The organism is Paenibacillus sp. SC116 (assembly GCF_024733555.1).
Classification (GTDB): Bacteria; Bacillota; Bacilli; order Paenibacillales; family Paenibacillaceae; genus Paenibacillus_B.
This window is the reverse complement of record NZ_JANIOF010000011.1, coordinates 1-56,395: the sequence shown is the minus strand read 5'-3', so window position 1 is coordinate 56,395 and position 56,395 is coordinate 1. Positions and strand designations below refer to the sequence as shown.

Genomic DNA, 56,395 nt, shown 5'->3' with positions numbered 1-56,395 from the left:
ATCCCATGCTGCTCATCTTGTTGATCCGGAGTAATTGCTGGTGCTACACGTACAAATTCTAAGTTGTAATGAGATTGTATTTGGTCGCGAGTGTGGTAGGTCTCTTCGAAGTGAAAGTCTGTATCGAGGTAGAAAATATCAGTTGAAGGACTAATCTTCTGTACCATATCAACCAGAACGACATCTTCTGCCCCAAAGCTGCATGCAAATGTTATATTCGGAAACGTTTCTATAGCCCATTGAATGATTTCCTCGGGACTAGACGTTTCAAACAACTCAGCCTTCTCAGCTATTAAAGCTTCTTTCTCCAATAAGTTCATTACCGCATCCTCCACCATCTTTAAATTCCTAGTATTTAGGTGTGTTTTATATACTTAATAAGTATAGTTTGATTTCAAGTAAAGTCAATCCATTTTTTGACTAATAGATGCGCTTTATCTATAACTTTTTCTTATTTTGGGTAAAAGGCTGATTGTTGATAAAGAAAAAACTTGTTTGCTGCTGCGCTTTCTGGGAGATCACGTTCTTAATGAGGAAGTTCATGGAGGTTTGATTTAAAGTATGCAAAAAAACCTCTTCTGTGTGAACACAGAAGAGGTTTGATACCCATTGTAATCCAATATTAACGTTTGGAGAACTGAGGTGCGCGACGAGCCGCTTTAAGACCGTATTTTTTACGCTCTTTCATACGAGGGTCACGAGTCAAGAAGCCAGCTTTTTTCAAAGCGGGACGAAGCTCTGGATCAGCCTTAAGCAATGCACGGGAGATACCGTGACGAATTGCGCCTGCTTGACCGGAGATACCACCACCATGAGCCAATACCAAAACGTCGTATTTGCCAACTGTTTCTGTAAGGTTCAAAGGTTGCTTGACAATTAGTTTCAATGTTTCCAAACCGAAGTATTCATTAAGGTCACGCTTGTTGATAACGATGCGGCCTTCGCCTGGTACAAGGCGAACGCGCGCTACGGAATGCTTACGACGACCTGTCCCATAGTATTGTACTTGTGCCATGAAACTGTCCTCCTTTTTATTTATCCGCGAAGTTCGTAAACTTCTGGTTGTTGTGCTTGATGTGGATGAGCTGCGCCAGCATATGCTTTAACGCGAAGCTTCATTTTGTTACCCATGCGAGTTTTAGGAAGCATTCCTTGAACCGCAAGTTCGATCATACGCTCAGGCTTCTTAGCAAGCATTTCATGAGCTGGAGTCACTTTCAAACCACCGGAGTAGAGGGAGTGACTATAGTAGTTTTTGTTTTGAAGTTTCTTACCTGTCAAAACAATTTTCTCAGCATTGATGATGACTACGAAGTCGCCACCGTCAACATGAGGTGTGAATGTTGGCTTGTGCTTACCGCGGATAAGTGCCGCAGCTTCAGTAGCAAGACGACCAAGCGTCTTACCTTCAGCGTCGATAACGAACCATTTACGTTCTACTTCAGCTGGTTTCGCCATGTATGTTGTACGCATGAAACATCCTCCTAACAAAATTCATTGTTCGCTTTAATTCAAAAACCGTATATATCGTTCAATGTGTTACATTTAAATGTTAGCTTTTTCATTAGCGTATTTCTTTATTGGGGGCCGTGGGAAGCCATAAAGAAACACAAATGTTATTTTACAATATAACGTTCGAATTTGCAAGTCGTTTTTGCTCTTTATACAGCTCTAAATTCTTTCTTCCCCATCATATTCGACACTCCACAGCAATAAACCATGCCCTACGGCCATTGGCCCTGCAGCATCACGATGGAGAGTCTCCATAATAACGGGAATATCCTCAGGACGGAGTTTGCCTTCCCCAACCCACATCATCGTCCCTGCGATAATCCGCACCATATTGTATAAGAATCCATTGCCTGTTAAGAACAAATGAATCCGACCACGGCCGGCTTCATCACTTCCTGCATGCTCGACTTCCATCCATGAGCGAAATATCGTACGAACATTGGATTGCTTCGTTGACTTCGGCGATGTAAAAGAAGTATAGTCATGCTCACCTTCTAAATAAGCCATTCCTTTCCGCATCGCCTCGATATCAAGTGGACGCGGATGATGGAACTCGTATAAACGTCGGAATAAGTCCGGGTTGCGTTCTGCTAGAATGGTGTAACGATACGTCTTTACCTTCGCCGAATAACGGGCATGGAAGTCCAACGGTGCCTCCCAAGCTTCCTGAACGACAATGTCATTAGGCAGCCTAGAATTCATCGCTAGTACCCAGCGATCAATCGGAATAGCGGAAGTCGTATGAAAGTTGAACACCTGTCCCCTCGCATGTACCCCCGCATCCGTACGCCCAGATGCCGATATCGTAATTTGATCGCTCGTAAGCTTCGTAATCGCTGCTTCGATTCGTCCTTGAACCGTGTCTTGATCAGGCTGTCTTTGAAAGCCGCTATATGCAGTGCCATCATAAGACACAGTCATTCCGATATTTCGCATACTTGCCTCCGGTCTACGATATACACAAAAAGAAAAGCTCCTCGAGGGAGCCTTCTTCCACGCTGCTCATGCTGCGTTATTGCGCTATATCAAATGCATCTTACCGCTATTACGCGCGGTCAACTAGTTCCAAGTAAACCATTGGCGCGGAATCGCCACGGCGAGGACCCAATTTCATGATGCGCGTATAACCGCCTGGACGCTCAGCATAACGAGGTGCCAAATCCGAGAATAGTTTCTGGATTGCATCCTTCTCGCCATCTACAGTCTCACGACGAACGAATGCAGCCACCTGACGGCGTGCATGCAAGTCACCGCGCTTTGCCAACGTGATAAGCTTCTCAGCGATAGAACGAACTTCTTTCGCTTTAGCTTCAGTTGTTTGAATGCGCTCGTACAAGAACAGATCAGTTACCAAGTCGCGGAACAACGCTTTACGAGCGCTGGAGTCACGACCCAACTTTTGGTATGCCATATGTTTCCCCTCCTTCTAAGCAAAGTCCCGATTAATCTTCCATGCGGAGGCCTAATCCTAATTCTTCAAGCTTCTCTTGAACTTCTTCCAAAGACTTACGGCCCAAGTTGCGGACTTTCATCATGTCTTCTTCAGTCTTCGTTATTAGCTCTTGAACAGTATTAATGCCTGCACGTTTCAAGCAGTTATAGGAACGAACAGAGAGATCAAGCTCTTCGATAGTCATCTCAAGCACTTTCTCTTTCTTATCTTCCTCTTTTTCAACCATGATTTCCGCATCTTTCGCTTCATCCGTCAATCCTACGAAGAGCATCAAATGCTCTGTAAGGATCTTCGCACCAAGGCTTACTGCTTCTTCTGGTTGAGTGCTTCCGTCCGTCCATACTTCAAGCGTAAGCTTGTCGTAGTTCGTCACTTGTCCTACACGCGTATTCTCTATACTGTAATTAACACGAGAGATTGGTGTGTAGATCGAGTCAACAGGAATGACACCAATAGGTTGATCTTCATTCTTGTTGCGATCTGCAAGGACAAAGCCGCGTCCACGATTCGCATAAATACGCATATGGAGACGGGAGCCTTGTGCCAATGTAGCAATGCGGAGATCCGGGTTCAAAATTTCCACATCGCTATCCGCGCGAATATCTCCGGCAGTAATTACCCCTTCACCTTCAGCATCGATTTCGAGAATTTTCTCTTCATCGGAGTGAATTTTGAGTGATAGGGACTTCAGGTTCAAAATAACCTCTGTAACGTCTTCGTAGACACCAGGGATTGTAGAGAACTCATGAAGTACGCCGTCAATTTGCACAGAAGTCACTGCCGCTCCTGGCAAGGAAGAAAGTAAGATACGGCGTAGGGAGTTCCCAAGTGTCGTACCATAACCGCGCTCAAGCGGCTCAATTACGAACTTGCCGTAAGTACCTTCTTCGTTGACATCAACGGTTTCAATTTTCGGCTTTTCGATCTCAATCACTATATAACCCTCCTTCAAAACGTCGCTGGCGTTAAACCATTAAACACCTACGGTCGGTCGATTCATGCAGTATGCCTAAACAACCATTATTCCCAACAGGCGTCATTATAAACGACACGTTAGCCACACACGTATAATTATACGCGGCGACGTTTTGGCGGACGGCAGCCATTGTGAGGAACTGGAGTTACGTCTTTGATCATGCTAACTTCCAACCCTGCAGCTTGCAAGGAACGGATGGCAGCTTCACGGCCTGCGCCTGGGCCTTTAACCGATACTTCTACCGTCTTCATACCATGTTCCATTGCTGCTTTAGCAGCTGATTCTGCAGCCATTTGTGCAGCAAACGGTGTGGATTTACGCGAACCGCGGTATCCAAGACCACCGGAGCTTGCCCAAGAAATTGCGTTTCCGTGTGTATCCGTGATTGTTACGATCGTGTTATTGAACGTAGAACGGATATGTGCCACACCAGATTCAATATTTTTACGGTCACGACGTTTTGTACGTACGACTTTTTTTGGTTTAGCCATTGCTACTTATCCCTCCTTACTTTTTCTTATTTGCTACCGTACGACGAGGGCCTTTGCGTGTACGAGCATTAGTTTTCGTACGTTGACCACGAACAGGCAATCCACGACGATGGCGAACACCACGATAACATCCGATATCAACCAGACGTTTGATGCTCAAAGAAATTTCACGACGAAGGTCACCTTCAACCTTAACCGTTTTATCAATTGTTTCACGAATAGCGTTTACTTCGTCTTCTGTTAGATCACGAACACGCGTATTAGCATTCACACCAGTTGCTGCGATTACTTTTTGAGATGTTGTCTTTCCAATACCGAAAATGTATGTCAAGGCGATCTCAACGCGTTTATCACGTGGCAAGTCTACACCAGCTATACGAGCCATTTACGCTACACCCCCTTCAATTATCCTTGTTTTTGTTTGTGTTTCGGATTTTCACAAATTACCATAACGTTACCTTTGCGACGAATGACTTTGCATTTTTCGCAAATGGGCTTAACAGAAGGTCTTACCTTCATGCTGAATACCTCCCAGTCCTTAAGTTGCACGCGTCAAACCGTCTCGCATGCAGTCTGTTGGTTTGCAAGTGCATTGCAAGCGCTCTTTGAAGCTCCGAGTGCTAGTGCTACTTACGATATGTGATGCGACCTTTGCTCAAATCGTATGGCGATAGCTGTACGACCACTTTGTCCCCCGTCAGGATACGGATAAAGTGCATCCGCAGCTTTCCAGAAACATGGGCAAGAATCTGATGTCCGTTCTCTAACTCAACTCGAAATGTCGCGTTTGGCAACGGCTCAATGACCGTTCCTTCTACTTCAATCACATCTTCCTTGGCCAACGTGATTCTCCTTTCTATTCCGCATTTGCTTCATTCAGCTGCTCCGCATACTTCTGAATGACGTAGCGCAGCTTGCTGTTCGTAACCCGTCCGCTTTCGTTTAAACTCTGGACAACTTCGCGGCTTATATCCTTCTGCAACTCCAGATGAAGCAGGTTTTTACGTTTCGGTTGTTCAAACTTGCGTTTGTCCCCGTCCGCGATAAAGACAAATCGCTCAGGCTCCAAGCCAACGATGACAGCCAGCTTGCTGGCATCTCTGCCTTGAGCCACTTTGACAAACTGCCCGATCTGCGGGTTCAGAATATTATTCATCCCCTCACCTACTCTTGCAATCTCGTCAAAATTTCGCAACCGTCCGGTGTTACTGCAACTGTATGCTCAAAGTGAGCACACCATGTTCCATCCACCGTCACGACCGTCCAGTTATCTGCAAGTGTTTTTACATAACGCTCACCAATAACGACCATCGGCTCAATCGCAAGTACCATACCCGGCTTGAGTCGAGGCCCACGGTTCGGGCTACCGTAGTTCGGAATCTGTGGTTCTTCATGAAGACTCGCACCGATTCCATGTCCGACGTACTCACGTACGACGGAAAAACCTGCATCTTCAATGACACGTTGTATTGCATGAGAAATAGTGTACAACCGTTCATCTGGTCGAACTAGCTCCAAACCAGCGTAGAGAGAACGTTCTGTAACGTCCAGCAATCTCTGTGCCTCTTCAGAAATCTGTCCAACCCCATATGTCCAAGCTGAGTCACCATGGTACCCACGATACTCTGCGCCGATGTCGATGCTGATGATGTCGCCTTCGTTTAAAACGCGGTTACCAGGAATACCGTGCACCAGCTCTTCATTAACTGATACGCAAATGCTTCCAGAGAACCCGTTGTATCCCTTGAAAGAAGGAGATGCCCCTTGGCTGCGAATGAATTGTTCCGCGATAGCATCAAGCTCCCGAGTCGTAATGCCCGGCTTGATCGATTGAGCCATGAGACGATGCGTTTCCGCAACGATTCTCCCTGCTTCTCTCATAAAGCCTAATTCCACTTCGGACTTACAAATGATCATTCGTTTAACCTCGCAGTAAAGATACGACTTCAGACGTCACCGTATCAATTTCCTTCTCCCCGTCAACATCACGCAACAAGCCTTTGTCACCGTAATAGTTAAGCAAAGGGGCTGTCTTGTTGATATATTCATCCAAGCGTGTGCCAACTTTCTCTTCGGAATCATCCGAACGTTGGTATAGCTCACCCTGGCACTTATCACAGACACCTTCTTGTTGTGGCGGGTTAAAAATGACATGGTACGTCGCGCCGCAAGACTTGCAAATGCGTCTGCCTGTGAGACGTGCCAGTAATAATTCACGGTCAACGCTCAGGTTGATGACATGGTCCAATTTGCGACCTAGTGTTCCTAACATGTCGTCCAAAGCCTCAGCTTGAGTCAACGTGCGTGGGAAACCGTCCAATAAGAACCCTTTCTCACAGTCCGGCTGAGCGAGACGCTCTCGCACAATCCCGACTGTAACGTCATCAGGAACGAGCAGACCTTGATCAATGTATTCCTTTGCCTTTAAGCCGATGGGCGTTTCTTCGCGCATTGCTGCACGAAACGCATCGCCTGTGGAGATATGAGGAATACCGAACTCCGTTACAATGCGTTCAGCCTGCGTCCCTTTACCTGCCCCAGGAGGCCCCATGAATAGAATGTTCATCGAATGTCACTCCCTTTTTGGTAAGCATAGGCTTAACTTTCGTCGGAAGTGTATGCTTTCGATGGCATTCGTTAAGCCTCTGCTTTACAAGAAACAGCACAATAGGTGCCGACCTAAGTCAGTACCTATTGCCTATTTATTGATAAAACCTTTGTAGTGGCGTTTAATCAACTGGCTTTCAACCTGTTTCATCGTATCAAGCGCTACGCCAACAACGATAAGAAACGACGTTCCACCAAGCTGTACTTCACGAGGGAACCCTGCAAGCGATCCAAGGAACACTGGCAATACTGCAATTAGAGCCAAGAAGATGGCACCAGAGAGAGTAATACGGGACATCACTCGTGTCAAGTAGGTAGCTGTAGCTTTACCTGGGCGAATACCTGGGATATAGCCACCGTTCTTTTTCATTTGATCCGCCATTTGCTGTGGATTCAATTGAACGAACGTGTAGAAGAACGTGAAACCGATAATAAGCAGAACGAAAATGGTCATACCAAGCGGCTTATCAGAAGACGTATTGTTAATGATCCATTGCGCCCATGCTTTATCAGCCCAGAACTGAGCGATGACTGTTGGGAACATTAGTAATGAAGAAGCAAAGATTACTGGGATAACCCCTGCACCATTCACTTTAAGTGGAATGTGCGTATTCTGGCCTCCATACATTTTGTTTCCAACAACACGCTTCGCATATTGCACCGGAATCTTACGAGATCCTTGCTGGATGAAAATAACCGCTACAATAATTAGCAAGATCACAATTGCAACAATGACCATCTTAAGAATGCCTAGGAACAGTTGTCCATCACCGTTAACAAATTGTGATTCATACATCTTCCCAAGAAGGGTTGGAATACCAGCCACGATTCCCGCGAAGATGATAATGGATATACCGTTGCCAATACCTTTCTCAGTGATTTGCTCACCGAGCCACATGAGAAATGCGGTACCAGCTGTCAAAACAATGGCGATCACTACGTAATCCGTCATGGTCGCGTTTGGTATCATCTGCATTCCGTACATTCTATTGAAACCAACAGCCGTACCGATTGCTTGGATTAAACCTAAGATTATTGTTCCATAACGCGTAAATTGAGCAATCTTACGTTTACCAACTTCGCCTTCTTTCGCCCATTGTGCAAACTTCGGAACAACGTCCATAGAAAGAAGCTGCATGATGATCGATGCCGTGATGTATGGGAAAATACTCATTGCAAAGATGGAAAATTGGAACAACGCACCACCGGAGAATGTATTCAGCAAGCTGAACAATTCAGTTCCAGCGGAATTGCTTTGAAATACCGAAGGATCAACGCCGGGAACTGGAATAAAGGACCCGACGCGATAGATGATAAGGACACCAAGAGTAAAAAGAATCTTACTTCTCAAATCCCCAACTCGCCATATATTCGATACGGTCTTAAACATTAGATCACCTCGGATTTACCGCCGGCAGCCTCGATCTTCTCTACCGCAGATTGAGAGAACTTGTTAGCTTTAACCGTAAGCTTAACAGACAAGTCACCAGTACCCAAGATCTTGATTCCGCTCAATGGGTTCTTGATGATACCTTGCTCCATAAGCAATTCCGGAGTTACTTCAGTTCCTGCTTCGAAACGGTTCAAGTCCGCTACGTTCAACACCGCGTACTCTTTACGAGTTGGATTCGTGAATCCACGCTTAGGCAAACGACGGTACAATGGGTTTTGTCCGCCTTCAAAGCCAGGACGTACACCACCGCCGGAACGAGCATTTTGACCTTTGTGACCGCGACCTGCAGTTTTACCGTTACCGGAAGCGATACCGCGTCCGCGGCGGAAGCCTTCTTTACGGGAACCAGGTGCTGGAGAAAGTTCATGCAAATTCATCGTTCGTCGCACCTCCTTAATTATTTATGCTGTTATATATTAATCGAATGTTCGATCGCAATCAAATTGTTGAAATTGAATGATTCAAAGCTTACGCTTCGATTTCTTTAACTTCAACCAAGTGAGTCACTTGCTTTACCATGCCGCGAATCGCTGGGCTGTCGTTTTGAACAACCGTCTGATTCAGCTTGCGTAGGCCCAAAGTATTCACCGTTTTACGGTGAGTTTCCGGGCGACCGATCAGACTGCGAACGAGGGTAATTTGCAATTTAGCCATTGTCGTCCCCTCCTTATCCTAACAGTTCCTCTACGGATTTGCCACGAAGCTTAGCTACTTGCTCTACAGTCTTCAAACGAGACAAACCTTCAAGCGTAGCGTTTACCATGTTCATAGAGTTAGAAGAACCTAGGGACTTCGTTAAGATGTCGCCTACACCAGCTAACTCCAATACTGCACGAACCGGACCACCGGCAATAACTCCTGTACCTTCAGAAGCTGGTTTAAGAAGAACTCTACCAGCGCCGAAGTGACCAATTACTTGGTGAGGAATTGTTGTGCCAACGAAAGGAACATGAATTAGATTTTTCTTAGCGTCTTCGATACCTTTACGGATTGCGTCAGGTACTTCAGATGCTTTACCGATTCCTACGCCAACCCAGCCTTTGCCGTCGCCGACAACGACAAGTGCGCTAAAGCTGAAGCGACGTCCGCCTTTTACAACTTTAGAAACGCGGTTAATTTGAACAACTTTTTCAGACAGTTCTAACGTGTTTGGATCAACTCGCAAGTCGTTAACCTCCTTTTTGTTAAATTCTTAGAACTCAAGACCAGCTTCACGAGCTGCGTCTGCCAATGCTTGAACACGTCCATGGTACAAGTAACCACCGCGGTCGAATACCACGTTTGTTTGACCTTGCTCTTTAGCACGTTTTGCAATCAATTCGCCAACTTGACGAGCTGCTTCTACGCTGCCGCCGTTTTTGATTTGATCACGCAATTCTTTGTCCATTGTCGATGCGGAAGCAACAGTTACGCCCTTCACATCGTCGATCAATTGAGCGTAGATATGCTTAGAGGAACGGAATACGTTCAAGCGCGGACGCGCTGTCGTTCCTTCAATTTTCTTACGCACACGAAGGTGACGTTTCAAACGAGCTTTGTTCTTATCGCCTTTTGTGATCATCGTTGTTTTCACTCCCTTCAGTTTAGCCATTAAGCTACAGAGGTAAGCGAGCTAGGCAAGATCTTACTTCTTCTTGCCTGCTTTACCTTCTTTACGTAGAATGCGTTCGCCTTGGTACTTGATACCTTTGCCTTTGTATGGCTCAGGTGCACGTACAGCACGAATTTTTGCAGCATATTCACCAACACGCTCTTTATCAATACCTTTTACGATAATTTGCGTTTGTGTTGGTACTTCGAACTCGATACCAGCTTCCGGTGTAATTTCAACCGGGTGAGAGTATCCAACGTTCAATACGAGCTTATCACCAGTTTTGTTAGCACGGTAACCTACGCCAACTAGCTCCAACGTTTTGGAGTAGCCTTCCGTTACGCCGTTAACCATGTTGCTGATGACACTACGAGTTGTTCCGTGAAGGGAACGGTGAAGTTTATGTTCAGAAGGACGAGTAACGTTAATTACGTTCTCTTCAAGAGATACTTGCATATCTTTGTGAAGTTCACGAGTCAACGATCCTTTCGGTCCTTTAACCGTAATCACGCTATTGTCCAAAGTGATTGTTACGTCACCTGGTACGTTAATTGGTTTGCGACCAATACGAGACATGTGTTGTTGCACCTCCTATCATTATGCAGTAATTACCAAACGTAGCAGACCACTTCGCCGCCAGATTTGGATTGACGAGCTTCTTTATCCGTCAAAACGCCTTTGGACGTCGAGATGATTGCGATTCCGAGACCGCCGAGTACGCGAGGTACCTCGTTGGATTTCGTGTAAACGCGTAGACCTGGTTTAGAGATACGTTTCAAACCAGTGATGACACGTTCTTGGTTTTGACCATATTTCAAGAAAATACGGATGATCCCTTGTTTGTTGTCATCGATAAATTCTGCATCACGGATAAAGCCTTCACGCTTCAGGATTTCAGCGATTTGCTTCTTCATCGTAGAAGCAGGCATTTCCACTGTTTCATGACGTACTGTGTTAGCATTGCGAATACGAGTAAGCATATCAGCAATTGGATCAGACATAACCATTAGTGTAAACCTCCTTCCCGCAACAGGGTTGATTACCAGCTAGCTTTTTTAACGCCAGGAATCTGGCCTTTATGTGCCAATTCGCGGAAACAAATTCGGCAAATTTTGAACTTACGCAACACAGAATGCGGACGACCGCAACGCTCACAACGAGTATATGCGCGTACTTGGAACTTCGGCTTGCGTTGCTGTTTAACAACCATCGAAGTTTTTGCCACGTGTTGACACCTCCTATGAACTTTGTCGTGACTTTATGGTCACCGGACAAATTCATGTCCTAATTTTAATTCATCAAATGATGAGCTAGACCGACCTTACTTCACGAAAGGCATGCCGAGTTGCGTCAACAATTCACGGGACTCTTCGTCTGTTTTCGCTGTAGTAACGATGACGATGTCCATACCACGTGCTTTATCAACTTTATCGTACTCGATCTCAGGGAAGATCAACTGATCTTTAAGACCAAGTGTGTAGTTACCACGACCGTCAAACGCTTTGTTCGAGATTCCGCGGAAGTCACGAACACGTGGAAGCGTTACGTTGAACAATTTGTCCAAGAAGTGGTACATACGCTCACCGCGCAATGTAACTTTAACACCGATCGGCATTCCTTCACGAAGCTTGAAGCCTGCAATAGACTTTTTAGCGCGTGTGATAACTGGCTTTTGACCAGAAATCAGTTGCAATTCAGCTACAGCTGTGTCCAGTACTTTGGAGTTCTGAACAGCTTCACCCATACCCATGTTGATAACAACCTTATCAACTTTAGGTACTTGCATGACTGTTGTATAGTTGAACTTCTGCATAAGAGCAGGAGTAATGTCGTTCAAATAACGTTCTTTCATACGAGCTGCCATTGTAAATGGACCTCCTTTCCTAGCAATTAGTCGATAATAGCGCCGGAACGTTTAGCTACGCGCACTTTTTTACCGTTCTCTACTTTGTAACCGATACGCGTTACTTTACCGGACTTAGGATCCACGTGCATCACGTTGGAAGCGTGGATTGCAGCTTCTTGCTCTACAATTCCGCCTTGTGGGTTCTTTTGGTTAGGCTTTTGGTGTTTCTTCACCATGTTTACGCCTTCTACAAGAACGCGGTTTTGACGAGGGAATGCTGCGATAACGCGGCCTTTTTTACCTTTATCTTTACCTGTGATAACGATGACCGTGTCGTCTTTTTTCACGTGCAATTTATTATTATGCGACTCGAGAATCTTCTTCAATCGTGGCATGTGTTACACCTCCTGAGTCTTGCCAGGCAGGCAAGTTGATTTAGATAACTTCCGGAGCCAAGGAAACGATCTTCATGAAATCTTTCTCGCGAAGTTCGCGAGCAACAGGTCCGAAGATACGCGTTCCGCGTGGTCCTTTATCTTCCTTAACGATAACCGCTGCGTTTTCATCAAAAGCGATGTAAGAACCGTCTTTACGACGTACCGAACGCTTTGTACGAACGATAACTGCCTTAACAACGTCACCCTTTTTGACAACGCCACCTGGTGTTGCTTGTTTCACGGAGCATACAATCAGGTCACCGATGTGTCCTACGCGACGTCCTGTTCCGCCCAACACACGAATACACATCAATTCTTTCGCACCAGAGTTATCTGCTACTTTCAAACGTGTAAATGGTTGAATCATTCTGATTTCCTCCTTTCGGTAAAGCTACCCGGACATTAAACGATTACTGCTTTTTCAACGATTTCCACGAGTCTCCAACGCTTGTCTTTAGACAGCGGACGAGTCTCCATGACTTTTACAGTATCGCCGATTTTAGCTTCATTGTTTTCGTCGTGAGCTTTGAACTTTTCCGTATGTTTAATGCGTTTGTGGTACAAGTTATGCTTTTTGTACGTTTCAACCGCAATTACGATTGTTTTGTCCATTTTATCGCTGACAACTTTACCGACTTGCACTTTACGAGCATTACGTTGTTCACTCATCAGTGTATTGCCTCCTTCCTGGTTACAGGATGTCTATTTTCAGTCAAGACGTTGACTTCAATTAACTAGTGATCCCAAGTTCTCTTTCATGCAATACCGTTTTCGCACGAGCAATTGCTTTGCGTACGTCACGGATACGAGTTGGGTTGTCAAGCTGTCCAGTAGCCAATTGGAAACGGAGGTTGAAAAGTTCTTCCTTGAATCCTGCAATCTTCTGTTCAAGTTCAGCAGTGGTCAAGTTGCGGAATTCACTAGCTTTCATTTGCTTCACCACCCAATTCTTCGCGTTTCACAAACTTAGTTTTGCAAGGCAGCTTGTGAGCAGCAAGGCGCATCGCTTCACGAGCGACTTCCTCAGGTACACCAGAAAGTTCGAACATAACTTTACCAGGTTTAACCACAGCTACCCATTTCTCAACGTTACCTTTACCACTACCCATACGTACCTCAAGCGGCTTAGCCGTAATTGGTTTGTCTGGGAAGATTTTAATCCATACTTTACCACCACGCTTGATATAACGAGTCATTGCGATACGAGCGGACTCGATCTGACGGTTCGTAATCCAAGTTGGTTCAAGAGCTTGCAAACCGAATTCACCGAAATGAACCGTTGTGCCGCCTTTAGCGCGACCTTTCAAGCTACCACGTTGTTGCTTACGATGTTTTACACGTTTAGGTACCAACATGATTAGTTGCCTCCTTCCTCAACAGCCTTTTTCTTAGCCGTAGGAAGTACCTCTCCACGATAAATCCATACTTTTACGCCGATACGGCCGTAAGTTGTATGAGCTTCCGCAGTTCCGTAGTCGATATCAGCGCGAAGCGTATGAAGTGGTACAGTTCCTTCGCTGTATCCTTCCGAACGAGCGATTTCAGCACCGCCCAGACGTCCGCTTACCGCAGTCTTAATTCCTTTTGCACCAGAACGCATTGAGCGTTGAATAGCTTGTTTAAGTGCACGACGGAAAGATACGCGGCGCTCAAGTTGTTGAGCAATGCTCTCAGCAACAAGAATAGCGTCCAAATCTGGAGTTTTGATTTCCGAAATGTTGATGTGAACTTTTTTACCGTTAGAAATTTTAGTTACTTCACGGCGAAGTGCTTCAACTTCGGAACCGCCTTTACCGATTACCATACCCGGTTTAGCGGTGTGGATCGTAACGTTTACGCGGTTAGCTGCACGTTCGATCTCGATGCGCGATACTGCCGCATCTTTCAATTTATTTTTCAGGTATTCCCGGATTTTTACGTCTTCGATAAGCAATGTACCGAAATCTTTCTCAGCATACCACTTAGACTCCCAATCGCGGATAACACCCACTCGAAGTCCGACTGGATTTACCTTTTGACCCACACGTTTTCCCTCCTTATTTCTCAGATACTACTAGCGTAATATGGCTAGTTTTCTTATTGATACGGCTTGCACGTCCCATTGCGCGAGGACGGAAACGTTTCAACGTTGGTCCTTGATTCACGAACGTTTGCTCAATAACGAGCTTGTTCACGTCCATAGAATAGTTGTGTTCTGCATTCGCAATAGCAGAGTTCAACAACTTCTCCACGATTGGAGATGCTGCTTTCGGCGTGTGACGCAGAATCGCGATTGCTTCGCCTACTTGCTTACCGCGGATCAAGTTAAGAACGATCTGAACTTTACGCGGAGCGATGCGAACCATATTCGCATGTGCTTTCGCTTGCATGGAAGTACCTCCCCTCAAGTGCTAAATATCAGTATTAACGTCTTGTCTTCTTATCGTCGTCATGACCTTTGTACGTACGAGTTGGCGCGAATTCGCCAAGCTTGTGTCCGACCATATCTTCAGTTACGTACACTGGCACGTGTTTGCGACCGTCATAAACGCCGAATGTGTGACCAATGAATTGAGGGTAGATAGTAGAACGACGGGACCAAGTCTTAATAACGACTTTTTTACCGCTCTCGTTCATAACTTCAACCTTTTTCATTAGATGACCATCAATGAATGGTCCTTTTTTCAAACTGCGACCCATGTGTAAATCCTCCCTTCACGAAATCCGTTAATTTCGCTTATTACGCGGCTAATTTACTAACCAAACAAATATTACTTCGTGCGACGACGAACAATATATTTGTCGGAGTGCTTGCCCTTCTTGCGAGTCTTGTAACCAAGTGTCGGTTTGCCCCATGGAGACATAGGAGATTTACGACCGATTGGTGCACGACCTTCACCACCACCGTGTGGGTGATCAACAGGGTTCATTACAACACCACGTACGACTGGACGTTTGCCCAACCAACGTGAACGACCTGCTTTACCAACTTTGATGAGCTCATGGTCTTCGTTACCTACAGATCCGATTGTAGCGCGGCAAACTTTCAATACTTTACGAACTTCGCCAGAACCCAAACGAATTGTAACATAACGCTCTTCTTTACCAAGCAATTGAGCTTCCGTACCAGCTGCACGAACCAACTGACCGCCCTTGCCTGGTTTCAACTCGATGTTGTGGATAACTGTACCTACAGGAATGTTTTCAAGCGGCAATGCATTACCGATCTTGATATCAGCTTCTGGTCCAGAAACAATTACGTCTCCAACTTTCAAGCCTTTAGGAGCGATAATGTAACGCTTTTCACCATCTGCATAGTTAATCAACGCGATGTTGGAAGTACGGTTTGGATCGTACTCGACTGTAGCAACGCGACCTGGAATGCCATCCTTGTTACGTTTGAAGTCGATAATACGATACTTACGTTTGTGTCCGCCGCCTTGGTGACGAACTGTAATTTTACCTTGGTTGTTACGACCAGCTTGTTTACTAAGAGGCGCAAGCAACGATTTCTCCGGTGTGCTCGTTGTGATTTCTTCGAACGTAGATACGCTCATTGCACGGCGAGCCGGGGATGTCGGTTTGTACTTTTTAATAGGCACTAGTTTTCCCTCCTAACTTTAAGAATTGTGTATTTATACCGTCTCGAAGAACTCAAGCGGCTTGCTGTCTGCAGTCAATGTTACGAAAGCTTTCTTCCATTCGGAAGTGTAACCATTGTAACGACCATAGCGCTTTGGTTTAGCTGGAACACGCAAAGTGTTCACGCCTGCTACTTTAACTTTGAAGATTTGCTCGATAGCAGCTTTGATTTCCGTTTTGTTAGCACGGATATCAACTTCAAAGACGTATTTCAGGCCGTCCATCATCTCAGCTGTACGCTCAGTGATGATTGGGCGTTTGATAATATCACGAGGGTTTTTCATTACGCGAACACCTCCTGTACCTTCGAAACCGCATCCTTAGTAAGGATAAGCTTTTGATGGCGAAGAACGTCATAAACGTTTACTCCGTCAGCAGCTACCAATTTAACGGATGGGATGTTACGAGCGGACAATGCAACGTTGTCGCTGTACTCAGGAAGCACAACTAGCGCTTTACGATCCACTTTCAAGTTGTTAAGCAATGCTTTGAATTCTTTCGTTTTCGGTGCATTGAATGCCAACTCGTCAAGAACGATGATTTGATTTTCCAACACTTTGGAAGAAAGTGCGGATTTAATCGCCAAACGGCGAACTTTTTTAGGAAGCTTGTATGCATAGCTGCGTGGTGTTGGTCCGAAAACGACACCGCCGCCTTTCCATTGCGGCGCACGAATAGAACCTTGACGTGCACGACCAGTACCTTTTTGTTTCCATGGCTTACGGCCACCGCCGCGAACCTCGGAACGTCCTTTAACTTTGTGTGTTCCTTGACGCATGGATGCAAGCTGCATCACAACAGCATCATGAAGCACATGTTTGTTGGGTTCAATTCCGAATACACTGTCAGCAAGTTCAATCTCGCCAACTTGAGCACCGGAGATGTTGAATACTGCTACTTTAGGCATTCTGAGCTCCTCCTTTCCTCACCAATTACTTTTTAATTGCAGATTTAATGTTAATGAAGCTGTTTTTAGCACCAGGAATGGAGCCTTTAACGAGGATAACGTTACGTTCCGCATCCACTTTAACAACTTCAAGGTTTTGAATTGTAACTGTTTCAGCTCCCATGTGACCTGGAAGGCGTTTGCCTTTAGGTACGCGGTTCGCTTGAATGGAACCCATGGAACCAGGGCCACGATGGTAACGGGAACCGTGAGACATTGGTCCGCGGCTTTGTCCCCAGCGCTTGATTGTGCCGGTGAAGCCTTTACCTTTAGAAATACCTGTTACGTCAACGAACTCGCCTTCTGCGAAGAGATCAGCCTTCAATTCTTGGCCAACTTCGTATTGAGAAAGATCGATACCGCGGTATTCCTTAATGTAGCGCTTAGGTGTAGTGTTTGCTTTTTTAGCGTGACCTTGTTCAGGCTTGTTAGAACGCTTTTCCTTTTTGTCAGCAAAGCCGACTTGGATTGCTTCGTAGCCGTCATTCTCAACGTCTTTCTTCTGAAGAACGACGCAAGGACCAGCTTCGATAACTGTAACTGGCAATACGTTACCTTCTGGGGTAAAGACTTGAGTCATGCCGAGTTTTTTTCCTAAGATACCTTTCATGTTGACACCTCTTTTCGTTTCCATGATCCGTTCATTTTAAGCTGTTATTTACAGCTTGATTTCGATATCTACACCGGACGGCAGATCTAGTCGCATAAGCGCATCAACCGTTTGCGGCGTAGGACTCACGATATCGATAAGGCGCTTATGAGTGCGCATTTCGAATTGCTCGCGAGAATCCTTGTACTTGTGCACCGCACGAAGAACCGTGATGATTTGCTTCTCCGTTGGCAACGGAATTGGACCGGACACTCCTGCACCGGAACGTTTCGCTGTTTCAACGATCTTCTCAGCGGATTGATCAAGAATTCTGTGGTCGTATGCTTTTAAGCGGATACGAATTTTTTGCTTTGCCATTGTATTCCCTCCTTTAATCGCCCAATTTTGCATCGGACATACTCCGCGAAAATTTTCCTTCACACTCCCCCATGGCAAAGGGGCCGGGTGTGTCGGTAACCTCTCACATCATCGCAACGTCGACGAACAACATTCACTATTATATATAATAGTCCCGACAATTGCAAGCTTTTATTTTAATTCATTACGAAACAATTCCTTCTGTAATAAGGTTTGTACGTTCTGATGTCCTGCATCTGTCGGGAACTATTCGTCTTCTGCTGTTGTCCATTATATAATGAAGCAATTGAATTTTTCTACGGAAATCTATTCCACTTCTATTTTGCTATTATTGTAGATTAATAGTTCGCTCAAATCGATTAAATAGAACTGATACGATTTAGCTGCTCAGCCGATGAAGCTACTTGTTCGGTTGATTCACTGATGCTTTGGATTGCATCAGATAAGCTTTGTATGCTATTACTAATGATATTAAGCTGTGAAGCGCTTTCAGAAATTCCAGTAACTATGTTTGAGAACTTCTCCATTGTGAGCTCCGCGTTTGTTCTTACCTGCCCGGCATTGTTCTGAACCGCTGAAATCACATCTACTACTGTTTTCGTTACTTCCGTCGAATTTATAATTAGATTTTCAATATTGTTCACGGTTTGCTTCGTACTTACAGCAAGCTTGTTTACTTCCTTAGCTACAATTGAGAAGCCTGCTCCACGATCACCCGCATGCGCTGCTTCAATCGAGGCATTCAAAGATAATAGATGTGTATGATCAGCTATAGCGATAATGGACTGGGCAATTGAGGCAATATGTTCAGTCGTCATTTTAAGAGCACTCATATGTTGTTCGACCTGCTGCATATCTACGTCAATCTGTTGAATACTAACAGTCAACTCATTCATAAATTTCTTGCCTTCTTCAGCATTTCGTTGGGTAGCTATAGATGAATTTGCAGTTTGTTGAGTAGAATTGTTCAGTTCAATCCCATATGAGACCATTTCTTGAATCGCATCATTGGTACGAACAGATAACGAGGCTAATTGTTCACTTAGTTTACTAATTTGTTTATGCAGCTGATCCTTTTGACGAATATGTTCTTTCTCTGCTTGTTGTCTTTTCATTTCAAAAAACTCAAGCACGAGCTGCTGTTCAAGATTCAATACCTTATTAAAACTATGTACAACTTGTATAGCCAACTTTGGATTTGCAGCATGCAGCATCAATCGCTCAAACACAACTGCTTGAACTTTTTGAAAAGCCCCCATGTACCATTTTGGCTCCAAACCTATTCGATAATGAATAGCCGCAATACGCATACGCTTTTCTACATATGCTTCATTAATAAGGCCATCAAACATTTCCTCGATGTGCTTGCGTAATGTTACTCTCAATTTCTCAACACTACTATGCTGATTGATCATTTGTTTTAGAGATTCTACCTGTAAAACGGAAGCATAAAATGCCTCACTGATTTCATCTAACCAGGGCAGAAGATAAGGTTGAGCTAAATGAAGCATACCGAGATCATTGGTCGTAAGTTGGATCATGTCTAATTGAGACCATATCTTATGATCTTTAGCAAATTGTATACTGCCCTCTTTATCAGCCTGCTCTAGATCAAAGTCCCACTTATCAATAGTGTCGTTACGAGTTACAAAATCATTTTCTTTATCTTTATTATACCCCCATCGCTTAAACATTCATTGCACACTCCCTCGTAGGAATCTTTTGTGTTTATGGAGTTTTATTACATCCCTTTCATTATAATCATGTACATAGTCATTCGGATACAAAATCTTCAAGCAAATATTAAAATATTTGTATATTGAGCTTCATCTAAAAATACAACCCCATATATCAAAAAAAGCCCCTCTCCCTAAGGAGAAGGACTGTTTATCATATCGCTAAGCGATATTATTTAACGATTGAAGCAACTGCACCTGCACCTACTGTACGGCCACCTTCGCGGATAGCGAAACGTGTACCTTCTTCAATCGCGATTGGATTGATAAGATTTACAGTAACTGTGATGTTGTCACCAGGCATAACCATTTCAGTACCTTCAGGAAGGTCGATTACACCAGTTACGTCAGTTGTACGGAAGTAGAACTGTGGACGGTATCCAGTGAAGAAAGGCTTATGACGGCCACCCTCTTCTTTAGTCAATACGTACACTTGTGCAGAGAACACAGTGTGCGGCTTAACAGTACCTGGCTTAACCAATACTTGACCACGCTCGATGTTGTTGCGGTCTACACCACGAAGCAATGCGCCAACGTTGTCACCTGCTTGAGCGGAGTCAAGCAATTTACGGAACATTTCAACGCCCGTAACAACGGATTTGCGAGTTTCTTCTTGGATACCAACGATTTCGATCTCGTCGCCGACTTTGATCGTACCACGCTCTACACGACCTGTAGCAACTGTACCACGGCCAGTGATGGAGAATACGTCCTCAACAGGCATCAAGAAAGGCTTGTCAGTGTCGCGCTCTGGTTGTGGGATATAAGTGTCGATTTGTTTGAACAATTCAACGATCTTTTGAGCCCACTCACCATCAGGGTTTTGAAGAGCTTCACGAGCGGAACCACGGATGATTGGCGTGTCGTCGCCTGGGAATTCGTACTCGCTAAGCAAGTCGCGAACTTCCATTTCAACCAATTCAAGCAACTCTTCGTCTTCAACCATGTCGCATTTGTTCAAGAATACAACGATGTAAGGAACACCTACTTGACGAGAAAGCAAGATGTGCTCACGAGTTTGTGGCATTGGACCGTCAGCTGCAGATACAACCAAGATCGCGCCGTCCATTTGTGCAGCACCAGTAATCATGTTTTTAACGTAGTCAGCGTGACCTGGGCAGTCTACGTGTGCGTAGTGACGAGTATCAGTTTCGTACTCAACGTGTGCAGTAGAAATTGTGATACCGCGCTCGCGCTCTTCTGGAGCTTTGTCGATTTGATCGAATGCTACAGCAGCACCACCGTAAGTTTTGGACAATACAGTTGTGATTGCAGCAGTCAAAGTTGTTTTACCGTGGTCAACGTGACCGATAGTACCGATATTAACGTGCGGCTTATTACGCTCAAATTTTGCCTTTGCCATTTGAACAATTCCTCCTTAGTAGATGGAATAATATAGTGTGATGATTGTCTGTAAGCTTTAACTTACAGACAATTCATGAATATAAGTTAAGTTAAGCGATAATTGTTCGATTACGCGCCTTTAACTTTGGAAATGATTTGCTCAGAGATATTGCGTGGAACTTCTTCATAGTGAGAAAGCTCCATTGCGAATACTCCGCGGCCTTGTGTACCGGAACGAAGAGTTGTAGAGTAACCGAACATCTCAGCGAGAGGTACCTTAGCACGGATAATTTGGGCACCGCCACGAGAATCCATACCTTCGATACGACCACGACGAGAGTTCAACATACCCATAACGTCGCCCATGTACTCTTCAGGAACTGTAACTTCAACCTTCATGATTGGCTCTAGCAATACCGGATTACATTTTTCCTTAGCAGCTTTAAGCGCCATGGATCCTGCAATTTTAAACGCCATCTCCGAGGAGTCAACGTCATGGTAAGAACCATCGAAGATTGTAGCTTTGATATCTACCATCGGGAAGCCAGCCAATACGCCGTTCTTCATCGATTCTTCGATACCAGCTTGTACCGGAGCGATGTATTCACGAGGAACCACGCCACCGACTACTTTGTTGACGAACTCAAATCCTGCGCCTGGTTCTTGAGGTTGGAATTCGATCCATACGTGACCGAACTGACCGCGTCCACCAGATTGGCGAACGAACTTACCTTCAACTTTAGCAGCAGTTTTGAAAGTCTCACGATAAGCAACTTGTGGGTTACCTACGTTCGTCTCAACTTTGAACTCACGACGCATACGGTCAATGATGATTTCCAAGTGGAGCTCACCCATACCCGCAAGAATCGTTTGTCCAGTTTCTTCGTCTGTGTGAGCACGAAGTGTTGGATCTTCCTCAGTCAATTTGCTGAGTGCAACACCCAACTTATCTTGGTCAGCCTTAGTCTTAGGCTCAACCGCGATCTCGATAACTGGATCAGGGAAGTTCATTGATTCCAAAATAATTGGACTCTTCTCGTCACACAGTGTATCTCCCGTACTTGTATCTTTCAAACCTACAGCAGCAGCGATGTCACCGGAGTAAACAACTTCGATTTCTTCACGGCTGTTAGCGTGCATTTGAAGGATACGACCAATACGTTCGCGTTTGCCTTTCGTTCCGTTCAATACATAAGATCCGGATTTCAATACACCAGAGTATACGCGGAAGAACGTCAACTTACCAACATAAGGATCCGTCATAATCTTAAACGCAAGTGCCGAAAACGACTCTTCGTCAGAAGATTTACGAATAGCTTCCTCGCCGTCTTCCAATGTACCTTTGATATCTGGTACATCAACTGGAGATGGCAAGTAGTCAATAACTGCATCCAACATAAGCTGAACGCCTTTATTTTTGTAAGAAGAACCACAGATAACAGGGAAAATTTGAACGTTTACAACACCTTTACGGAGACCAGCTTTGATTTCTTCAATCGTCAGCTCTTCACCTTCAAGGTATTTCATCATCAAGTCTTCGTCAAGTTCTGCAACCTTCTCGACTAGTTCCATACGAAGTTCTTCCACTTTCGCTTTGAACTCTTCAGGAACGTCTATAATATCAACATCGCGACCAAGGTCATCTTTGAAGATATGAGCCTTTTGCTCAACCAAATCAATGATACCTGTAAAGTCGTTCTCTGCACCGATTGGCAATTGAATTGCCACAGCGTTCGCTTGCAAACGGTCTTTCATGGTCTCAATAACGTTGAGGAAGTCAGCGCCAATGATGTCCATTTTGTTAACGTAAGCAATACGAGGTACGCCGTAACGGTCAGCTTGACGCCATACCGTCTCGGATTGAGGCTCAACGCCTTCTTTAGCAGAGAATACGCCTACTGCTCCGTCCAATACGCGAAGGGAACGCTCAACCTCTACCGTAAAGTCAACGTGACCCGGAGTATCGATAATGTTAACACGATGTTCTTTCCAAGCTGCTGTTGTAGCAGCGGAAGTGATCGTGATACCACGCTCTTGCTCTTGCTCCATCCAGTCCATTGTTGCAGCACCTTCGTGCACCTCACCGATTTTGTGAGTACGGCCTGTGTAGAACAAGATACGCTCCGTAGTTGTTGTTTTACCGGCATCGATGTGAGCCATGATTCCGATGTTACGCGTATTCTTCAAGGAGAACTGTCTAGCCATAATGGGGAGTCTCCCTTCAAAATAAGAGTTCTGAGAAACGAACTCGCATTAGTATCCTACCAACGGTAGTGAGCAAATGCTTTGTTCGCTTCAGCCATCTTGTGCGTGTCTTCGCGCTTCTTAACAGATGCACCAGTGTTGTTGGAAGCATCGATAATCTCTGCTGCCAAACGCTCTTGCATTGTTTTTTCACCGCGGTTACGCGAATAGTTAACCAACCAGCGCAATCCCAAAGAAGTACGGCGCTCAGGCTTAACTTCGATAGGTACTTGATAGTTAGCACCACCTACACGGCGAGCTTTAACTTCAAGAACTGGCATGATGTTTTTGATTGCTGCTTCAAATACTTCCATAGGATCATTGCCTGTACGTTCTTGGATAACCTTGAACGCATCATACAAGATTGTTTGAGCAACACCGCGTTTACCGTCGATCATGATACGGTTGATCAAACGAGTAACTAACTTGCTGTTGTATACCGGATCCGGCAACACGTCACGTTTAGTAACTGGACCTTTGCGTGGCATGTGTATCCCCCTTTCTCAATAAGTTCATGATTTATGCTCATGAACTTTTTCATTATGCTTTTTTCTTAGGACGCTTCGTACCGTATTTGGAACGAGCTTGCATACGGTTGTTTACACCTGCAGTATCCAAAGCACCGCGAACGATGTGGTAACGTACACCCGGAAGGTCTTTTACACGACCACCACGTACAAGCACGACACTGTGCTCTTGCAAGTTGTGACCAATACCTCCGATGTAAGCAGTAACCTCTACACGGTTAGTCAAACGAACACGCGCATACTTACGAAGTGCGGAGTTCGGTTTTTTAGGCGTCATAGTACCTACACGAGTACAAACACCACGTTTTTGAGGTGCACTCAAGTCTGTTTCCGTACGCTTCAAGGCATTGAAACCTTTTTGCAAAGCTGGAGACTTGGACTTAGTTACTTTAGCTTGACGGCCCTTACGGACTAGTTGGTTAATAGTTGGCATGATTGCCACCCCCTCATTATAGAATCAACATTTATTACCCTTCTTACCTAAGCCCACAGATCCAGGCGGTTCATAATTGGGCAAATGAAAAGTTTTTGTTCCCGGAAACTTCAGTACATTCGGTCATCCTTCACAAAAACATTGGGTTAGCTATTCTTCTTTGAGAATCACTGCCATAGCAGCTCCGACTTCGATACCACACAGCTTGCCAAGCTCAAGCATTGTAGTAACTTCCGTTACCTTTACACTACGCTTGAAACAAAGTGATGTTATCTTAGAAATTAATTTCTTGTCGGCATCTAAAGCAACGTAGACTTCAATAGCATTACCTTGCTCTACCATCTTCGTCGTCTGTTTCGTCCCAATCTTGATGTTTGTGTCCTGTAGACTCTTATCATTAGACATGAATCATGTTCCTCCAAAAGAAACAGGATAACCTCTTGGGCACACTTCGATATATTATCACTTGGATTATTTCATGTCAAGATCATTTTTGATAAAAATATTATCGCTCGCTCACTATTTAATTACTTCATTAAATATATGAACCATCATTTTCTCGACTTATCTACTATACCATCTTGTCCGAGAATTTCAATAACAAACGTTTGCCATTACATCAAGTAACAACTAATTAAAATTCATATAAAGACCGTTAGAGGGACTAACCATGCAGCCCCCTAACGGCCATTATATTTCTATAGAAATCGGCAGATAGATCTATCCCGAATTAGTCAGCTACGCTAACTACTTCTTCTGAATCCAATGCCTCTTCATTCGTCTCTTCAAGCGGGTTGATTACTTTAACACTGCGGTAACGGTTCATACCTGTACCTGCTGGAATCAACTTACCGATGATGACGTTCTCCTTCAGACCAAGCAATTGGTCCACTTTGCCCTTAATTGCTGCATCCGTCAAGACACGAGTTGTCTCTTGGAAGGAAGCTGCGGACAAGAAGGAATCTGTCTCAAGAGACGCTTTCGTAATACCGAGTAACACTGGTTTAGCAACAGCCGGCTCTTTGCCAGCCAAGATCGCTTCTTTGTTAGCCGTTTCGTATTCATAAATGTCCACGAATGCGCCTGGAAGTAGCGTAGTATCTCCAGCATCGATAATACGGATCTTACGAAGCATCTGCTTAATCATAACTTCAACGTGCTTATCGTTGATTTCTACACCCTGGTTACGGTATACGCGCTGAACTTCCTGAAGGATATAGTTCTGTACGCCACGAATACCTTTAATGCGAAGCATTTCTTTAGGGTCGATAGAACCTTCTGTAATCTCGTCGCCCGCCTCAATCGTCTGGCCTTCATGTACGCGGATACGGGATCCATAGCTCGCTGCATAGACTTTTGTCTCAGCTTCACCTTGTACTTCAACCTCACGACGATCTTTTGTTTCACGGATTTCTTTGATTATACCGTCGAGCTCAGAGATAGTCGCTTGACCTTTCGGATTACGCGCCTCGAACAACTCTTGGATACGCGGCAAACCTTGTGTAATATCGTCACCTGCAACACCACCGGTGTGGAACGTACGCATTGTAAGCTGTGTTCCTGGCTCACCGATCGATTGTGCAGCAATGATACCAACTGCTTCTCCGATTTCAACGAATTTACCTGTTGCCAAGTTACGACCGTAACATTTCTTACATACGCCATGACGTGCACGACAGCTAAGAACGGAACGAATTTGCAATTTCTTGACACCAGCTTTAACGATTGCATCCGCTTTGTCAGAATCAATCAACTCGTTACGGTTAACGATGATTGCTCCTGTTTCCGGATGACGAACCGTTTCGAAGGAGTAACGACCTTCAACACGGTCATACAAACCTTCGATAACTTCTTTGCCATCAGAAATATCTGAAACAAGGAAGCCTTTATCTGTACCGCAATCGTCTTCGCGCACGATAACGTCTTGTGCAACGTCAACGAGACGACGTGTAAGGTAACCGGAATCCGCTGTACGAAGTGCTGTATCGGCAAGACCTTTACGAGCACCGTGCGTGGAGATAAAGTACTCCAAGACCGTAAGACCTTCACGGAAGTTCGATTTGATTGGCAACTCGATGATACGACCAGACGGGTTGGCCATGAGACCACGCATACCGCCTAGCTGAGTAATCTGCGATTTGTTACCACGGGCTTTGGAGTCAACCATAAGCATGATTGAATTGTAACGTTCCATCGATTTCATCAAGATATCTGTAATGACATCTTTAGACTTCGACCATACTTCAATAACTCGGTCATAACGCTCCTCATTCGTGATTAGACCACGACGATATTGGTTCGTAATAACTTTAACTTTGTCATCAGATTCTTTCAATACCTCGATCTTCTCTTGCGGTACGATAACGTCGGATACCGCAATGGAAATACCCGCACGAGTCGAGTACGTGAAGCCGAGCTGCTTGATTTGATCCAAGATAACAGCTGTTTTTGTCGTATGGAACGTCTCAAAGCATCGAGCAATGATCTGACCCAAATAATCCTTACCAACTGCACCAGTCTGCGGGATATTTTCGATATACTCACGATAGTTCGCGCCTTTATCGTAAATAAAGTAGTGTTCTGGTGTTCCCTCGAACAAGTTTTGCTTCGTCGGCTCATTGATGTAAGGGAAATCAGCTGGGAAGATTTCATTAAATATAATACGCCCTACCGTTGTTACGAGAAGAGCAGATTGTTGTTTTTCAGTAAAGCACGTCTTACCGAGTGCTTTAACTGGAATGATAACACGAGCATGCAAGGAAGCAACATCACGCTGATAAGCGGAAACAGCTTCGTTCATGTTCGACAGAATCATTCCTGTACCTTTAGCTTCCTTGTTATCCATCGTCAAGTAGAAGGATCCGAGAACCATATCCTGGGATGGTGTAACAACTGGCTTACCGTCTTTCGGGTTCAAAATGTTGCCGGAAGCGAGCATTAGCAAACGAGCTTCTGCTTGAGCTTCTGCGGACAACGGAACGTGAACCGCCATCTGGTCACCATCGAAGTCAGCGTTATAAGCTGTACATACGAGTGGATGAAGCTTGATAGCACGGCCTTCAACCAAAATTGGTTCAAATGCCTGGATACCTAGTCTGTGAAGCGTAGGTGCACGGTTAAGAAGAACTGGATGTTCACGAATTACTTGCTCGAGAACGTCCCATACTTCTGGACTAACACGCTCAACTTTGCGCTTCGCGCTCTTAATATTATGAGCCAAGCCTTTGTTAACAAGCTCTTTCATAACAAACGGCTTGAACAATTCAAGTGCCATCTCTTTCGGCAAACCGCACTGATACATCTTCAAGCTCGGTCCTACAACGATAACCGAACGTCCAGAGTAGTCTACACGTTTACCTAGTAAGTTCTGACGGAAACGTCCTTGCTTACCTTTCAGCATGTGGCTGAGAGATTTCAATGGACGGTTACCTGGTCCTGTAACTGGACGACCACGACGACCGTTGTCAATGAGCGCGTCAACTGCTTCTTGAAGCATACGCTTTTCATTTTGAACGATAATGTCTGGTGCACCCAAGTCCAGAAGGCGCTTCAAACGGTTATTACGGTTAATAACACGGCGGTACAAGTCATTCAGGTCAGAAGTCGCAAAACGACCACCATCCAACTGTACCATTGGGCGAAGCTCAGGTGGGATAACTGGCAATACATCGAGAATCATCCAATCCGGGAAGTTTCCAGAATTACGGAATGCTTCGATAACTTCCAAACGCTTAATCGCACGATTACGGCGTTGGCCTTGTGCCGTACGAAGATCTTCTTTCAACGTTTCAAGATCTTTCTCGAGATCAAGGTCTTGAAGCAATTTCTTAACTGCTTCAGCACCCATGCCTGCTTGGAATGCAGGGCCGTATTTTTCACGGTAGCTACGATATTCCTTTTCGGAAAGCAGCTGTTTCTTCTCAAGAGGTGTATCACCTGGATCCGTGACCACGTACGATGCGAAGTAGATTATCTCTTCGAGTGAACGTGGTGACATATCAAGTGCCAAGCCCATACGGCTTGGAATACCTTTGAAATACCAAATGTGAGATACTGGAGCTGCCAATTCAATGTGACCCATACGCTCACGACGTACTTTTTGACGCGTTACTTCAACACCGCATCGATCACAGACAACACCTTTGTAACGAACACGTTTGTATTTACCGCAATGACATTCCCAGTCTTTCGTCGGTCCGAAGATTTTTTCGCAGAACAAACCTTCTTTTTCCGGCTTGAGCGTACGATAGTTGATTGTCTCCGGCTTCTTTACTTCACCGCGAGACCACGAACGGATCTTTTCGGGAGAGGCAAGCCCAATCTTCATAAATTCAAAATTGTTGACGTCCATCTAGGAGCGACCCTCCTTAATCTGTACTTGAGATCACCGTCTACTGTTAGACGGCCTAGTGAACTTCGTTCTATCTTCGAGCAGATGTCTCCCTAAGAACAACAAATTCCCTAGAACAGACGGTTATACACCATGTAACGATAGTAGGCAGCTAATGCTGCCTGCTATCGTCCTGCTAGTTCTCTTTATTCCACTGCGTAGTCATCATCCAAACCAAGGTTCAGCTTGTCTTGAGGACCATCTTCATCCTCATCGAGTTCACGCATTTCTATTTCTTCTTCATTCTCTGTCAGAATCTTAACGTCCATACCCAAGCTTTGAAGCTCTTTAATCAATACCTTGAAGGATTCTGGAACACCCGGTTCTGGAACGTTCTCACCTTTGACGATCGACTCATACGTTTTCACGCGGCCAACAACGTCATCGGATTTGACAGTAAGAATTTCTTGCAAGGTGTATGCAGCACCGTAAGCCTCAAGTGCCCAAACCTCCATCTCACCAAAGCGCTGTCCACCGAACTGAGCTTTACCACCCAACGGCTGCTGAGTAACGAGAGAGTAAGGACCTGTAGAACGCGCATGGATTTTATCGTCAACCATGTGCGCCAGCTTAATCATGTACATAACGCCGACAGTAACTTCACGCTCGAAGCTCTCACCCGTACGTCCATCGTACAATACGGTTTTACCGTTGCGTTGCATACCTGCTTCTTCCATTGTATCGAATACGTCATACTCCGTTGCACCGTCGAATACCGGTGAAGCAGTATGCATACCCAAGTAACGTGCTGCCATACCCAAGTGAACCTCAAGTACCTGACCGATGTTCATACGGGAAGGAACGCCTAGTGGGTTCAATACAACTTGAACTGGCGTGCCGTCTGGCAAGAATGGCATATCCTCTTCAGGCAAGATACGAGCGATGACACCCTTGTTACCGTGACGTCCCGCCATCTTATCTCCCTCAGAGATTTTACGTTTCTGTGCAATATATGCACGCACGAGTTGGTTCACGCCTGGTGGCAATTCATCGCCATTCTCACGTGTGAACACTTTGACATCAACAACAATACCGTCAGTACCATGAGGAACACGCAAGGAAGTATCACGAACTTCACGTGCTTTCTCACCGAAGATTGCATGGAGCAAACGCTCTTCAGCCGTCAACTCCGTAACACCCTTAGGTGTAACTTTACCAACGAGAATATCGCCTGCTTTAATCTCAGCACCAACACGGATAATACCGCGTTCGTCAAGATTTTTAAGTGCCTCTTCACCGACGTTCGGGATGTCACGCGTAATTTCTTCAGGTCCAAGCTTCGTATCACGAGCTTCAGACTCATACTCTTCGATGTGAATGGACGTGTACACGTCTTCTTTCACAAGTTTCTCAGAGAGAAGAATTGCATCCTCATAGTTGTAACCTTCCCACGTCATGAACGCAACGACAACGTTGCGACCGAGTGCCAATTCACCCATTTCAGTGGAAGGACCATCAGCCAGAATATCGCCGACTTTGACGATTTCACCGCGCTTAGCAAGCGGACGCTGGTTGATACAAGTTCCTTGGTTAGAACGCATGAATTTCTGCAATTTATGCTTAACGAGATCTCCGCGAACTTCGCGGCCATCTACCATTTGAATCTCACGAACTTGAATTTCATTCGCACTTACACGCTCAACGACACCGTTAATCTTAGATACGATACATACACCGGAGTCTTTCGCCGATTTATGTTCCATTCCCGTACCAACAAACGGAGCCTGCGGAATAAGCAATGGCACCGCTTGCCGCTGCATGTTTGATCCCATGAGCGCACGGTTAGAGTCATCGTTCTCCAAGAACGGAATAAGCGCTGTTGCAACGGATACAACCTGTTTAGGCGAAACATCCATATAGTCGACACGTTCTGTCGGCATTGTAAGAATGTTATCCGATTGCTTGTTGTAACGAACGATTGTTGCGTCATCGCGGAACGTTCCATCTTCATTAAGAGGAGCATTTGCCTGAGCGACAACATAGTTATCTTCTTCATCCGCTGTCATGTAATCGATATGTTCGGTTACTTGACCTGTCTTAGGATCAACCCAACGATACGGAGCTTCAATGAAGCCATATTCGTTCACACGCGCAAACGTGGACAAGGAGTTAATCAAACCGATGTTCGGACCCTCTGGCGTCTCGATTGGACACATACGACCATAGTGAGATGGGTGAACGTCTCGAACTTCGAAGCCTGCGCGCTCACGTGTCAAACCACCTGGTCCTAGCGCAGAGAGACGACGTTTGTGCGTCAGTTCAGCCAATGGATTCGTCTGATCCATAAACTGCGACAACTGGGAGCTACCGAAGAACTCCTTAATTGATGCAATAACCGGACGAATGTTGATGAGCGCTTGTGGCGTAATCACGTTCGCATCTTGAATGGACATACGCTCACGAACAACACGTTCCATACGGCTAAGACCGATACGGAATTGGTTCTGAAGCAATTCACCAACCGAGCGCAAACGACGGTTACCTAAGTGGTCGATATCGTCTGTGCTTCCGATGCCGTGAAGCAAGTTGATGAAGTAGTTGATAGACGAAATTATATCCGCTTGAGTAATGTTCTTAACAGACTTATCGATAATCCCGTTCGCAATCAGCTTCACGATTTTGCTGTCATCAACCGGTGAATATACGCTAATCGTTTGCATTGGAATATCGTCTGTCTCGTGTACTCCACCGGCTACATGATGTATCTTGAAGCCAATGTTACTTTCCAAACGCGGCAATATTTCATCTAACAAACGACGGTCAATCATTTGACCTGCTTCAGCAACAATTTCACCAGTATCCGGATCAACCAATGTCTCAGCTAGACGCTGATTGAAGAGACGGTTTTTGATGTGAAGCTTTTTATTAATTTTGTAACGACCTACGTTCGCCAAGTCATAGCGCTTCGGATCGAAGAAACGAGCGATAAGCAAGCTTCTCGCGTTATCCAACGTCGGCGGCTCACCTGGGCGAAGGCGCTCATAAATTTCGATCAGCGCTTTCTCAGTAGAGTCTGTGTTGTCTTTATCAAGAGTGTTGCGAATATATTCATCATGCCCGAGCAAATCTAAGATTTGTTCGTCAGTTCCGAAGCCCAATGCACGAAGAAGTACCGTTACTGGGATTTTACGCGTGCGGTCGATACGAACATAGATAATATCCTTCGCATCCGTCTCTAACTCAAGCCATGCACCACGGTTCGGAATTACTGTAGCCGTATAGTTCTTTTTCCCGTTTTTGTCGATTTTTGTGCTAAAATAGACACTTGGGGAGCGGACTAACTGGCTGACAATTACACGTTCCGCACCATTGATGATGAACGTTCCGGTTTCTGTCATGAGCGGGAAATCTCCCATAAATACTTCCTGCTCTTTTACTTCACCGGTTTCTTTATTAAGAAGACGCACCTTTACACGAAGCGGTGCCGCATATGTTACATCGCGTTCTTTAGATTCATCGACCGAGTACTTTGGCTCACCTAAGCTGTAATCGATAAATTCCAGAACTAGATTACCTGTGAAATCCTGAATTGGAGATATGTCTTGGAACATCTCTCGCAATCCTTCATCCAAAAACCATTGGTACGATTTCTGTTGGATTTCAATCAAGTTCGGAACTTCGAGAACTTCTTCGATGCGCGCATAACTACGTCGAGTGCGTCGTCCATATTGAACAAGATGTCCTGCCAACTTATACTCACCCCTCATGTCTACTCAAAAAAATTGGATTGCGAATCCTTTTCGATATCCTTTATAATAAAGTCCACGAAAGAGACTCTAAAACACCTTAGTAAGAAACAAACACAAAAAGAAAACATACGCTCATAACAAAAACGCTTATAACGCATATTTGCAATGGACGCCGTTTCCCCATTCCGTCATCTCGGTGTTGTCATAGGTTCTTCATATTCGATAGATTTGCCCAAAATGTAAACATTATACGTTACTTCACGAAAATGTATGCATGCTTTTCATAAAAAAGCTTGACATTTCAGTAATTTAAAGACATGAAGACCATTCTAATACTGACATTCTATAATAATAACACACCACAAATATCAAGTCAATTAAAAGTGGTCATTAATATACACTGCACTCTACTGAAGATATTGCCAATTAGGATTTGATAGCTCGATATATACGGTATCCTTTATCCTTAGCCACTTCTTCTACACTATCTTCGCCAAATAAGTCTTTAAGTCTCTCAACTGCGGATGGCGCACCCTGCTTCTTCTGAATTACAATCCACAGATTACCACCCTTATTTAGTTGATGATACGATTGTTCAAATATACGATGTACAACATCCTTACCTGCTCGAATTGGAGGGTTTGTCAAAATAACATCGTACCCTTTGCCAACCAGCTCATTTAAACCATCACTTTCTTGGATTGTCACATTAGACAAACCGTTCAAGCGAGCATTTTCTTGTGCCAGCGTAAGCGCGCGTTCATTGACATCAACCATAGTCACATGCCCATTTGGATTTAACTTAGCTGCCATCAGGCCAATCGGCCCATACCCACAACCTACATCCAATACCTGACTGTTCGCTGCAATTTCCATATGTTCTATTAGAACTCGGCTACCATAATCTACACTGCCTTTTGAAAATACACCAGCATCCGACCATAATCGCAATGAAATTCCACGCAGTTCAAACTTCATTTCTTGTCTATTATGAGCAACTTGCTGTTCTTTACTGTAATAGTGAGCCATTTACGACACCCCCTATCTTCCTTTCCTCTCTTGCCTAGGATGCGTCAAAGACATATCATGTCATCCGTCGTATCCTAGACAACGAACCCCTTGAAGTCAAGTTCAAGGGGTTCGAATCAAGAAAGTAGCTATTACTTAACTTCTACAGATGCGCCAGCTTCTTCAAGCTTAGCTTTAAGTGCTTCTGCATCTTCTTTGCTTACTTTTTCTTTAACAGCTTTTGGAGCGTTGTCAACTAGGTCTTTAGCTTCTTTCAAGCCAAGGCCTGTGATTTCGCGAACTACTTTGATTACGTTGATTTTACCAGCGCCAGGGCTAGTCAAAATTACGTCAAATTCAGACTGCTCTTCAGCAGCTTCACCAGCGCCACCAGCCATAACTGCTACTGGAGCAGCTGCTGTTACACCGAATTCTTCTTCGATTGCTTTAACAAGATCGTTCAATTCCAATACGGACATGCCTTTAATGGCTTCCAAGATTTGCTCTTTGCTCATTAGGATAACCTCCATTAAGTTCTTTTATAAGTTTAGGACACATTCTTGACGAATAAGTCTCTTACGCTTCGGCCTCTTGCTTCTCTGCAACTGCTTTGACTGCCAATGCGAAGTTGCGAACAGGTGCTTGAAGCACGCTGAGCAACATGGACAGCAAACCATCGCGAGATGGCAATGTTGCCAATGCTTGAATTTGATCTACGCCTACGACGCGACCTTCTACGACGCCACCTTTAATTTCAAGAGCATCGTTCTTCTTTGCGAAATCATGCAAGATTTTCGCAGGAGCAATTGCGTCTTCACGGCTGAACGCGATCGCTGTAGGTCCAGTTAGAACTTGATCCAACTCAGACAATTCAGCTTCCGCTGTTGCGCGACGAACCAATGTATTTTTCAATACTTGGAATTCAACGCCTGCTTCACGCAATTGCTTACGAAGTTCAGTCACCTGAGATACGCTCAATCCGCGATAGTCCGCAACAACCGTAGTTGCGCTGCCACGCAATTTCTCAGCGATTACTTGAACGGATTCTTGTTTCGCTGCGATTACTTTTGCGTTTGCCACTCGATCCACCTCCTACAAGATTAATGACCGCATGTATTCGATGAGTTCTTCATGCCTTAGCATAAGAAAAGCCTCTGCAGTGTTCTACAGAGGCATACGAAGCGAATGGCGGGCGGGCTACGCCCAACCTTCGCACTCATTCTATTCGAACACCTCGGTAGGAAATTAAGCCTTGCGGCACCTACTGTCTACGGTACGTTTATTCAAATTTAATTAATGCCGTTGTCAACAACAACTCTATTAGACTAACACGTTAAGTCGATTAATGTCAACCTTTAGCGTTAATTACCAATAGTTTGTCTCATCTTAACGATAAGAAGCTGTGTTTACGCGTGCTGCAGGACCCATCGTGGAAGAAACCGCGATGTTCTTCATGTAAACACCTTTAGCCGCTGCCGGCTTAGCACGGTTAAGAGCATCAATCAATGCTTTCAAGTTTTCATTCAACTGTTCAGCGCTGAAAGATACTTTACCGATAGGTGCGTGAATTTGACCTGCTTTGTCTAGACGGTACTCGATTTTACCAGCTTTGATCTCTTGAACCGCTTTAGTAACATCGAATGTAACCGTACCAGCTTTAGGGTTTGGCATTAGGCCCTTACCACCAAGGATACGTCCCAATTTACCAACTTCACTCATCATGTCTGGTGTTGCTACGCAGACATCGAAGTCGAACCAGCCTTGTTGAATTTTGTTGATAAGATCTTGATCTCCAACAAAATCAGCACCAGCTGCTTCCGCTTCTTTAGCTTTCTCGCCTTTTGCAAATACGAGAACGCGTTTAGTTTTACCAGTACCGTGTGGCAATACAACTACACCACGAACAGCTTGGTCTTGTTTACGAGGGTCTACACCCAAACGAACTGCAGCTTCAACAGTCTCGTCGAATTTAGCAGTCGCTGCTTTTTTCACCAATTCAATGGCTTCAGCTGACTCGTAGATTGAATCTTTATCAATCAACTTAGCAGCTTCAAGGTATTTCTTACCGTGCTTTGCCATGATATTTCCTCCTTTGTGGTAATAACGGATAAACCTCCCACATGTGCGTACGAAGACGGATTAGTCTTCTACAACAATACCCATGCTACGAGCTGTACCTTCAACCATACGCATAGCCGCTTCCACGGATGCTGCGTTGAGGTCAGTCATTTTTTGTTCAGCGATTTCACGAACAACGTTACGCTTTACAGTCGCAACTTTCTTCTTGTTCGGCTCACCAGAACCTTTTTCCACTTTAGTAGCTACTTTCAACAATACTGCAGCTGGTGGAGTTTTCAAGATGAACGTAAAGGAACGATCTTCGAATACAGAAATCTCAACAGGAATGATAAGACCTGCTTGATCAGCTGTTTTCGCGTTGAACTCTTTACAGAACGCCATGATGTTAACACCTGCTTGACCCAATGCTGGACCTACCGGTGGTGCAGGATTCGCTTTACCTGCTGGAATTTGCAATTTGACAACTTTAATGACTTTCTTTGCCATGTTGTACACCTCCTTGCGCTAATATGTGGGTAGAGTTCTCTCTCCCACAACAGAAACCTTTTTAGAAAGATCTGTTAAATCTTCTCCACTTGGTGGTAATCCAACTCAAGCGGGGTTTCTCGTCCAAACATGTTGACATGAACCTTGAGTTTCTCTTTGTCTGTTACAATCTCTTCGATAGAACCAACAAAATTCGCAAACGGTCCAACTTTAATGCGCACTGACTCTTTCAGTTCGAAATCAACTGTCGGCTTCGGAGCTTCCATACCCATTGTTTTCAGAATCTGATCAACTTCTTCTGGCAACAATGCAGTAGGTTTAGAACCTGAACCTGTCGAACCAACAAATCCAGTGACACCTGGTGTATTACGCACCACGTACCAAGATTCATCAGTTTGGATCATTTCAACAAGAACATATCCCGGGTAAACTTTACGCATGACAGTCTTTTTCTTACCGTCTTTGTTCACCAGTTCTTCTTCCATAGGAACAAGAACACGGAATATCTTGTCTTCCATGCCCATCGATTCGACGCGCTTTTCGAGATTGGCTTTCACCTTGTTCTCATACCCTGAATAGGTATGGACAACATACCATCTTTTTTCCATACTCAATCCACCTTGGGACTTTTATTAAATAATCGCTTCGACAATCGCGGAAATACCGATGTCCAACACCCAAAAATAAAGCGTAACAAAGATGACCGTAGAAAGAACGACGATCGTATAGCTTGTCAACTCTTTACGATTAGGCCAGCGAACTTTCTTCAACTCGCCCCAGCTGTCGGAAAAGAAGGAAAACATCGACCCGAAACTTCGCTTCATATTCCCTAAGAAAGCCACGGACTACACCTCCATCTAACTTATCTTGTTTCACGATGAGAAGTATGCTCGTTGCAGTACTTGCAGAATTTCTTGAATTCGATGCGGTCTGGATGATTGCGCTTGTTCTTTGTTGTCGTATAGTTGCGTTGTTTGCAATTCGTGCAAGCCATCGTAACGATTACGCGCATGTTGTACACCTCCTGAAGACACCTTTTAATGATAAGAAGCGTCGGAATTTTATCCTAAAAACGTACGCATATTTAGGGCTACCTAAAACACTTTATCATACGGGTAATTTCATGTCAATGAAATTTATGTTGACGCCATGGGGGTTTATGCCCTTTACTCTATCATATCCGACAGCTGAATACAAAGGTAAAGATCGTCAAACTTTTATTGCTATCAGTATGGTAGTTTTATTTTCAAACTAAACCTGTACAGGCAATTTACAATCCGAAATCAAAAAAAGTCTACTTCTTATGTAAGAAGTAGACTTAAATCTGTAAATAATAGCGAATTCATAACTTACTATGCCAGTTCAACACCATCACGAACTTCAAGGTAACGCTCAAGCTTACGCTTTACACGTTGTAATGCATTGTCGATCGACTTTACATGTCGATCCAAATCAACTGCAATTTCCTGATACGATCGCCCATCCAAATACAACATCAGCACTTTTCGCTCCAGATCGCTTAATATCTCTGACATTTTATCTTCAAGACCAACAAATTCTTCTTGATTGATAATAAGCTCTTCAGGATCAGAAACCCTTGAGCCCCCGATTATATCTAATAACGTACGATCTGAGTCTTCATCATAAATCGGCTTGTCCAGCGAAACATAAGAATTAAGAGGAATGTGCTTCTGACGCGTCGCAGTCTTAATGGCAGTAATAATCTGCCGGGTAATGCAGAGTTCGGCAAATGCCTTGAATGAAGCCAACTTGTCTCCTTTGAAGTCACGTATCGATTTGTATAGTCCGATCATACCTTCCTGTACAATATCTTCACGATCAGCTCCAATGAGAAAGTAAGAACGGGCCTTAGCACGAACAAAATTACGGTACTTGTTTATCAAATATTCCAAAGCATCGCAATCACCTTCACGGACAGCGTCCACGAGTTGTTCATCCGTCCATTTATCGTATGGGAACGTGCTCAATTCTTTGAGGTCTACACTCACTAGCAATCCCTCCGGCCTGCAACGCAATCCACCCGTTACATCACAAATGATAGATTTAGTATATAGAATAGTTGGTATACCGTCAACCGCGTGAAAGCTTGACCCTATGCGAAAAAAACACTTTCGGTTAGAAGATCAACTGGAAACTATTGAAACTACCTACCAAGTAGGTCAAATATTTGCTCATTTGCTGTAGTGTTGCTTATTTCGATTTCCCACGCCTAAGCTGCTCTAACTTTAACAAAACATCCAAACTTAGCTTCTCCTCTAAAGGATTGCGCTTCACAGGATAAAGAGCTTGGTCGCGAATACGTACCTGAACTTCTTGGCGAGCTTGTTGAATGACGAGCTGCAGCTCACGTGCAGAAACTCGCAGTGCTCCTTGAGCAAAAGCTACATTTTGCTCCGTCATATCTGAAGTAGCTACATATATCGCTCGGCGTCGATGCTTCAACTCTGCTACAAGCCGCTCTATACATTCATCGGCTGTTTCTTTTTCCTTTGTGAATGTTATGTTTACATCACCTTGCTTATAGGAAGCCCCTAGCCCAGGTACTCGATAAGCATCGAACACTGTAATGACTCGACGTCCCGAATAAGCCTGATAATCAGCAAGCATATTCAGTAATAGATTGCGAGCTTCCTCCAAATCTTGATCAGCCAACTGCTTCAAATTCGACCATGCTCCAATCATATTGTAGCCGTCAACAAGCAGTACATCACGAAAGTCAGACTGTTGAGCCATAAAGGTCACCCACGGCGACGACGCACAACCTCATACATGAATATTCCCGCTGCAACCGATGCATTCAATGAGTTAATCTGTCCAGCCATCGGAAGCTTCAGCAATACGTCGCAAGATTCGCGAATAAGACGCCCCATTCCCTTATTCTCATTGCCAATTACAAGTGCAACTGGAGAATCGAACACATTCGTGTCATATATCTCTTCACGTGCAGATACATCAGTTCCAACGATCCAAACTCCACGTTCTTTCAAATCAGCGATCGTCGATGCCAAGTTCGTCACTCGTGCAACTGGCACATATTCAACTGCACCAGCTGAAATTTTGGATACAGTAGCTGTCAAACCAACTGAACGACGCTTCGGAATAATGACTCCGTGAACTCCCGTACAGTCTGCGGAACGTAAGATTGAACCCAAATTATGAGGATCCTCTATCTCGTCCAAGATAAGCAAAAATGGCTTCTCTCCGCGCTGTTCTGCACGAGCAAGCAGCTCATCCACTTCAAAGTAAGCATATGCCGCAGCTTGAGCGACTACACCTTGATGCTGTATACCTTCAGCCATTTGATCAAGCTTGCGCTTATCTACAAACTGAACGATAACGCCTGCTTTTTTTGCTTCTGCAATGATCGGCTGCGTTAAATGCTTTTGCGCTTGCTCTGCAATCCATATTTTATTGATCGTTCGACCAGAACGAAGCGCCTCTGTTACAGAGTGCTTCCCGGCGATAAGTTCTTGTTCTTCCATGTATATATCCTCCTAGCTATTGCATCCTGCTACTATTTTCAATCATTTAACCTATTCGTTATCCTCGGAAACGACGACTTTCTCATTAATAAAACCATCATCTTCAGACATCATCAGTTCCACTAGCTCACGGAGTCGTTCCATCCGCTTCTCATAATACAAAAATCCAAACAAAGCTTCCAATGCAGTAGCTTGACGGTATTCATTTACGTTAGCGCTTCTTGGCACATTGGATTTTGTATTGCGTCCCTGCCGCACGACATCTGCTTCTTCCTCAGACAAAAACGGCACAAGTTTCTGTAAATTACGAGCTTGCGCCTTTGCAGACACCAGCTTAATCGACTCACGGTGCATATGGTTCGGTCGATGATTCGCCTGTGAGATCACATATTGGCGCACAGCCATCTCGTATACCGCATCCCCAATGTACGCGAGTACAATCGGATTAAGCTGTTTCGTATCTTTAGAAGGACGATAAGGGAACAGCCAATCCAACTGCCCCGCTTCTACCTGTCCCAGCTGACGTCCATGCTGCAACTTCTCATCTGCCATCGTCAACTGCACTCCCTTCATGCCCGCTTCCAACGAACACCTTGTGGTGTATCTTCAAGTACGATACCACGTGCCGTTAACAAATCACGAATCTCATCGGCTCTAGCCCAATTTTTCGACTGGCGAGCTTCGATTCGATCTTGAATCAATTGATCGATCTCTGCATCAAGCAGTTCTTCTTGTTCCACTACAATTCCTAACACTTCATTCATTGCATCAAAGGCATCAATAAACGCAAGCAGATCAGCTGCTTGCAAGGTGTTAGCTTGTGCGTGCTGCTGCACCCACACATTTGCTTCTGTAGCCCACTCAAACATCGCTGTGATCGCATCAGCCGTATTAAAGTCATCCTGCATTTTCGCATCGAATGTCTCAAGAATAGTTGCTAACTTAACTTGCAGCTCCTCATTCGGCTCCCCATGACTGGACACGTCTGCTGCCTCATCATGCACAGATACACCAAGGGATTGCAATCCATGCTTCACATTCGCGACTGCATTCTCTAGACGCTCAACTGACTTTTCCGCCTGTTGTAGGGCTTCAGCAGAGAAATTCAGTGGGTTTCGATAATGAGTAGCCAAAATAAAGTAGCGAAGTGCATTTGGCTTATACGTTTTTACTAGTTCTCTAACGAGTACTCCATTCCCAAGAGACTTCGACATTTTTTCGTTATCCATATTAATATAACCATTATGCATCCATACACGAGCCAAAGGCTTTCCTGTTACTGCCTCAGACTGCGCTACCTCGCACTCATGGTGTGGGAACGTTAAATCTTTACCGCCGCCATGGATATCAAGTGTATCTCCAAGATAACGGCGAGCCATTGCTGAGCACTCGATATGCCAACCTGGACGCCCCTCTCCCCATGGGCTAGACCACGAAACTTCTCCTGACTTAGCACCTTTCCACAATACAAAGTCTTCTTGATTTTCTTTACGTTTATCCACTTCGACACGAATACCGAACTGCAGCTCATCGATTTTTTGATGCGACAGCTTACCGTACTCTTCAAAATGCTTCGTGCGGAAATAAACATCCCCACCGGACTCATACGCAAAGTCAGTCTCCACCAATTTGGAGATAAACTCAATAATTTCTTGAATATGCTCAGTGACACGCGGATTAAGCGTCGCACGACGAATACCAAGAGCATCGCAATCTTCTAAGTAAGCTTCGATAAATTGATTAGCCACTTCATTTACCGTAACGTTCAACTCTTGAGATTTCGTAATAAGCTTGTCATCTACGTCCGTAAAGTTCATCACGTATTGCACATCATATCCTATTGTCTCCAGGTAACGACGCACCACATCAAACACCATAGCTGGCCTTGCATTTCCAATATGAATGTAATTGTATACAGTCGGACCGCAAACATACATCTTTACTTCTCCCGCTTTTTGCGGTGTGAAAAGTTCCTTCTCACGCGTCATCGTATTAAAAATGTTAAGTGTCATATCTGCTTTACCTCCTTCAAGTCGGGTTGTCCCGTACCACTGTTCATTGATTCTTTTATCGTTCTTTCATGTATCGTGTCATTCACCGAAGAACCCGAGCTTTTCACTTGTATATGCTGGCGCATCTGCTCAAGTTCCGCCTTTAATCCAGTTATCTCATCCTCCATCGAACGGAGCATATCGATAACAGGGTCAGGCAGCTGAGTATGATTCAAGCGATCAATCTTAATTCCATTTTGCTTAACGATGCGTCCCGGATTACCTACCACTGTACAATTGGACGGCACTTCCCGCAGCACAAGAGAATTCGCGCCAATATTAGAATTATCCCCTACTGTAAAAGAACCAAGCACTTTCGCACCCGAACCGATAACAACGTTGTTGCCGATCGTGGGGTGACGTTTGCCCTTCTCTTTTCCCGTACCACCAAGGGTAACACCCTGATAAATAACAACATCATCGCCTATAATACAGGTTTCGCCAATGACAACTCCCATGCCGTGATCGATAAACAACCTTTCTCCTATCGAAGCGCCAGGGTGTACTTCAATCCCTGTCATAAATCGGCTCACTTGAGAAATCATTCGAGCAAGCGTGAACCAACGACGTCTAAAAAACCAATGTGCAACTCGATGAGCCCATATCGCATGCAATCCTGAGTAGGTAAACACAACTTCGAACTTGCTACGTGCAGCTGGATCATTCTCGAATACTGTCTGTATGTCGGACTGGATTAGCTTTCGTATACGTCCCATAATTTGTTAATTCTCCCCCTGAACCGCCATTTTGTATGGTTGGTCATAAAAAAACGCCCCTGTAGCTATGCTACAGAGACGCGACGCGTGGTTCCACCCTGTTTGGATCGGAGATAACTCACCAATCCCACTCCTGCGTTCTGTAACGTGAACGACTCGTCATTCTCTACCTTAGTCCTTCCCTTTGCAGAGATGGCCTATATCAAAAATGAAGCTTCCGGGTGCAATGCATACAAGTAGCATGAGGTCACTCACACCTTACGAAGCAATCTTCGTAATAGACCTTCTCTGGACATGCCATTTATTTGTATGCTCTCCCGTTCAACGCTATTTCAATTATTCATTGTATTTCATTTCATGTATACACCAGTATACGAGAAATCATCTTATCTTGACAATCCTTGGATTGCAAAAGCAGACGAATTAAACAGATACTCCATTTTGCAGTCGCTTCAACACCGTTTCACGACCGAGCAAAATAATCGTCTCATTCAAATCGCGACCGTGCATTTGTCCAGAAACCGCTACACGTACAGGCATAAACAAACCTTTACCTTTCGCGCCCGTTTCCTTCTGTACTTCCTTCAGTGCACTCTTCACCGTTTCAACATCCCAAGCGGATGCTGCCTCCAGCTTGCTATGCAAAGCAGCTAGTACAGTTGGTACTTGTTCCTCAGACAATACCGCTTGTGCTTCCTCGTCAATCACTAGTTCATCACGGAAGAACAGCTCAGACAACTCCACGATGTCGGAAGCACAGTTCATCTGCTCTTGATAAAGCTTCACGAGTGCTTTTGCCCATGCTGCTTGCTCTTCATTAAGCGATTCAGGCAATCGTCCTGCTTTCTGAAGATGTGGGATAGACATGTCTGCAATGCGATCTGGATCTGCTTTTTTCATATACAAGTTGTTCAAATGCTTAAGCTTATTCGTATCGAATACAGCCGGGCTCTTTGAGAGACGATTTGAATCGAAAATTTGAATAAGCTCTTCACGTGAGAACATTTCTTCTTCGCCTTCTGGAGACCAGCCAAGCAACGCAATGAAATTGAACATTGCTTCTGGCAAGTAACCAAGCTGATCATATTGTTCGATGAACTGAACAATTGACTCATCACGCTTACTAAGCTTCTTGCGGTTCTCGTTTACGATAAGCGTCATATGACCGAATATTGGAGGCTCCCAACCAAGCGCTTCATAGATCATCAACTGACGAAGCGTATTCGTAATATGATCCTCTCCACGAAGAACATGAGACATCTTCATTTCGTAATCATCAACAACTACTGCGAAGTTGTATGTTGCAATACCGTCTTTCTTAATGATAACCCAATCGCCAGTTGTATCGGACTCGAACGTAATCTCGCCTTTTACAACATCATCAAATGTATACGAACGACCTGCTGGCACTAGGAAACGAACGCTTGCCTGACGTCCTTCTGCTTCAAGACGAGCATGATCGTCAGCCGTTAAATGACGACAAGTACCAGCGTACTTAGGCGTCTCGCCACGTTCCATTTGTGCATCGCGTTCTTTCTCTAGCTCCGACTCCGTACAGTAACATTTGAATGCAAGCTCGCGATCCATTAAATCTTGCGCATACTTGCGGTACGTATCCAAACGCTCTGTCTGGCGATATGGACCAAAATCACCGCCGACATCAATACTCTCATCCCACTCGATACCGAGCCATTTCATATATTTGAACTGGCTTTCTTCCCCACCAGCTACATTACGTTTCACGTCTGTATCTTCAATACGAACGATGAATTTCCCGCCGTGACGGCGAGCGAACAAATAGTTGAACAACGCTGTACGTGCATTGCCAATATGCAAGTGTCCTGTAGGACTAGGTGCATACCGGACGCGGATGTCTTTTGTCATTTATGTATCCCTCACAATATGCCTTATTTTCATCGTACCATCATATCATACCGCTGTCTTAGCGGACAAGACAGATAACAGCTTGCGCAGCAATACCTTCGCCTCTACCTGTGAAACCTAACTTCTCTGTAGTAGTCGCTTTTACATTCACTTGCGAAGTCTCAGCTTCTAGTACACGTGCTAAATTTTCAACTATTGCAGGAATATGCGGCAGCATTTTGGGAGCCTGAGCGATAATTGTGCAGTCCACATTTCCTAGACGATAGCCCCGCTCTTTAGCTAAACTCCATACATGCTCCATCAATTTCATGCTATCTGCATCTTTAAAAGCAGGGTCCGTATCCGGAAAATGTTTACCGATATCCCCTAACCCTAGCGCTCCAAGTACAGCGTCACTTACCGTGTGCAGCAATACATCTGCATCAGAATGACCAAGAAGTCCCTTTTCGTATGGAATATGAACGCCCCCAATAATACATGGGCGACCTTCTACTAACTGATGAACATCAAAACCTTGTCCTACTCGAATCATTGTTTCTCTCTCCCTTAACCAGAATAATCATTACGATTGCTAAATCATTATCGAGGTCGATTGAAGGCTATCTTTCGCTTCCTTCACTTTCACGACGCTCAAGCCACCATTCCGCCCAATCCAAATCCTCTGGAGTCGTCAGTTTAACATTCGTATAACTGCCCTCCACGATATGAACGGGAATACCAATCTGCTCAACAAGTACTGCATCATCGGTTCCAAGTCTTTTTGCAGCATTGGCCTCATCATGAGCTCGAATTACGTCCTCAAGACGAAAAGCTTGTGGGGTCTGTATCGCCCACAAGCTGCTCCGATCTGGGGTAGCCGTAATGACTCCCGCTGCGTCCACTTGTTTAATCGTATCCTTAACAGGCACACCCAGCACAGCAGCACGATGTTCAACTGCACCCTGGCAGCAAGCGAGAATATGCTGCTCTTCCACAAAGGGACGAACCCCATCATGAATAAGCACAATTTGCACACCTCGCGCCTTAGCTGCCTGCAATCCCGCATATACGGAATGCTGCCTTTCCTTACCACCGCTTACGATGTCCTTTACTTTGCTTAACTTATATTGTTCAACCCAATGTTGGCAGCGTTCACTATCATGAGAAGAAGTGACGAGCACGACCGTCTCACATTGAGGCATCTGCTGGAATCGCTCTAACGTATGAATGACAACCGGCTTGTCCTGCAATTGCAAAAACTGCTTGCTTTCTATGGTGCCCATACGCGTTCCTTTGCCTGCCGCTACTACAACAACTCCAAAACTTTGTTGCATGGTTAACGCCCTCCATGGTGATAATAACATCATCATACCTGTTTTATTGGGCTTTTTCCAACAGTTTCGGCTTCGCAAATATCATACGGCCAGCAGAAGTTTGCAATACACTTGTCACCAGCACTTCCATCGTTGTTCCGATATAGTCACGTCCACCTTCTACTACAATCATTGTACCATCATCAAGATAAGCAACACCTTGTCCATGTTCCTTACCGTCTTTAATGACTTGAACTACAATTTCTTCTCCAGGAAGTACAACAGGCTTAACGGCGTTAGCCAAGTCATTAATGTTAAGAACCGAGACTCCTTGCAGTTCACACACTTTATTCAAATTAAAATCATTCGTAACCACTTTGCCTTTTAACAGCTTCGCCAATTTAACAAGCTTGCTATCCACTTCTGAAATCTCTTCAAAATCACCTTCATAAATAAGCACCTTAACTTCAAGTTCTTTTTGGATCTTATTCAAAATGTCTAATCCTCTACGCCCACGGTTACGTTTAAGCAAGTCAGAAGAATCAGCAATATGCTGCAACTCCTCTAGTACAAACTCTGGGATGACGATTGTCCCCTCGATAAATCCCGTTTTGCAAATGTCTGCAATTCGTCCATCGATAATGACACTCGTATCCAAAATTTTATGCTCTTCAAAATCAGTGCTTGAGCGCTCATCTTCTCCTTTTTTGGGAAGTCTTACGGATGCTAGCCATGAAGCTGCTTCTTCCAGCTTCCACGCCGACATTTGAACACCTGCAATCATACATCCTACTGTAATTATTGTTGCAGCAAGCTGACCTATAACTCCAAAATGGCTCAATAATGGCACGAGCAGCGCCGACACAGAGAGACCTACTAAAAGTCCGCATGTATAAATCAAAATATGTGGTGTAGACATTTCTGCTACTCTTTGACGAAATAAATTCCACCAACGCTGAACAGGAGAAGCTAATACCTGACAAAGCACTAAACCTATTACTGAACCCCCAAAGGCCCACATGATTCGACCTGACGTCCAACTTCCCGCTCCTGCTGACCACGGCATAGTTTGAGCTGACATGCTGTTGTAAAATTCCATTCCGCCCCAGGCACCAATCAAGCTGGCCAAAATCACCACAATTCGTTTAATCATGAACGTCCACCTCCTAGTTCCAATGTATATTCTTTACAATTATGGCCCAAGGAAGCGCGTCCTAATCCATAAGCTTTGCTTTTTACAAAGAGTCACAGTTGAAAAATGGCAATTATTAGTCTTATAATGGGGAAGTAGTATGCATCCGTTCAACCTTAACGATTCGTGCCACTCCTTACTATAAGAGGTCGGCACCATAACAAGAATAGAGGTGGAATTGCACATGAGCACCCCCAACTTGCAAGCATTTCAAGACCAAGTTGCCGATTTGCTGTTACGTCATCGGAGTTTGTTAGACGTATTATCCAAATACGGCCAATCAGACGCTTCTGTAAATCGTGCCGTAACGAAAGCAATTACAGAATGCGGTTGTTTGGAACTGCATGCCAAAAGACAGCCATACAAAGAAGAGATGAATCTTCATGAAGCGAAAGACAGTATGGAAAGCCATGTGAAAGGTCAACTATGTGAGCATTGTACAGAAGTGATACGCTCTGAGCTAGGAAAGCATCTATTTTATATGTCTGCCCTTTGTAACTTACTTGACATTCAACTTGAAGATGTCGTGAAGGATGAAGCAAAGAAATGCCAAACGCTAGGGATATTTAACTTGTCATAATGAACTTTCGCTGCGACCGCTGTGCTATTGGCATAGCGGTTATTTTGTATGCAGCAACAAAAAAAGATGCCTACCTCATCCTTTTCAGATGAAAATAAGCACCTCTTCGTATATCGATATAGTCGTCCTTTATAAATGTTTCGATACTGTATCTTCAGATTCCACTCGGGACTTTCGACGTCGTATCAGCATTCTAACGTTTTTTTTTAAGCCGAGCAGCGCGTATAGAACGAGCGGCACGAAAATGAGTACTGGCATTTGCTCAGGCTTCCACAAAGCAAGACCTACCGCAGCTGCAATAACGAACGGCGTAATCCAGATTGCTTTCTTAGGAATTCCGATCTTCTTGAAGTTCGGATAACGCACTGTACTAACCATCAAGTACGATACAAGCAGCATCGCAATCAATAAAAATGTTGTGGATATATCATTATGGAATAATGCTAATGTACAAATAACGCCACCCGCTGCTGGAATTGGCAAACCGATAAAGTAACCGGGAGTGCCCTCAATCACATTGAAGCGAGCTAAGCGAAGCGCACCGCAAATTGGGAAAATAGCTGTTACAATCCACGCTACAGCTGGATTCACATCCGTCAATGCAGTCACGTACATAATAAATGCTGGTGCAACTCCGAATGATATTACATCGGAAAGCGAATCAAGCTCCTTACCGAACTCACTTTGTGCATTCAATGCACGTGCTACACGTCCATCCAAGCCATCCAATAGCATAGCTATAATGACCATGAGCGCAGCCAAATTATACTCCTGATCAAACGCAAGCATAATGGCTATAATTCCGAGAAACAAGTTACCGATGGTAAACAAGTTCGGAAGAGACTTTGTAATCATAGATTCACCTCTAATTATACTATGCCCAACGTTCGTGAATTCATTGTAGGTAAACTAAATTTGCCTGTCAATGAAAACCTGCTCCTGAATTCGTTTGAGTCCTTCTTTGATATTGCGTGCTCTTACCTCGCCAATGCCGTCCACTTCATCCAATTCCTCAATTGTTGCACTAAGCACATGAGGAAGAGTTGTGAAATTATCGACCAAATTCGTAATAATAACATTAGGAAGACGTGGGATTTTGTTCAGAACACGATATCCGCGTGGCGAGATCGACTCGTCTTGAGCAGCACTCGTAACCGGGTATCCAAGAAGTCGAATCAAATAATTTGTATCGAGCAGTTCGTCAGCTGTGCATTTTTTTAGTTGATTCAATATTTCCTTAATCTTCTCATCGCTGTTGTCGCGTGCATAATCCTTCAAAAGAAGCCATGCATCATCTTCTGTATTACTGACCAATTCTTCAAGCTGCATACTAATGAGTCGCCCTTCAGTACCTAGTTCATTAATATATCGCTTGATCTCCAATTTAATACGTAATACCATCTCAGTTCGTTGCATAACATTCACAACTTCTTGCAAATTGACCAATTCCTCAAACTCAGACGCCGATAAATTCGTTAGTCCTTGCATTAATACCGCTCTATATTTCTCTAGTGTCTGAATAGCTTGGTTGGCCTTCGCTAAAATAACGCCAATCTCTTTCAAGGCATATCTAAGACTGCCCTGATATATCGTAATAACATTACGTCGCTGAGAAATGGACACAACTAGTTTGCCTGTTTGTTTAGCCACCCGCTCCGCGGTACGATGGCGAATCCCCGTCTCAATAGATGGGATCGAAGAATCTGGTATAAGCTGCGTATTTGCATATAGTATACGCTTTAAGTCCTCACTTAAAATGATTGCTCCGTCCATTTTCGCAAGTTCATACAAATAACTTGGTGAAAAATCACAGTTTATGGAGAAGCCTCCATCAACGACTTCCATCACTTCAGGACTATAACCAACAACGATTAGAGCCCCTGTTTTGGCACGTAAAACGTTCTCCAGACCATCTCGAAAAGACGTACCTGGAGCAACCATTTTAAGAAGATCATTCATAATATCCAGCTGATTATCTTTGACACTCATCTTTGATTTGAGCCCCCTAACCTAGCGCTGCTGTCAATGCTTCTGCAACGGTATTTACACCTACAATCTCAATATGCTTAGGCGGAGTCCAGCCACGAAGACTCTTCTCCGGCATAATAATTCGTTTGAATCCTAATTTTTCTGCTTCCTTCACGCGCTGTTCAGCACGTGAGACCGCTCTTACTTCTCCCGTCAAACCCACTTCGCCAATAACTACATCGAATGGCTGAGTTGGCATGTCGCGGAAGCTAGATGCGATGGCAATCGCAATTGCCAAATCGACTGCTGGTTCATCCAGACGTATGCCACCTGCAACATTAACATAAGCATCTTGGTTCTGCAGAAACATCCCCATACGTTTCTCTAATACTGCAATGATAAGAGCAAGGCGATGATGATCAATGCCTGTGGCAGTACGTCGAGGAGAAGGGAAATTAGTCGCTGCTACAAGTGCCTGCATCTCTACTAGAACCGGTCGTGTACCTTCGAGGCTAGCCACAACTATTGAACCAGAAACACCAAGTGGCCGTTCCTGCAAAAATAGTTCAGATGGATTTTTAACCTCTACGAGTCCAGCCTCAGTCATATCAAATATGCCGATTTCATTCGTCGATCCAAATCGATTTTTAACCGCCCGTAAAATACGATACGAATGGTGACGCTCACCTTCAAAATACAAGACGCAGTCAACCATATGCTCCAATAAACGTGGGCCGGCTATGGCTCCTTCCTTCGTTACATGTCCGACAAGTACGGTAGCGATGCCTTTACCCTTCGCGATCCGCATAAATGTACTTGTGCATTCTCTTACTTGCGCGACACTGCCCGGAGCTGATTCAACGGAAGGTTGGAATACCGTCTGGATTGAATCGATAACGAGGAAATCAGGCTGCATAGCCTCGATTGCTTCTTCAATGTACTGCAAGTTTGTCTCACTAAGCACAAATAGTTGGTCAGACAAAACTCCCAGCCGATCAGCCCGCAGCTTTGTTTGACGCATCGACTCCTCGCCGGACACATACAATACCTTTAAACCGCTCATAGCTATCGCATTGGAAGTCTGGAGCAACAACGTAGACTTACCAATACCAGGATCACCACCGACAAGAATGAGCGATCCTGGTACTACCCCGCCGCCAAGTACACGATTCAATTCAGACATCGTCGTACTTATACGTGGTTCACGCCCACTTTCAATATGTATGATCGGTTGTGGAATTTCTTTCGTTTGAGCGAAGGAAGACTTCATACCCTTTGTCTTCACAACTGTCTCTCGTTCCTCTACCATCGTATTCCACTGGTTACATCCTGGACATTTCCCCATCCATTTAGGCGACTCATATCCGCATTCTGCACAGAAAAACTTTGTTTTTACTTTAGCCATAAAACTTACAACTCCTATCCTCATCCTATTTTCCGTGTCTTGATGTGGAATTAGTCAGAGGCAGATGGCTACTTTCCTGCACAAAACACTAGCACGGAGCAATGATGATACTTCTCTTCATTTTATCGACATCATCCAACTCGATTATGAATAATGTACGCAATTGTTATCCTTTTTTGTAGGAAAACGACGAATATCCTATTATACTCAAGTTTACCATTTTTGCAGGGGCGTGGAAAGGCAAGTCAATAAAAAAGGACACACTCCCTTGAAGTAGACAATCAAATAAAGAAAGAAAAATGAAAAAAACCTTCAAGAGCACTGTTCGAAGTAGCTCTGAAGGTTTTTTCAATGTTGATTTATTCATTTCAGAAAGACATTTTATATATTGAAAGTTGCAAGTAGTTAACCAAGATTGCAGCTCCCAACTTGCTTATTTTTGAGATGGTTCAGGCTCTTTCTCACTTGGACCTTCTTGTGATTGATGGATAACATGCAATTCACCGTCTTTTTCATCAATCGATACAGAATCGCCTTTAGAGATATTACCACGAAGCAACTCTTCAGAAAGACGATCTTCAATATGCTTCTGGATCGCACGACGCAAAGGCCTTGCTCCATATGCAGGATCGTATCCTTCCTTCGCTAAGAACGACTTCGCTTTCTCGGTAAGTTCAAAGTGAATATCTTGTTCCTTAAGACGCTTGCTTAAGTCATCAGCCATTAGGCTAACAATTTCCGCAATATGCTTCTCCTCTAGGGAATGGAATACGATAATCTCATCGATACGGTTCAAGAACTCAGGACGGAAACTTTTCTTTAACTCGCCCATCACTTTGTCCTTCATGCTGCTGTAGTCCTTCTCGCTGTCCGTACGAGCTGTGAAGCCCAAAGTAGAATTGCGTTTGATCGCTTCAGCACCTACGTTGGATGTCAAAATAATGAGCGTATTGCGGAAGTCAACAACACGTCCTTTGGAATCCGTCAATCGTCCATCCTCAAGCACCTGCAACAAAATGTTGAACACTTCAGGGTGTGCCTTCTCGATCTCATCGAGAAGCACGACAGAATACGGCTTACGACGTACTTTCTCCGTTAGTTGGCCTCCCTCTTCATAACCAACATACCCCGGAGGAGCTCCAACAAGACGAGCTGTAGAATGCTTCTCCATATACTCGGACATATCGATACGAATGACAGAGTTCTCATCACCGAACAATGATTCTGCTAGTGCACGAGCAAGCTCAGTCTTACCTACACCCGTTGGACCAAGGAAGATGAATGAACCCATTGGACGCTTCGGATCTTTGAGACCAGCACGAGCACGACGGATCGCACGGCTCACTGCCTTAACTGCTTCATCTTGCCCGATAACACGCTCATGGAGGATTGACTCCATGTTCAGCAGTCGCTCTGTTTCCTCTTCCTTAAGCTTAAGCACAGGAATTCCCGTCCAGCTCGCAACTATATGCGCAATATCTTCTGGCGTTACTTCAGAATCTAGACGGCCTTGCTTCTCTTTCCATTGATTACGCACTGTCTCCAACTCTTCGCGCATCTTCTGTTCTGTATCGCGAAGTGCGGCTGCTTTTTCAAATTCTTGGCTCTGAACGGCAGCATCCTTTTCTTTGCGAATGTCTTCAAGACGCTGTTCCAGTTCCTTCAAATTTGGCGGTACTGTGTAAGAATTCAAGCGAACTTTGGAGCCTGCTTCATCAATAAGGTCAATCGCTTTATCAGGCAAGAAACGATCCGTAATATAACGATCGGATAATTTAACTGCCTGCAAAATAGCTTCATCCGTTATTTTTACACGATGGTGGGCTTCATAGCGGTCACGCAGACCTTTGAGAATAAGAATGGCTTCCTCCGGTGTCGGCTGATCAACTGTGATCGGTTGAAAACGACGTTCCAGAGCAGCATCCTTCTCAATATATTTGCGGTATTCATCCAACGTAGTTGCCCCGATGCATTGCAATTCACCACGAGCCAAAGCTGGCTTCAAAATGTTAGAAGCATCAATTGCTCCTTCAGCACCGCCTGCTCCAATAAGAGTGTGCAACTCATCAATGAACAAGATGATATTTCCCGCTTGGCGAATTTCGTCCATTATCTTCTTGAGACGATCCTCAAACTCACCACGATATTTCGTACCAGCGACAACTGAGCCCATATCTAGCGTCATGACACGTTTATCGCGCAGCGTCTCTGGAATCTCATTGTGGATAATTTTCTGCGCCAATCCTTCTGCAACAGCTGTCTTACCTACGCCTGGCTCCCCGATAAGAACTGGATTGTTCTTCGTACGACGGCTTAGTACTTGAATAACACGCTCAATCTCACGACCGCGGCCAATGACTGGATCGAGGTTGCCCTCTTTTGCACTAGCTGTCAAATCACGAGCCAAGCTATCCAATGTTGGCGTGCTCACATTTTGAGGAGAACCGTGATGGCTCGAAACAGCTTCACTGCTGCCAAGCAGCTGCAGCACTTGCTGACGTGCTTTATTCAAGCTGATGCCAACATTGTTCAGTACACGTGCAGCAACGCCTTCCCCTTCTCTAATAAGACCGAGCAAAATATGCTCTGTCCCTACATACGTATGACCAAGCTTGCGTGCTTCATCCATCGACAACTCGATAACTTTCTTTGCACGCGGTGTATAAGCGATATTGGTCGGTTGCTCTTGCCCGCGACCAATTAGTGATTCTACTTCATCTTGAATTTTTTCTAGTCCTAATCCTAGGGCAACAAGAGCTTTCGCTGCGATGCCTTCCCCTTCACGAATAAGACCAAGCAAAATATGCTCTGTGCCAATATTGTTGTGTCCAAGACGCATTGCTTCTTCTTGAGCTAATGCGAGTACTTTTTGCGCTCTTTCCGTAAATCTACCGAACATCATATTGTTGCACCTCCACATGAATATTTGTTGCAATGACTAAGCCGTATTGTACCAAGTGATTACTGTGAGATGTCGCGTTTATTCCCCAACGTATCGCGGATCAATCGCGCACGATAGATATCCCGTTCATCAGCACTCATTGGCTTCTTATAAATATGCTGTAAGAATCCTGGTTGGGTCATTACTAATAATTCATTCAACGCAGTTCCCGCAACATCCTTCAACATTTCTAAATCTGCACCGAGCCGAATATCGGACAGTCGTTGTGAAGCTTCCTTTGAATCTATTACGACAGCATGCTTCAATATGCCATAAGAACGGCAAATCCGATCCGTCAATCGAGTATTGCTTTGCTGGATCAACTGTTCACGGGCCGATTTTTCATGTTCAATAATCTGCTTCACTACTCCATACAGATTATCAATAATTTCGGACTCTGACTGACCGAGCGTAATTTGGTTCGAAACCTGAAATAAATTCCCCGTTGCTTCGCTACCTTCCCCGTACAAACCTCGTACAGCGAGCCCTACTTGAGCAACAGCTTGTAAAATACGATTAATCTGCTGTGTAAGCACAAGTGCAGGTAAGTGCATCATAACCGAAGCACGGATCCCTGTGCCCACATTTGTTGGGCAGCTTGTTAAATACCCTCGTTTTTCATCAAAGGCATAATCAACATGAGCTTCAAACACATCATCAATACGACTTGCCTCATCCCAAGCCTCGTGTATTTGTAAGCCTGGATACAAACATTGAATACGTAAATGATCCTCTTCGTTCAGCATAATGCTGACCGATTCATCATCCTTTAATAGAAGACCACCGTTGCGGGATTCATTCGCCAAGTTTGGGCTAATCAAATGTTTCTCGACCAACACCTGTCGCTCCATATCAGTAAGCTCTGTTAGAGCAATTGCCTGAAAATGTCCCAACTGCGAAAAGTCTGAAGATTCCGTTACCTTCGTTAATCGAGAAAGCGATTCGGCCGACTGCTGATTTGTCGCAAGCAGCGGAAATGGTAGACCATTCAAGTTCCGGGCAATCCGTATTCGGCTGCTTATGACGATATCCGAGTCAGGTCCTGTGCCTCTCATCCAATCGCTTACTGGTTGCTCCATAAAAGAGTGATTGGACATATGCTCTACTCCTCCTTGCTCATCTACACGATTATTTCGCTTCGGCTCCACCCGATAAATCCTGCTCAATTTTACGAATCTCATCCCGTAATTGAGCTGCAGTTTCAAATTGTTCCAGTTGAATGCTCAGCTGTAGCTTTTCACGCAAAACAATTAACTCACGCTTACGCTGCATCACAATGCCATTCCGCTTCGGTATTTTACCGACATGAACAATACTACCGTGAACTCGCTTCAAGAGTGGATCCAACCGAGAAGCAAATGAATTGTAGCAAGCATCGCAGCCAAAACGACCCATCTTACTGAATTGTGAAAAAGTGAGGCCGCAGTGATCACAGCGCATCACTTCTTGCGTTGACTTAACTCCATATAAGCCACTCTGAAGCTGACTGTTTCCATTGGTCATATCGAAGTCTAATAAACCCGATAACAAGTTGTGAATGGAGAAACCGTTTGGTGCCCCAGGTATTAATTCACCTTTTTCACGAGCACAGCTTTCACAGATGTGAAACTCGGTTTTTTCACCATTAATAATCTTCGTGAAATGTAGAGTAGCTGATTTCTGTCCACATTGCTGACACATCATAACCTCGTTCCTCCTTCTGACCGGATACTATAAGAACTAGCATCTTATCCGAATTGATTACGTAAAGTGAACGTCTGTGTCTTGTCAATCCGAAACTACGATTTACCAAGCAGAGCCACAAGCATTGCACGCAATAACTTTGCACGAAGCTCATCTCGATAAGGCAATTTAAGCATCAAGTTGTCACGAGAAACAGCTGCCCGTAGCAAACTCGCCTCACGTTGGGAGATAATTTCAGCCTCTTCCAGTTGATATATGATCCCTTCCCCTGTCTCTTGACTGATGCAATCACCAATCGTATCGCACACATGAGCGTGTATCGCATGCTGCGCTGGCAGCTCTATACGCTGAATTCGGATATAACCACCACCACCACGCTTACTTTCAACTACGTAGCCCTTTTCTAATGAAAAACGAGTACTAATAACGTAGTTGATCTGAGAAGGTACGCAAGAAAATTGCTGGGCGAGGTCGTTGCGCTGAATCTCTACAGCCCCTTCTTGACTATTCAGCAACAAAACTTTCAGATGCTGCTCGATCAAGTCGGAAATGTTACGCAATTAACTCCCTCCTTTCTGAGCATCTATTATTAGGTTTAACCATTTTTGACCTATTTTTATTCGACTTCGACTATATTTCATTGACTTTGACTTTCTTTGACCTTGGAGTTATTATAGCAGAACTTATTATTCTTTGCCAATCGTTTGTTATAAAAAATTAAAATATCCACAATTGATTAACAGTTCTGCACATTCCGTATTGGACAGTATGCGAACAATCGGAAGCGCTTACTATCCAGTCTATTAGCAGACCTTTATATAAACCCTTTAAGGTTTCGTTCCTACTATCATGGTTCGCGTTTGGCATGCGTATTAGAAATAGTCATATCACATCAAAGAATGTTTAGAAAAGATGTGGATAATCAACAAGAGAGTAATCCATTATTGAGGCTACAATTTCATTCTCTTTGTGAACAAGTCACAACATTTCCACAGAACGTTAATAAGACGTGGATAATTATATGAATAACATTAATAATTAACTGCATAAATGAAGTAATAATGAATAATTTGCGGATTTCAAACAGAACTTATGCACATGTGGAGAACAGAAGAGAAGTTTTTTGATTTACTAACATCTGTGTATAAAAGGTGAATATCACGGTGGCATGAGCAACTTCAAAATACAATATGAATAAGTAAGAATACAAAAAACCCACTAAAAATATCAGTGGGTTTTGATTGCTTGGCGACGTCCTACTCTCCCGGGACCCTGCGGTCCAAGTACCATCGGCGCTGGAGGACTTAACGTTCGTGTTCGGGATGGGTACGCGTGGAACCCCTC

69 protein-coding genes, 1 rRNA gene and 1 other annotated feature (1 of these 71 cut by a window edge) are annotated in these 56,395 nt (G+C 44.5%); of the genes, 1 reads left to right on the top strand and 69 read right to left on the bottom strand.

Going from position 1 to position 56,395, the window contains the following annotated elements; all coding sequences use genetic code 11:
* The 61 genes from NQ117_RS23795 to NQ117_RS23495 all read right to left on the bottom strand — a co-directional run.
* Positions 1-320, bottom strand: partial view of a phosphoadenylyl-sulfate reductase gene (locus NQ117_RS23795; protein WP_258280483.1) — the 5' end (the start) only. The gene continues 373 nt to the left of window position 1, outside the view; only the first 320 of its 693 coding nucleotides appear in the window; it begins with the start codon at positions 318-320; the stop codon falls past the left edge of the window.
* Positions 321-622: 302 nt separating this feature from the next.
* Positions 623-1,015: a 30S ribosomal protein S9 gene (gene rpsI / locus NQ117_RS23790; RefSeq protein WP_028543538.1), complete on the bottom strand. Its 393-nt coding sequence runs from the start codon at positions 1,013-1,015 to the stop codon at positions 623-625.
* Between the two features lie 20 nt (positions 1,016-1,035).
* Positions 1,036-1,473, bottom strand: coding sequence for a 50S ribosomal protein L13 (rplM, locus tag NQ117_RS23785; RefSeq protein ID WP_258280482.1), 438 nt, complete (start codon positions 1,471-1,473; stop codon positions 1,036-1,038).
* A gap of 198 nt (positions 1,474-1,671) precedes the next feature.
* On the bottom strand, positions 1,672-2,448 hold the full coding sequence (gene truA / locus NQ117_RS23780; protein WP_258280481.1) for a tRNA pseudouridine(38-40) synthase TruA: 777 nt from the start codon (positions 2,446-2,448) through the stop codon (positions 1,672-1,674).
* A 109-nt stretch (positions 2,449-2,557) separates the two neighbouring features.
* A complete protein-coding gene (gene rplQ, locus NQ117_RS23775; RefSeq protein ID WP_028595155.1) occupies positions 2,558-2,923 on the bottom strand; it encodes a 50S ribosomal protein L17 in 366 nt (121 codons plus the stop codon).
* 31 nt (positions 2,924-2,954) lie between these two features.
* Positions 2,955-3,899, bottom strand: coding sequence for a DNA-directed RNA polymerase subunit alpha (locus NQ117_RS23770; RefSeq protein WP_258280480.1), 945 nt, complete (start codon positions 3,897-3,899; stop codon positions 2,955-2,957).
* 137 nt (positions 3,900-4,036) lie between these two features.
* Positions 4,037-4,432 carry a 30S ribosomal protein S11 gene (gene rpsK / locus NQ117_RS23765; protein WP_258280479.1) on the bottom strand — a complete coding sequence of 132 codons (396 nt, stop codon included), beginning with the start codon at positions 4,430-4,432 and terminating at the stop codon, positions 4,037-4,039.
* 16 nt (positions 4,433-4,448) lie between these two features.
* A complete protein-coding gene (gene rpsM, locus NQ117_RS23760) occupies positions 4,449-4,817 on the bottom strand; it encodes a 30S ribosomal protein S13 (protein WP_258280478.1) in 369 nt (122 codons plus the stop codon).
* 20 nt (positions 4,818-4,837) lie between these two features.
* Positions 4,838-4,951 carry a 50S ribosomal protein L36 gene (gene rpmJ / locus NQ117_RS23755; RefSeq protein ID WP_003333770.1) on the bottom strand — a complete coding sequence of 38 codons (114 nt, stop codon included), beginning with the start codon at positions 4,949-4,951 and terminating at the stop codon, positions 4,838-4,840.
* A 107-nt stretch (positions 4,952-5,058) separates the two neighbouring features.
* On the bottom strand, positions 5,059-5,274 hold the full coding sequence (gene infA / locus NQ117_RS23750; protein ID WP_006676514.1) for a translation initiation factor IF-1: 216 nt from the start codon (positions 5,272-5,274) through the stop codon (positions 5,059-5,061).
* A 14-nt stretch (positions 5,275-5,288) separates the two neighbouring features.
* Positions 5,289-5,588, bottom strand: coding sequence for a KOW domain-containing RNA-binding protein (locus NQ117_RS23745; protein ID WP_258280477.1), 300 nt, complete (start codon positions 5,586-5,588; stop codon positions 5,289-5,291).
* Positions 5,589-5,596: 8 nt separating this feature from the next.
* The gene (gene map, locus NQ117_RS23740) at positions 5,597-6,349 is read right to left on the bottom strand and encodes a type I methionyl aminopeptidase (RefSeq protein WP_258280476.1); all 753 of its coding nucleotides are present in this window, start codon (positions 6,347-6,349) and stop codon (positions 5,597-5,599) included.
* Between the two features lie 4 nt (positions 6,350-6,353).
* Positions 6,354-6,998, bottom strand: coding sequence for an adenylate kinase (locus NQ117_RS23735; RefSeq protein ID WP_258280475.1), 645 nt, complete (start codon positions 6,996-6,998; stop codon positions 6,354-6,356).
* A gap of 132 nt (positions 6,999-7,130) precedes the next feature.
* Entirely contained in the window at positions 7,131-8,429 is a 1,299-nt protein-coding gene (gene secY / locus NQ117_RS23730; RefSeq protein ID WP_258280474.1) for a preprotein translocase subunit SecY, read from the bottom strand.
* The gene (rplO, locus tag NQ117_RS23725; RefSeq protein ID WP_028595147.1) at positions 8,429-8,869 is read right to left on the bottom strand and encodes a 50S ribosomal protein L15; all 441 of its coding nucleotides are present in this window, start codon (positions 8,867-8,869) and stop codon (positions 8,429-8,431) included. The genes secY and rplO overlap by 1 nt, the downstream gene beginning before the upstream one ends.
* Before the next feature lie 91 nt (positions 8,870-8,960).
* Entirely contained in the window at positions 8,961-9,146 is a 186-nt protein-coding gene (rpmD, locus tag NQ117_RS23720; protein WP_144995526.1) for a 50S ribosomal protein L30, read from the bottom strand.
* A 13-nt stretch (positions 9,147-9,159) separates the two neighbouring features.
* Positions 9,160-9,657, bottom strand: coding sequence for a 30S ribosomal protein S5 (rpsE, locus tag NQ117_RS23715; protein WP_028595145.1), 498 nt, complete (start codon positions 9,655-9,657; stop codon positions 9,160-9,162).
* Positions 9,658-9,684: 27 nt separating this feature from the next.
* The gene (gene rplR / locus NQ117_RS23710) at positions 9,685-10,053 is read right to left on the bottom strand and encodes a 50S ribosomal protein L18 (protein ID WP_258280473.1); all 369 of its coding nucleotides are present in this window, start codon (positions 10,051-10,053) and stop codon (positions 9,685-9,687) included.
* A gap of 63 nt (positions 10,054-10,116) precedes the next feature.
* A complete protein-coding gene (gene rplF / locus NQ117_RS23705) occupies positions 10,117-10,659 on the bottom strand; it encodes a 50S ribosomal protein L6 (protein ID WP_258280472.1) in 543 nt (180 codons plus the stop codon).
* A gap of 32 nt (positions 10,660-10,691) precedes the next feature.
* Positions 10,692-11,090 carry a 30S ribosomal protein S8 gene (gene rpsH, locus NQ117_RS23700; protein ID WP_258280471.1) on the bottom strand — a complete coding sequence of 133 codons (399 nt, stop codon included), beginning with the start codon at positions 11,088-11,090 and terminating at the stop codon, positions 10,692-10,694.
* 32 nt (positions 11,091-11,122) lie between these two features.
* Positions 11,123-11,308 carry a type Z 30S ribosomal protein S14 gene (locus tag NQ117_RS23695; protein WP_028595141.1) on the bottom strand — a complete coding sequence of 62 codons (186 nt, stop codon included), beginning with the start codon at positions 11,306-11,308 and terminating at the stop codon, positions 11,123-11,125.
* Between the two features lie 96 nt (positions 11,309-11,404).
* Positions 11,405-11,947 (bottom strand): 50S ribosomal protein L5, encoded by a 543-nt coding sequence (gene rplE / locus NQ117_RS23690; RefSeq protein WP_258280470.1) that lies wholly within the window; start codon positions 11,945-11,947, stop codon positions 11,405-11,407.
* Positions 11,948-11,973: 26 nt separating this feature from the next.
* Complete coding sequence (rplX, locus tag NQ117_RS23685) at positions 11,974-12,324, bottom strand: 50S ribosomal protein L24 (RefSeq protein ID WP_258280469.1); 351 nt, start codon at positions 12,322-12,324, stop codon at positions 11,974-11,976.
* 40 nt (positions 12,325-12,364) lie between these two features.
* A complete protein-coding gene (gene rplN, locus NQ117_RS23680; protein WP_028595138.1) occupies positions 12,365-12,733 on the bottom strand; it encodes a 50S ribosomal protein L14 in 369 nt (122 codons plus the stop codon).
* Positions 12,734-12,768: 35 nt separating this feature from the next.
* On the bottom strand, positions 12,769-13,035 hold the full coding sequence (gene rpsQ / locus NQ117_RS23675; protein ID WP_258280468.1) for a 30S ribosomal protein S17: 267 nt from the start codon (positions 13,033-13,035) through the stop codon (positions 12,769-12,771).
* 61 nt (positions 13,036-13,096) lie between these two features.
* A complete protein-coding gene (gene rpmC, locus NQ117_RS23670) occupies positions 13,097-13,297 on the bottom strand; it encodes a 50S ribosomal protein L29 (RefSeq protein ID WP_028595136.1) in 201 nt (66 codons plus the stop codon).
* On the bottom strand, positions 13,287-13,721 hold the full coding sequence (gene rplP, locus NQ117_RS23665; RefSeq protein ID WP_028595135.1) for a 50S ribosomal protein L16: 435 nt from the start codon (positions 13,719-13,721) through the stop codon (positions 13,287-13,289). The genes rpmC and rplP overlap by 11 nt, the downstream gene beginning before the upstream one ends.
* 2 nt (positions 13,722-13,723) lie before the next feature.
* Positions 13,724-14,389 (bottom strand): 30S ribosomal protein S3, encoded by a 666-nt coding sequence (rpsC, locus tag NQ117_RS23660; RefSeq protein WP_258280467.1) that lies wholly within the window; start codon positions 14,387-14,389, stop codon positions 13,724-13,726.
* Positions 14,390-14,402: 13 nt separating this feature from the next.
* A complete protein-coding gene (gene rplV / locus NQ117_RS23655) occupies positions 14,403-14,735 on the bottom strand; it encodes a 50S ribosomal protein L22 (protein ID WP_028595133.1) in 333 nt (110 codons plus the stop codon).
* A gap of 34 nt (positions 14,736-14,769) precedes the next feature.
* Positions 14,770-15,045, bottom strand: coding sequence for a 30S ribosomal protein S19 (gene rpsS / locus NQ117_RS23650; protein WP_028595132.1), 276 nt, complete (start codon positions 15,043-15,045; stop codon positions 14,770-14,772).
* A gap of 71 nt (positions 15,046-15,116) precedes the next feature.
* A complete protein-coding gene (rplB, locus tag NQ117_RS23645; protein WP_144995541.1) occupies positions 15,117-15,947 on the bottom strand; it encodes a 50S ribosomal protein L2 in 831 nt (276 codons plus the stop codon).
* Positions 15,948-15,980: 33 nt separating this feature from the next.
* Positions 15,981-16,271, bottom strand: coding sequence for a 50S ribosomal protein L23 (gene rplW, locus NQ117_RS23640; protein WP_258280466.1), 291 nt, complete (start codon positions 16,269-16,271; stop codon positions 15,981-15,983).
* Positions 16,271-16,894: a 50S ribosomal protein L4 gene (rplD, locus tag NQ117_RS23635; protein ID WP_258280465.1), complete on the bottom strand. Its 624-nt coding sequence runs from the start codon at positions 16,892-16,894 to the stop codon at positions 16,271-16,273. Before rplD ends, rplW begins: the two co-directional genes overlap by 1 nt.
* Positions 16,895-16,919: 25 nt before the next feature.
* Positions 16,920-17,543 carry a 50S ribosomal protein L3 gene (rplC, locus tag NQ117_RS23630; protein ID WP_258280464.1) on the bottom strand — a complete coding sequence of 208 codons (624 nt, stop codon included), beginning with the start codon at positions 17,541-17,543 and terminating at the stop codon, positions 16,920-16,922.
* Positions 17,544-17,591: 48 nt separating this feature from the next.
* Complete coding sequence (rpsJ, locus tag NQ117_RS23625; protein ID WP_028595127.1) at positions 17,592-17,900, bottom strand: 30S ribosomal protein S10; 309 nt, start codon at positions 17,898-17,900, stop codon at positions 17,592-17,594.
* A 359-nt stretch (positions 17,901-18,259) separates the two neighbouring features.
* Entirely contained in the window at positions 18,260-19,594 is a 1,335-nt protein-coding gene (locus NQ117_RS23620; protein ID WP_258280463.1) for a globin-coupled sensor protein, read from the bottom strand.
* A 214-nt stretch (positions 19,595-19,808) separates the two neighbouring features.
* Complete coding sequence (gene tuf / locus NQ117_RS23615; protein WP_258280462.1) at positions 19,809-20,999, bottom strand: elongation factor Tu; 1,191 nt, start codon at positions 20,997-20,999, stop codon at positions 19,809-19,811.
* 110 nt (positions 21,000-21,109) lie between these two features.
* Positions 21,110-23,185, bottom strand: a complete 2,076-nt coding sequence (gene fusA / locus NQ117_RS23610) for an elongation factor G (RefSeq protein ID WP_258280461.1) — start codon at positions 23,183-23,185, stop codon at positions 21,110-21,112.
* 56 nt (positions 23,186-23,241) lie between these two features.
* Positions 23,242-23,712 (bottom strand): 30S ribosomal protein S7, encoded by a 471-nt coding sequence (gene rpsG, locus NQ117_RS23605; protein WP_258280460.1) that lies wholly within the window; start codon positions 23,710-23,712, stop codon positions 23,242-23,244.
* A 52-nt stretch (positions 23,713-23,764) separates the two neighbouring features.
* Positions 23,765-24,184, bottom strand: a complete 420-nt coding sequence (rpsL, locus tag NQ117_RS23600) for a 30S ribosomal protein S12 (RefSeq protein ID WP_028595122.1) — start codon at positions 24,182-24,184, stop codon at positions 23,765-23,767.
* Between the two features lie 150 nt (positions 24,185-24,334).
* Positions 24,335-24,589 carry a ribosomal L7Ae/L30e/S12e/Gadd45 family protein gene (locus tag NQ117_RS23595; RefSeq protein ID WP_258280459.1) on the bottom strand — a complete coding sequence of 85 codons (255 nt, stop codon included), beginning with the start codon at positions 24,587-24,589 and terminating at the stop codon, positions 24,335-24,337.
* 325 nt (positions 24,590-24,914) lie between these two features.
* Complete coding sequence (rpoC, locus tag NQ117_RS23590; protein WP_258280458.1) at positions 24,915-28,535, bottom strand: DNA-directed RNA polymerase subunit beta'; 3,621 nt, start codon at positions 28,533-28,535, stop codon at positions 24,915-24,917.
* A 185-nt stretch (positions 28,536-28,720) separates the two neighbouring features.
* The gene (gene rpoB, locus NQ117_RS23585; protein WP_258280457.1) at positions 28,721-32,263 is read right to left on the bottom strand and encodes a DNA-directed RNA polymerase subunit beta; all 3,543 of its coding nucleotides are present in this window, start codon (positions 32,261-32,263) and stop codon (positions 28,721-28,723) included.
* Between the two features lie 426 nt (positions 32,264-32,689).
* A complete protein-coding gene (locus tag NQ117_RS23580; RefSeq protein WP_258280456.1) occupies positions 32,690-33,292 on the bottom strand; it encodes a class I SAM-dependent methyltransferase in 603 nt (200 codons plus the stop codon).
* A gap of 131 nt (positions 33,293-33,423) precedes the next feature.
* Complete coding sequence (rplL, locus tag NQ117_RS23575) at positions 33,424-33,786, bottom strand: 50S ribosomal protein L7/L12 (protein ID WP_258280455.1); 363 nt, start codon at positions 33,784-33,786, stop codon at positions 33,424-33,426.
* A gap of 61 nt (positions 33,787-33,847) precedes the next feature.
* The gene (gene rplJ, locus NQ117_RS23570; RefSeq protein WP_258280454.1) at positions 33,848-34,351 is read right to left on the bottom strand and encodes a 50S ribosomal protein L10; all 504 of its coding nucleotides are present in this window, start codon (positions 34,349-34,351) and stop codon (positions 33,848-33,850) included.
* 55 nt (positions 34,352-34,406) lie between these two features.
* Positions 34,407-34,563, bottom strand: a sequence feature (ribosomal protein L10 leader region).
* A 94-nt stretch (positions 34,564-34,657) separates the two neighbouring features.
* Positions 34,658-35,350, bottom strand: a complete 693-nt coding sequence (rplA, locus tag NQ117_RS23565; protein WP_258280453.1) for a 50S ribosomal protein L1 — start codon at positions 35,348-35,350, stop codon at positions 34,658-34,660.
* Between the two features lie 60 nt (positions 35,351-35,410).
* The gene (gene rplK, locus NQ117_RS23560) at positions 35,411-35,836 is read right to left on the bottom strand and encodes a 50S ribosomal protein L11 (protein ID WP_258280452.1); all 426 of its coding nucleotides are present in this window, start codon (positions 35,834-35,836) and stop codon (positions 35,411-35,413) included.
* Positions 35,837-35,910: 74 nt separating this feature from the next.
* Positions 35,911-36,444: a transcription termination/antitermination protein NusG gene (gene nusG, locus NQ117_RS23555; protein ID WP_028595113.1), complete on the bottom strand. Its 534-nt coding sequence runs from the start codon at positions 36,442-36,444 to the stop codon at positions 35,911-35,913.
* 24 nt (positions 36,445-36,468) lie between these two features.
* On the bottom strand, positions 36,469-36,660 hold the full coding sequence (gene secE / locus NQ117_RS23550) for a preprotein translocase subunit SecE (RefSeq protein ID WP_028595112.1): 192 nt from the start codon (positions 36,658-36,660) through the stop codon (positions 36,469-36,471).
* A gap of 38 nt (positions 36,661-36,698) precedes the next feature.
* Positions 36,699-36,848, bottom strand: a complete 150-nt coding sequence (rpmG, locus tag NQ117_RS23545) for a 50S ribosomal protein L33 (protein WP_258280451.1) — start codon at positions 36,846-36,848, stop codon at positions 36,699-36,701.
* A 340-nt stretch (positions 36,849-37,188) separates the two neighbouring features.
* Positions 37,189-37,845 (bottom strand): RNA polymerase sporulation sigma factor SigH, encoded by a 657-nt coding sequence (gene sigH, locus NQ117_RS23540; RefSeq protein ID WP_028595110.1) that lies wholly within the window; start codon positions 37,843-37,845, stop codon positions 37,189-37,191.
* A 202-nt stretch (positions 37,846-38,047) separates the two neighbouring features.
* Positions 38,048-38,590, bottom strand: a complete 543-nt coding sequence (locus tag NQ117_RS23535; RefSeq protein WP_258280450.1) for an NYN domain-containing protein — start codon at positions 38,588-38,590, stop codon at positions 38,048-38,050.
* 5 nt (positions 38,591-38,595) lie between these two features.
* Positions 38,596-39,339 carry a 23S rRNA (guanosine(2251)-2'-O)-methyltransferase RlmB gene (rlmB, locus tag NQ117_RS23530; RefSeq protein ID WP_258280449.1) on the bottom strand — a complete coding sequence of 248 codons (744 nt, stop codon included), beginning with the start codon at positions 39,337-39,339 and terminating at the stop codon, positions 38,596-38,598.
* Between the two features lie 51 nt (positions 39,340-39,390).
* Positions 39,391-39,912 (bottom strand): Mini-ribonuclease 3, encoded by a 522-nt coding sequence (locus tag NQ117_RS23525; protein ID WP_258280448.1) that lies wholly within the window; start codon positions 39,910-39,912, stop codon positions 39,391-39,393.
* Complete coding sequence (cysS, locus tag NQ117_RS23520; protein ID WP_258280447.1) at positions 39,909-41,351, bottom strand: cysteine--tRNA ligase; 1,443 nt, start codon at positions 41,349-41,351, stop codon at positions 39,909-39,911. Before cysS ends, NQ117_RS23525 begins: the two co-directional genes overlap by 4 nt.
* A complete protein-coding gene (gene cysE, locus NQ117_RS23515; RefSeq protein WP_375163121.1) occupies positions 41,348-42,106 on the bottom strand; it encodes a serine O-acetyltransferase in 759 nt (252 codons plus the stop codon). The genes cysS and cysE overlap by 4 nt, the downstream gene beginning before the upstream one ends.
* 423 nt (positions 42,107-42,529) lie before the next feature.
* Complete coding sequence (gene gltX, locus NQ117_RS23510) at positions 42,530-43,990, bottom strand: glutamate--tRNA ligase (RefSeq protein ID WP_258280446.1); 1,461 nt, start codon at positions 43,988-43,990, stop codon at positions 42,530-42,532.
* A gap of 58 nt (positions 43,991-44,048) precedes the next feature.
* Positions 44,049-44,522 carry a 2-C-methyl-D-erythritol 2,4-cyclodiphosphate synthase gene (gene ispF / locus NQ117_RS23505; RefSeq protein WP_258280445.1) on the bottom strand — a complete coding sequence of 158 codons (474 nt, stop codon included), beginning with the start codon at positions 44,520-44,522 and terminating at the stop codon, positions 44,049-44,051.
* 67 nt (positions 44,523-44,589) lie between these two features.
* Positions 44,590-45,303, bottom strand: coding sequence for a 2-C-methyl-D-erythritol 4-phosphate cytidylyltransferase (ispD, locus tag NQ117_RS23500; RefSeq protein WP_258280444.1), 714 nt, complete (start codon positions 45,301-45,303; stop codon positions 44,590-44,592).
* A gap of 43 nt (positions 45,304-45,346) precedes the next feature.
* Positions 45,347-46,435 (bottom strand): PIN/TRAM domain-containing protein, encoded by a 1,089-nt coding sequence (locus tag NQ117_RS23495; RefSeq protein ID WP_258280443.1) that lies wholly within the window; start codon positions 46,433-46,435, stop codon positions 45,347-45,349.
* A gap of 223 nt (positions 46,436-46,658) precedes the next feature.
* On the opposite strand from NQ117_RS23495, the gene NQ117_RS23490 reads away from it, so the two are divergent.
* Positions 46,659-47,054 carry a nucleoside triphosphate pyrophosphohydrolase family protein gene (locus NQ117_RS23490; protein ID WP_258280442.1) on the top strand — a complete coding sequence of 132 codons (396 nt, stop codon included), beginning with the start codon at positions 46,659-46,661 and terminating at the stop codon, positions 47,052-47,054.
* 129 nt (positions 47,055-47,183) lie between these two features.
* Here the strand turns inward: NQ117_RS23490 and pssA are convergent, their stop codons facing one another.
* The 8 genes from pssA to rrf all read right to left on the bottom strand — a co-directional run.
* A complete protein-coding gene (gene pssA, locus NQ117_RS23485; protein ID WP_258280441.1) occupies positions 47,184-47,909 on the bottom strand; it encodes a CDP-diacylglycerol--serine O-phosphatidyltransferase in 726 nt (241 codons plus the stop codon).
* A 54-nt stretch (positions 47,910-47,963) separates the two neighbouring features.
* Positions 47,964-49,043: a DNA integrity scanning diadenylate cyclase DisA gene (gene disA / locus NQ117_RS23480; protein WP_258280440.1), complete on the bottom strand. Its 1,080-nt coding sequence runs from the start codon at positions 49,041-49,043 to the stop codon at positions 47,964-47,966.
* Positions 49,044-49,059: 16 nt separating this feature from the next.
* Positions 49,060-50,427, bottom strand: a complete 1,368-nt coding sequence (gene radA, locus NQ117_RS23475; protein ID WP_258280439.1) for a DNA repair protein RadA — start codon at positions 50,425-50,427, stop codon at positions 49,060-49,062.
* 433 nt (positions 50,428-50,860) lie between these two features.
* Positions 50,861-53,329, bottom strand: a complete 2,469-nt coding sequence (gene clpC / locus NQ117_RS23470; protein WP_258280438.1) for an ATP-dependent protease ATP-binding subunit ClpC — start codon at positions 53,327-53,329, stop codon at positions 50,861-50,863.
* Between the two features lie 59 nt (positions 53,330-53,388).
* Positions 53,389-54,465, bottom strand: coding sequence for a protein-arginine kinase McsB (gene mcsB / locus NQ117_RS23465; RefSeq protein ID WP_258280490.1), 1,077 nt, complete (start codon positions 54,463-54,465; stop codon positions 53,389-53,391).
* 31 nt (positions 54,466-54,496) lie between these two features.
* Entirely contained in the window at positions 54,497-55,051 is a 555-nt protein-coding gene (mcsA, locus tag NQ117_RS23460; RefSeq protein WP_258280437.1) for a protein-arginine kinase activator protein McsA, read from the bottom strand.
* A 95-nt stretch (positions 55,052-55,146) separates the two neighbouring features.
* Positions 55,147-55,611: a CtsR family transcriptional regulator gene (locus NQ117_RS23455; protein ID WP_258280436.1), complete on the bottom strand. Its 465-nt coding sequence runs from the start codon at positions 55,609-55,611 to the stop codon at positions 55,147-55,149.
* A 683-nt stretch (positions 55,612-56,294) separates the two neighbouring features.
* A 5S ribosomal RNA gene (gene rrf, locus NQ117_RS23450) occupies positions 56,295-56,395 on the bottom strand; the annotation flags it as partial.

Excerpts from the sequence above, each read along its gene's own strand:
- rpsI (WP_028543538.1), bottom strand. The coding sequence starts at position 1,015 with ATGGCACAAGTACAATACTATGGGACAGGTCGTCGTAAGCATTCCGTA.
- rplM (WP_258280482.1), bottom strand. The coding sequence starts at position 1,473 with ATGCGTACAACATACATGGCGAAACCAGCTGAAGTAGAACGTAAATGG.
- truA (WP_258280481.1), bottom strand. The coding sequence starts at position 2,448 with ATGCGAAATATCGGAATGACTGTGTCTTATGATGGCACTGCATATAGC.
- rplQ (WP_028595155.1), bottom strand. The coding sequence starts at position 2,923 with ATGGCATACCAAAAGTTGGGTCGTGACTCCAGCGCTCGTAAAGCGTTG.
- rpsK (WP_258280479.1), bottom strand. The coding sequence starts at position 4,432 with ATGGCTAAACCAAAAAAAGTCGTACGTACAAAACGTCGTGACCGTAAA.
- rpsM (WP_258280478.1), bottom strand. The coding sequence starts at position 4,817 with ATGGCTCGTATAGCTGGTGTAGACTTGCCACGTGATAAACGCGTTGAG.
- rpmJ (WP_003333770.1), bottom strand. The coding sequence starts at position 4,951 with ATGAAGGTAAGACCTTCTGTTAAGCCCATTTGCGAAAAATGCAAAGTC.
- NQ117_RS23745 (WP_258280477.1), bottom strand. The coding sequence starts at position 5,588 with ATGAATAATATTCTGAACCCGCAGATCGGGCAGTTTGTCAAAGTGGCT.
- map (WP_258280476.1), bottom strand. The coding sequence starts at position 6,349 with ATGATCATTTGTAAGTCCGAAGTGGAATTAGGCTTTATGAGAGAAGCA.
- NQ117_RS23735 (WP_258280475.1), bottom strand. The coding sequence starts at position 6,998 with ATGAACATTCTATTCATGGGGCCTCCTGGGGCAGGTAAAGGGACGCAG.
- secY (WP_258280474.1), bottom strand. The coding sequence starts at position 8,429 with ATGTTTAAGACCGTATCGAATATATGGCGAGTTGGGGATTTGAGAAGT.
- rplO (WP_028595147.1), bottom strand. The coding sequence starts at position 8,869 with ATGAATTTGCATGAACTTTCTCCAGCACCTGGTTCCCGTAAAGAAGGC.
- rpmD (WP_144995526.1), bottom strand. The coding sequence starts at position 9,146 with ATGGCTAAATTGCAAATTACCCTCGTTCGCAGTCTGATCGGTCGCCCG.
- rplR (WP_258280473.1), bottom strand. The coding sequence starts at position 10,053 with ATGATCACAAAAGGCGATAAGAACAAAGCTCGTTTGAAACGTCACCTT.
- rplF (WP_258280472.1), bottom strand. The coding sequence starts at position 10,659 with ATGTCTCGTATTGGTCGCAAACCAATTAACGTACCAGGTGACGTAACA.
- rpsH (WP_258280471.1), bottom strand. The coding sequence starts at position 11,090 with ATGGTTATGTCTGATCCAATTGCTGATATGCTTACTCGTATTCGCAAT.
- rplE (WP_258280470.1), bottom strand. The coding sequence starts at position 11,947 with ATGGCAGCTCGTATGAAAGAACGTTATTTGAACGACATTACTCCTGCT.
- rplX (WP_258280469.1), bottom strand. The coding sequence starts at position 12,324 with ATGCCACGATTGAAGAAGATTCTCGAGTCGCATAATAATAAATTGCAC.
- rplN (WP_028595138.1), bottom strand. The coding sequence starts at position 12,733 with ATGATTCAACCATTTACACGTTTGAAAGTAGCAGATAACTCTGGTGCG.
- rpsQ (WP_258280468.1), bottom strand. The coding sequence starts at position 13,035 with ATGAGTGAACAACGTAATGCTCGTAAAGTGCAAGTCGGTAAAGTTGTC.
- rpmC (WP_028595136.1), bottom strand. The coding sequence starts at position 13,297 with ATGAAAGCTAGTGAATTCCGCAACTTGACCACTGCTGAACTTGAACAG.
- rplP (WP_028595135.1), bottom strand. The coding sequence starts at position 13,721 with ATGTTGGTACCTAAACGTGTAAAACATCGTAAGCAACAACGTGGTAGC.
- rplV (WP_028595133.1), bottom strand. The coding sequence starts at position 14,735 with ATGCAAGCGAAAGCACATGCGAATATGGTTCGCATCGCTCCGCGTAAA.
- rpsS (WP_028595132.1), bottom strand. The coding sequence starts at position 15,045 with ATGGGTCGCAGTTTGAAAAAAGGACCATTCATTGATGGTCATCTAATG.
- rplW (WP_258280466.1), bottom strand. The coding sequence starts at position 16,271 with ATGAAAAACCCTCGTGATATTATCAAACGCCCAATCATCACTGAGCGT.
- rplD (WP_258280465.1), bottom strand. The coding sequence starts at position 16,894 with ATGCCTAAAGTAGCAGTATTCAACATCTCCGGTGCTCAAGTTGGCGAG.
- rplC (WP_258280464.1), bottom strand. The coding sequence starts at position 17,543 with ATGAAAGGTATCTTAGGAAAAAAACTCGGCATGACTCAAGTCTTTACC.
- rpsJ (WP_028595127.1), bottom strand. The coding sequence starts at position 17,900 with ATGGCAAAGCAAAAAATTCGTATCCGCTTAAAAGCATACGACCACAGA.
- NQ117_RS23620 (WP_258280463.1), bottom strand. The coding sequence starts at position 19,594 with ATGTTTAAGCGATGGGGGTATAATAAAGATAAAGAAAATGATTTTGTA.
- tuf (WP_258280462.1), bottom strand. The coding sequence starts at position 20,999 with ATGGCAAAGGCAAAATTTGAGCGTAATAAGCCGCACGTTAATATCGGT.
- fusA (WP_258280461.1), bottom strand. The coding sequence starts at position 23,185 with ATGGCTAGACAGTTCTCCTTGAAGAATACGCGTAACATCGGAATCATG.
- rpsG (WP_258280460.1), bottom strand. The coding sequence starts at position 23,712 with ATGCCACGCAAAGGTCCAGTTACTAAACGTGACGTGTTGCCGGATCCG.
- rpsL (WP_028595122.1), bottom strand. The coding sequence starts at position 24,184 with ATGCCAACTATTAACCAACTAGTCCGTAAGGGCCGTCAAGCTAAAGTA.
- NQ117_RS23595 (WP_258280459.1), bottom strand. The coding sequence starts at position 24,589 with ATGTCTAATGATAAGAGTCTACAGGACACAAACATCAAGATTGGGACG.
- rpoC (WP_258280458.1), bottom strand. The coding sequence starts at position 28,535 with ATGGACGTCAACAATTTTGAATTTATGAAGATTGGGCTTGCCTCTCCC.
- NQ117_RS23580 (WP_258280456.1), bottom strand. The coding sequence starts at position 33,292 with ATGGCTCACTATTACAGTAAAGAACAGCAAGTTGCTCATAATAGACAA.
- rplL (WP_258280455.1), bottom strand. The coding sequence starts at position 33,786 with ATGAGCAAAGAGCAAATCTTGGAAGCCATTAAAGGCATGTCCGTATTG.
- rplA (WP_258280453.1), bottom strand. The coding sequence starts at position 35,350 with ATGGCAAAGCACGGTAAGAAATACCTTGAAGCTGCTAAGTTGATTGAT.
- rplK (WP_258280452.1), bottom strand. The coding sequence starts at position 35,836 with ATGGCAAAGAAAGTCATTAAAGTTGTCAAATTGCAAATTCCAGCAGGT.
- nusG (WP_028595113.1), bottom strand. The coding sequence starts at position 36,444 with ATGGAAAAAAGATGGTATGTTGTCCATACCTATTCAGGGTATGAGAAC.
- secE (WP_028595112.1), bottom strand. The coding sequence starts at position 36,660 with ATGAAGCGAAGTTTCGGGTCGATGTTTTCCTTCTTTTCCGACAGCTGG.
- rpmG (WP_258280451.1), bottom strand. The coding sequence starts at position 36,848 with ATGCGCGTAATCGTTACGATGGCTTGCACGAATTGCAAACAACGCAAC.
- NQ117_RS23535 (WP_258280450.1), bottom strand. The coding sequence starts at position 38,590 with ATGGCTCAACAGTCTGACTTTCGTGATGTACTGCTTGTTGACGGCTAC.
- rlmB (WP_258280449.1), bottom strand. The coding sequence starts at position 39,339 with ATGGAAGAACAAGAACTTATCGCCGGGAAGCACTCTGTAACAGAGGCG.
- NQ117_RS23525 (WP_258280448.1), bottom strand. The coding sequence starts at position 39,912 with ATGAAGGGAGTGCAGTTGACGATGGCAGATGAGAAGTTGCAGCATGGA.
- cysS (WP_258280447.1), bottom strand. The coding sequence starts at position 41,351 with ATGACACTTAACATTTTTAATACGATGACGCGTGAGAAGGAACTTTTC.
- cysE (WP_375163121.1), bottom strand. The coding sequence starts at position 42,106 with ATGGGACGTATACGAAAGCTAATCCAGTCCGACATACAGACAGTATTC.
- gltX (WP_258280446.1), bottom strand. The coding sequence starts at position 43,990 with ATGACAAAAGACATCCGCGTCCGGTATGCACCTAGTCCTACAGGACAC.
- ispF (WP_258280445.1), bottom strand. The coding sequence starts at position 44,522 with ATGATTCGAGTAGGACAAGGTTTTGATGTTCATCAGTTAGTAGAAGGT.
- ispD (WP_258280444.1), bottom strand. The coding sequence starts at position 45,303 with ATGCAACAAAGTTTTGGAGTTGTTGTAGTAGCGGCAGGCAAAGGAACG.
- NQ117_RS23495 (WP_258280443.1), bottom strand. The coding sequence starts at position 46,435 with ATGATTAAACGAATTGTGGTGATTTTGGCCAGCTTGATTGGTGCCTGG.
- NQ117_RS23490 (WP_258280442.1), top strand. The coding sequence starts at position 46,659 with ATGAGCACCCCCAACTTGCAAGCATTTCAAGACCAAGTTGCCGATTTG.
- pssA (WP_258280441.1), bottom strand. The coding sequence starts at position 47,909 with ATGATTACAAAGTCTCTTCCGAACTTGTTTACCATCGGTAACTTGTTT.
- disA (WP_258280440.1), bottom strand. The coding sequence starts at position 49,043 with ATGAGTGTCAAAGATAATCAGCTGGATATTATGAATGATCTTCTTAAA.
- radA (WP_258280439.1), bottom strand. The coding sequence starts at position 50,427 with ATGGCTAAAGTAAAAACAAAGTTTTTCTGTGCAGAATGCGGATATGAG.
- clpC (WP_258280438.1), bottom strand. The coding sequence starts at position 53,329 with ATGATGTTCGGTAGATTTACGGAAAGAGCGCAAAAAGTACTCGCATTA.
- mcsB (WP_258280490.1), bottom strand. The coding sequence starts at position 54,465 with ATGTCCAATCACTCTTTTATGGAGCAACCAGTAAGCGATTGGATGAGA.
- mcsA (WP_258280437.1), bottom strand. The coding sequence starts at position 55,051 with ATGATGTGTCAGCAATGTGGACAGAAATCAGCTACTCTACATTTCACG.